49 protein-coding genes and 6 pseudogenes (1 of these 55 running past the window's edge) are annotated in these 57,671 nt (G+C 53.5%); 8 read left to right on the forward strand and 47 right to left on the reverse strand.

What is annotated here, in order from left to right:
• The 30 genes from traX to traM all read right to left on the reverse strand — a co-directional run.
• On the reverse strand, positions 1-370 hold the 5' portion of the coding sequence (gene traX, locus AC1VYI_RS00850; protein WP_047359711.1) for a type-F conjugative transfer system pilin acetylase TraX. The gene continues 368 nt to the left of window position 1, outside the view; only the first 370 of its 738 coding nucleotides appear in the window; it begins with the start codon at positions 368-370; the stop codon falls past the left edge of the window.
• 1 nt (position 371) lies between these two features.
• A complete protein-coding gene (gene traI, locus AC1VYI_RS00855; protein WP_163277219.1) occupies positions 372-5,612 on the reverse strand; it encodes a conjugative transfer relaxase/helicase TraI in 5,241 nt (1,746 codons plus the stop codon).
• Positions 5,612-7,822, reverse strand: a complete 2,211-nt coding sequence (traD, locus tag AC1VYI_RS00860; protein ID WP_482875982.1) for a type IV conjugative transfer system coupling protein TraD — start codon at positions 7,820-7,822, stop codon at positions 5,612-5,614. Before traD ends, traI begins: the two co-directional genes overlap by 1 nt.
• A gap of 367 nt (positions 7,823-8,189) precedes the next feature.
• Entirely contained in the window at positions 8,190-8,915 is a 726-nt protein-coding gene (gene traT / locus AC1VYI_RS00865; RefSeq protein WP_060446836.1) for a conjugal transfer complement resistance protein TraT, read from the reverse strand.
• Positions 8,916-8,990: 75 nt separating this feature from the next.
• Entirely contained in the window at positions 8,991-9,488 is a 498-nt protein-coding gene (locus AC1VYI_RS00870) for a hypothetical protein (protein ID WP_063132060.1), read from the reverse strand.
• 18 nt (positions 9,489-9,506) lie between these two features.
• Positions 9,507-12,329, reverse strand: a complete 2,823-nt coding sequence (gene traG, locus AC1VYI_RS00875; RefSeq protein WP_060446835.1) for a conjugal transfer mating-pair stabilization protein TraG — start codon at positions 12,327-12,329, stop codon at positions 9,507-9,509.
• Entirely contained in the window at positions 12,329-13,702 is a 1,374-nt protein-coding gene (traH, locus tag AC1VYI_RS00880) for a conjugal transfer pilus assembly protein TraH (protein WP_045379406.1), read from the reverse strand. Before traH ends, traG begins: the two co-directional genes overlap by 1 nt.
• Positions 13,702-14,247 (reverse strand): type-F conjugative transfer system pilin assembly thiol-disulfide isomerase TrbB, encoded by a 546-nt coding sequence (gene trbB / locus AC1VYI_RS00885; protein WP_060446834.1) that lies wholly within the window; start codon positions 14,245-14,247, stop codon positions 13,702-13,704. Before trbB ends, traH begins: the two co-directional genes overlap by 1 nt.
• Complete coding sequence (gene traQ, locus AC1VYI_RS00890; RefSeq protein WP_008324126.1) at positions 14,237-14,485, reverse strand: type-F conjugative transfer system pilin chaperone TraQ; 249 nt, start codon at positions 14,483-14,485, stop codon at positions 14,237-14,239. Before traQ ends, trbB begins: the two co-directional genes overlap by 11 nt.
• A 16-nt stretch (positions 14,486-14,501) precedes the next feature.
• Entirely contained in the window at positions 14,502-15,245 is a 744-nt protein-coding gene (gene traF, locus AC1VYI_RS00895) for a type-F conjugative transfer system pilin assembly protein TraF (RefSeq protein ID WP_060446849.1), read from the reverse strand.
• 36 nt (positions 15,246-15,281) lie between these two features.
• A complete protein-coding gene (trbE, locus tag AC1VYI_RS00900) occupies positions 15,282-15,470 on the reverse strand; it encodes a conjugal transfer protein TrbE (RefSeq protein ID WP_025759809.1) in 189 nt (62 codons plus the stop codon).
• Between the two features lie 31 nt (positions 15,471-15,501).
• Positions 15,502-17,382 carry a type-F conjugative transfer system mating-pair stabilization protein TraN gene (traN, locus tag AC1VYI_RS00905; RefSeq protein ID WP_278019016.1) on the reverse strand — a complete coding sequence of 627 codons (1,881 nt, stop codon included), beginning with the start codon at positions 17,380-17,382 and terminating at the stop codon, positions 15,502-15,504.
• Positions 17,379-18,008, reverse strand: a complete 630-nt coding sequence (trbC, locus tag AC1VYI_RS00910) for a type-F conjugative transfer system pilin assembly protein TrbC (RefSeq protein ID WP_163277221.1) — start codon at positions 18,006-18,008, stop codon at positions 17,379-17,381. Before trbC ends, traN begins: the two co-directional genes overlap by 4 nt.
• A 16-nt stretch (positions 18,009-18,024) precedes the next feature.
• Entirely contained in the window at positions 18,025-19,011 is a 987-nt protein-coding gene (traU, locus tag AC1VYI_RS00915) for a conjugal transfer pilus assembly protein TraU (protein ID WP_032160671.1), read from the reverse strand.
• A gap of 2 nt (positions 19,012-19,013) precedes the next feature.
• Positions 19,014-19,661 (reverse strand): type-F conjugative transfer system protein TraW, encoded by a 648-nt coding sequence (traW, locus tag AC1VYI_RS00920; RefSeq protein ID WP_163277222.1) that lies wholly within the window; start codon positions 19,659-19,661, stop codon positions 19,014-19,016.
• A complete protein-coding gene (gene trbI, locus AC1VYI_RS00925; protein ID WP_163277223.1) occupies positions 19,661-20,008 on the reverse strand; it encodes a type-F conjugative transfer system protein TrbI in 348 nt (115 codons plus the stop codon). Before trbI ends, traW begins: the two co-directional genes overlap by 1 nt.
• Positions 20,005-22,635 (reverse strand): type IV secretion system protein TraC, encoded by a 2,631-nt coding sequence (gene traC, locus AC1VYI_RS00930; RefSeq protein WP_058654351.1) that lies wholly within the window; start codon positions 22,633-22,635, stop codon positions 20,005-20,007. Before traC ends, trbI begins: the two co-directional genes overlap by 4 nt.
• Positions 22,628-23,191: a conjugal transfer pilus-stabilizing protein TraP gene (traP, locus tag AC1VYI_RS00935; RefSeq protein WP_060446829.1), complete on the reverse strand. Its 564-nt coding sequence runs from the start codon at positions 23,189-23,191 to the stop codon at positions 22,628-22,630. Before traP ends, traC begins: the two co-directional genes overlap by 8 nt.
• Positions 23,181-23,585 carry a hypothetical protein gene (locus tag AC1VYI_RS00940; protein WP_060446847.1) on the reverse strand — a complete coding sequence of 135 codons (405 nt, stop codon included), beginning with the start codon at positions 23,583-23,585 and terminating at the stop codon, positions 23,181-23,183. Before AC1VYI_RS00940 ends, traP begins: the two co-directional genes overlap by 11 nt.
• On the reverse strand, positions 23,569-23,754 hold the full coding sequence (locus AC1VYI_RS00945) for a hypothetical protein (RefSeq protein ID WP_072271147.1): 186 nt from the start codon (positions 23,752-23,754) through the stop codon (positions 23,569-23,571). Before AC1VYI_RS00945 ends, AC1VYI_RS00940 begins: the two co-directional genes overlap by 17 nt.
• Before the next feature lie 3 nt (positions 23,755-23,757).
• Positions 23,758-23,982, reverse strand: a complete 225-nt coding sequence (locus AC1VYI_RS00950; RefSeq protein WP_060446845.1) for a TraR/DksA C4-type zinc finger protein — start codon at positions 23,980-23,982, stop codon at positions 23,758-23,760.
• A gap of 119 nt (positions 23,983-24,101) precedes the next feature.
• The gene (gene traV / locus AC1VYI_RS00955) at positions 24,102-24,641 is read right to left on the reverse strand and encodes a type IV conjugative transfer system lipoprotein TraV (protein ID WP_060446828.1); all 540 of its coding nucleotides are present in this window, start codon (positions 24,639-24,641) and stop codon (positions 24,102-24,104) included.
• Positions 24,642-24,662: 21 nt separating this feature from the next.
• Positions 24,663-26,057, reverse strand: a complete 1,395-nt coding sequence (traB, locus tag AC1VYI_RS00960; protein ID WP_058654354.1) for an F-type conjugal transfer pilus assembly protein TraB — start codon at positions 26,055-26,057, stop codon at positions 24,663-24,665.
• Positions 26,044-26,787 carry a type-F conjugative transfer system secretin TraK gene (traK, locus tag AC1VYI_RS00965; RefSeq protein ID WP_163277224.1) on the reverse strand — a complete coding sequence of 248 codons (744 nt, stop codon included), beginning with the start codon at positions 26,785-26,787 and terminating at the stop codon, positions 26,044-26,046. Before traK ends, traB begins: the two co-directional genes overlap by 14 nt.
• On the reverse strand, positions 26,774-27,340 hold the full coding sequence (traE, locus tag AC1VYI_RS00970) for a type IV conjugative transfer system protein TraE (protein WP_077138965.1): 567 nt from the start codon (positions 27,338-27,340) through the stop codon (positions 26,774-26,776). The genes traK and traE overlap by 14 nt, the downstream gene beginning before the upstream one ends.
• 14 nt (positions 27,341-27,354) lie before the next feature.
• Positions 27,355-27,660, reverse strand: coding sequence for a type IV conjugative transfer system protein TraL (gene traL, locus AC1VYI_RS00975; protein ID WP_071667439.1), 306 nt, complete (start codon positions 27,658-27,660; stop codon positions 27,355-27,357).
• Positions 27,661-27,810: 150 nt separating this feature from the next.
• On the reverse strand, positions 27,811-28,161 hold the full coding sequence (gene traA, locus AC1VYI_RS00980) for a type IV conjugative transfer system pilin TraA (protein WP_071667438.1): 351 nt from the start codon (positions 28,159-28,161) through the stop codon (positions 27,811-27,813).
• Positions 28,162-28,226: 65 nt separating this feature from the next.
• Positions 28,227-28,601, reverse strand: a complete 375-nt coding sequence (locus AC1VYI_RS00985) for a TraY domain-containing protein (RefSeq protein ID WP_040218544.1) — start codon at positions 28,599-28,601, stop codon at positions 28,227-28,229.
• A 108-nt stretch (positions 28,602-28,709) separates the two neighbouring features.
• Complete coding sequence (locus AC1VYI_RS00990; protein WP_071667437.1) at positions 28,710-29,414, reverse strand: hypothetical protein; 705 nt, start codon at positions 29,412-29,414, stop codon at positions 28,710-28,712.
• Between the two features lie 184 nt (positions 29,415-29,598).
• The gene (gene traM / locus AC1VYI_RS00995; RefSeq protein ID WP_040218546.1) at positions 29,599-29,994 is read right to left on the reverse strand and encodes a conjugal transfer relaxosome DNA-binding protein TraM; all 396 of its coding nucleotides are present in this window, start codon (positions 29,992-29,994) and stop codon (positions 29,599-29,601) included.
• 431 nt (positions 29,995-30,425) lie between these two features.
• Between traM and AC1VYI_RS01000 the strand changes: the two genes are divergently transcribed.
• On the forward strand, positions 30,426-30,911 hold the full coding sequence (locus tag AC1VYI_RS01000) for a transglycosylase SLT domain-containing protein (RefSeq protein WP_001568108.1): 486 nt from the start codon (positions 30,426-30,428) through the stop codon (positions 30,909-30,911).
• Between the two features lie 32 nt (positions 30,912-30,943).
• On the opposite strand, the gene AC1VYI_RS01005 is transcribed toward AC1VYI_RS01000, so the two are convergent.
• From AC1VYI_RS01005 to AC1VYI_RS01015, 3 genes and pseudogenes are all read right to left on the reverse strand, one after another.
• Positions 30,944-31,273 (reverse strand): DUF5983 family protein, encoded by a 330-nt coding sequence (locus AC1VYI_RS01005; protein WP_011977736.1) that lies wholly within the window; start codon positions 31,271-31,273, stop codon positions 30,944-30,946.
• 32 nt (positions 31,274-31,305) lie between these two features.
• On the reverse strand, positions 31,306-32,127 hold the full coding sequence (locus AC1VYI_RS01010; RefSeq protein ID WP_001568111.1) for a DUF932 domain-containing protein: 822 nt from the start codon (positions 32,125-32,127) through the stop codon (positions 31,306-31,308).
• A gap of 815 nt (positions 32,128-32,942) precedes the next feature.
• A pseudogene (locus tag AC1VYI_RS01015) lies at positions 32,943-33,245 on the reverse strand (hypothetical protein); the annotation flags it as partial.
• 94 nt (positions 33,246-33,339) lie between these two features.
• Here AC1VYI_RS01015 and AC1VYI_RS01020 point away from each other — a divergent pair.
• Positions 33,340-34,308 (forward strand): IS5-like element IS903B family transposase, encoded by a 969-nt coding sequence (locus tag AC1VYI_RS01020; protein WP_004099053.1) that lies wholly within the window; start codon positions 33,340-33,342, stop codon positions 34,306-34,308.
• Positions 34,309-34,563: 255 nt separating this feature from the next.
• On the opposite strand, the gene AC1VYI_RS01025 is transcribed toward AC1VYI_RS01020, so the two are convergent.
• Entirely contained in the window at positions 34,564-37,926 is a 3,363-nt protein-coding gene (locus AC1VYI_RS01025) for a DEAD/DEAH box helicase family protein (RefSeq protein WP_004197500.1), read from the reverse strand.
• Complete coding sequence (locus tag AC1VYI_RS01030) at positions 37,926-40,523, reverse strand: site-specific DNA-methyltransferase (RefSeq protein WP_482876085.1); 2,598 nt, start codon at positions 40,521-40,523, stop codon at positions 37,926-37,928. The genes AC1VYI_RS01025 and AC1VYI_RS01030 overlap by 1 nt, the downstream gene beginning before the upstream one ends.
• A 115-nt stretch (positions 40,524-40,638) precedes the next feature.
• Here AC1VYI_RS01030 and AC1VYI_RS01035 point away from each other — a divergent pair.
• Positions 40,639-41,759, forward strand: a protein-coding gene (locus AC1VYI_RS01035) for an IS3-like element ISSen4 family transposase (protein ID WP_087451024.1) whose coding sequence is annotated in 2 segments (ribosomal slippage) — positions 40,639-40,897 and positions 40,897-41,759 — 1,122 coding nt in all. Because the reading frame shifts where the segments join, the coding sequence is not laid out codon by codon here.
• 28 nt (positions 41,760-41,787) lie between these two features.
• Here AC1VYI_RS01035 and AC1VYI_RS01040 read toward each other — a convergent pair.
• The 3 genes and pseudogenes from AC1VYI_RS01040 to AC1VYI_RS01050 form a co-directional block, all read right to left on the reverse strand.
• A pseudogene (locus tag AC1VYI_RS01040) lies at positions 41,788-42,291 on the reverse strand (site-specific DNA-methyltransferase); the annotation flags it as partial.
• A gap of 54 nt (positions 42,292-42,345) precedes the next feature.
• Complete coding sequence (locus AC1VYI_RS01045; protein WP_001568064.1) at positions 42,346-45,309, reverse strand: SNF2-related protein; 2,964 nt, start codon at positions 45,307-45,309, stop codon at positions 42,346-42,348.
• A complete protein-coding gene (locus AC1VYI_RS01050) occupies positions 45,296-45,541 on the reverse strand; it encodes a helix-turn-helix domain-containing protein (protein WP_001568063.1) in 246 nt (81 codons plus the stop codon). The genes AC1VYI_RS01045 and AC1VYI_RS01050 overlap by 14 nt, the downstream gene beginning before the upstream one ends.
• 267 nt (positions 45,542-45,808) lie before the next feature.
• Here AC1VYI_RS01050 and AC1VYI_RS01055 point away from each other — a divergent pair.
• Positions 45,809-46,057, forward strand: a pseudogene (locus AC1VYI_RS01055) (transposase); the annotation flags it as partial.
• A 9-nt stretch (positions 46,058-46,066) separates the two neighbouring features.
• Here AC1VYI_RS01055 and AC1VYI_RS01060 read toward each other — a convergent pair.
• Positions 46,067-47,218: an IS30-like element IS30 family transposase gene (locus AC1VYI_RS01060; protein ID WP_001254932.1), complete on the reverse strand. Its 1,152-nt coding sequence runs from the start codon at positions 47,216-47,218 to the stop codon at positions 46,067-46,069.
• 64 nt (positions 47,219-47,282) lie between these two features.
• Between AC1VYI_RS01060 and AC1VYI_RS01065 the strand changes: the two are divergent.
• The 4 genes and pseudogenes from AC1VYI_RS01065 to AC1VYI_RS01080 form a co-directional block, all read left to right on the forward strand.
• Positions 47,283-47,711: pseudogene (locus AC1VYI_RS01065) on the forward strand (IS3 family transposase); the annotation flags it as partial.
• A 672-nt stretch (positions 47,712-48,383) separates the two neighbouring features.
• Positions 48,384-49,892, forward strand: a complete 1,509-nt coding sequence (gene ltrA / locus AC1VYI_RS01070; protein ID WP_001189111.1) for a group II intron reverse transcriptase/maturase — start codon at positions 48,384-48,386, stop codon at positions 49,890-49,892.
• Between the two features lie 80 nt (positions 49,893-49,972).
• Positions 49,973-50,449, forward strand: a pseudogene (locus AC1VYI_RS01075) (IS3 family transposase); the annotation flags it as partial.
• 15 nt (positions 50,450-50,464) lie between these two features.
• Positions 50,465-50,638: pseudogene (locus AC1VYI_RS01080) on the forward strand (IS481 family transposase); the annotation flags it as partial.
• Positions 50,639-50,694: 56 nt separating this feature from the next.
• Here the strand turns inward: AC1VYI_RS01080 and AC1VYI_RS01085 are convergent.
• The 8 genes from AC1VYI_RS01085 to ssb all read right to left on the reverse strand — a co-directional run bounded on the left by AC1VYI_RS01085 (position 50,695) and on the right by ssb (position 57,188).
• Positions 50,695-52,064, reverse strand: a protein-coding gene (locus AC1VYI_RS01085) for an IS3-like element ISKpn8 family transposase (RefSeq protein ID WP_085949440.1) whose coding sequence is annotated in 2 segments (ribosomal slippage) — positions 50,695-51,584 and positions 51,584-52,064 — 1,371 coding nt in all. Because the reading frame shifts where the segments join, the coding sequence is not laid out codon by codon here.
• Between the two features lie 203 nt (positions 52,065-52,267).
• Positions 52,268-52,642: a hypothetical protein gene (locus AC1VYI_RS01090; protein WP_001568060.1), complete on the reverse strand. Its 375-nt coding sequence runs from the start codon at positions 52,640-52,642 to the stop codon at positions 52,268-52,270.
• 55 nt (positions 52,643-52,697) lie between these two features.
• A complete protein-coding gene (locus AC1VYI_RS01095) occupies positions 52,698-53,024 on the reverse strand; it encodes a hypothetical protein (protein ID WP_001568059.1) in 327 nt (108 codons plus the stop codon).
• Complete coding sequence (locus tag AC1VYI_RS01100) at positions 53,021-53,749, reverse strand: plasmid SOS inhibition protein A (protein WP_001568058.1); 729 nt, start codon at positions 53,747-53,749, stop codon at positions 53,021-53,023. The genes AC1VYI_RS01095 and AC1VYI_RS01100 overlap by 4 nt, the downstream gene beginning before the upstream one ends.
• Positions 53,746-54,177: a conjugation system SOS inhibitor PsiB gene (psiB, locus tag AC1VYI_RS01105; protein WP_001568057.1), complete on the reverse strand. Its 432-nt coding sequence runs from the start codon at positions 54,175-54,177 to the stop codon at positions 53,746-53,748. Before psiB ends, AC1VYI_RS01100 begins: the two co-directional genes overlap by 4 nt.
• A gap of 44 nt (positions 54,178-54,221) precedes the next feature.
• The gene (locus tag AC1VYI_RS01110) at positions 54,222-56,279 is read right to left on the reverse strand and encodes a ParB/RepB/Spo0J family partition protein (protein WP_047066591.1); all 2,058 of its coding nucleotides are present in this window, start codon (positions 56,277-56,279) and stop codon (positions 54,222-54,224) included.
• A 69-nt stretch (positions 56,280-56,348) separates the two neighbouring features.
• Positions 56,349-56,597, reverse strand: coding sequence for a DUF905 domain-containing protein (locus AC1VYI_RS01115; RefSeq protein WP_001568055.1), 249 nt, complete (start codon positions 56,595-56,597; stop codon positions 56,349-56,351).
• Between the two features lie 48 nt (positions 56,598-56,645).
• Positions 56,646-57,188, reverse strand: coding sequence for a single-stranded DNA-binding protein (ssb, locus tag AC1VYI_RS01120; protein ID WP_021314431.1), 543 nt, complete (start codon positions 57,186-57,188; stop codon positions 56,646-56,648).
• Positions 57,189-57,671: the final 483 nt, after the last annotated feature.

Consider the following 57,671-nt stretch of genomic DNA (forward strand, 5'->3'; position numbering starts at 1 on the left):
GCGCCTGTCCGCTGACCACAAAGGCAAACAGGATATTGCCCAGGTCCGGGCGAAGCCCGGCCAGTATCCAGCCACCCTGCGCCACACCCGCCCATATCCAGAGCCGGTTCAGGGCGCGCTGCTGAATCTGCGGATGGCGGGCGAGGTTCATGGCCCAGACCAGGCCAAAGAGCGGAAACGCTCCCCGACCGGCAAGACGCAGCAAGTCATTATCCAGTCCGCACAGCATGCTGATGTGGTCGGCCACCATCAGCAGCAGCGCCACGGTCTTGATAAGGTCGGTCTGCCCCGGCGTCCACACGAGCAGACGCTGCAACCAGCAGTCGGCCACCACCACAAGGGGGAACAGCGGATGGTTTTCAGCGCGCATATCAGTCGCCTCCCAGGGTCTTTTCGCGCTCAAGGTCTCGCACCGTTTCGCGCTCCATCTGCTGCAGGCGGTCCCGCTGCACGTTCTCGCGCACCACCTGAGACACCGCCTCATCCCGGCGGCGTTCTTCCGGCGCATCCGGCAGCGTGAGGGGAGATGCCGGCGTTTCTTTTATCCGCTCCATATCCCGCACCACATCCCGGACGGCGACGTCAGCCCCTCCGGCCGGACCGTCGCCGCTGCGGGCCATCTCGCGGACCGCCTCTTCAGCCCGTTTATCCAGCTCCCGCTGCACCTCAGCCTCCCGGGCCTGCTGTGCCAGCACCTCCGGCGGCACCGTTTCTGCGGGCTGCGTACCGGTGCCGTCGGGCAGGCCGTCGGCCCAGACCCGACCGCCGGTAATGGCGCCGGGGTTCCACGGCCTCGCCTCACCTGCGAGCCGTACCACCACGCCGCTCTGCGGATTCTCCCGCGCCAGCCGCACGCCCTCTTCCATATCCCGCGCCAGCAGCGACTCGCCGTTACGGCTGGCCTGCAGGCCCGCAAACACCGCGTCCCCGCTGCCCATCACCCGGCCTTCACCAGCGAGCCCCTTAAGCTGCCCGTCTCCGGACGTCAGGGCACTCAGCCAGACGCCCGCCTGCCTGCCGTTGCGGTCAAAAGCGGGCAGCGCCACGTGCGGCTGCGGGTATTTCCGCCCCGGCGAAATAAATTTCGCCATCGAGCCCTCGGGCTGCAGCCCGGCCTGGCGCAGCGCAGCGCGACCGGCAGGCACCTCACCCAGCGCTTTTGCCGTCGCCGTCAGGCGGGCGGCATTCGCGACGGCGCGGTCGCCGCGCGGCTCCAGAATGTCATGCGCCGTACTTTTCGCCTGCGATTTTTCCATCGCGGCCACCCACTTATCCCGGTTGTCGGTATAGACCTGCGCGTGCTGCTTCATGCGGCTCAGCGCCACGTAGGCTGACTCGAAGCTCACCATCCGCTTACGTCCGCCGTCCGTACCCTGCAGGGAGATGGAGAAGGGTTCGCTCGCCCCCTGTGAGCCTTCAACGGTAACGGCATAGGCCAGGTCGATGTGCTGCTCTGCCTGCTCGGCTGACGGCGTGAGCGTACGGGTCTGTTTCCCGTCCGACAGCGTGACGCTGTCACCTTTTATCTCACTGACCGACCAGACGCTGTTGGCCACGAAGCCCCGCTCGTTGTCGCTTTTCGAAAAGCGCATCCGGTCGCCTTCCGACACGGTAATGGTGTCCTGACGGTAGAGCGTGACGCCCTCTGTCGCCGCCTGCGCGGGCGACAGGCTGCGGGTATTGCCCTGCGCATCCTTCAGCGTCACCAGGTGCGCCTCCCCGTCCAGCGCCTCAATGCTGTAATAGGTGCTGTCCAGCAGGACCAGGCTGTCGCGGGATGCCTCCCACGTTGTCATGCGCCGCAGCTCGCCGTCGCGGATATTGGCTGGCGTAAGGACCGGCAGCGTGACATCTTTTTCGCCCACCTCGCCGGCATCCTGACGGGCGTCATGAATCATGGCGTTCACCTGGCGGCGGTCGGCGTTCAGGGCGGTGATAACGATGGTCTGCGCCTGCGCCTCTGGCGTGCGCCCAGTGTAGTCCTTCACGATGGCCTCCAGCAGCGTCGCGGGCTGCCCGCCGGGCATCAGGTCGCCGGCCGCCACGGCTTTCGCGATGGCCTCCTCCCGTTCGCGGCTGAACTCCATGACGGAGCTGTCCGGCTGCCAGGCATCCGCCCTGCGCGGCACCTGTGCCGGCGCCACGCGCTCAATGGTCGTCAGGGCGCTGCCGATATCGCGGTTAATCAGGCTGTAGACGGCAGGTTTAAGCTCCGGCGTCTGGCGGACAATCTCCTGCATCACCGCCACGTCAATGGCGCTGCGCTTCTGCAGCAGGCGGAAGGGCTGGCCCGGGGCAATGGACTGCAGCTGGTCGGTATCGCCGCTGGAGACCGCGCGTCCCCCGCCCCCGGCAATCAGGCTGTACGCCTTCGCCATGTCGGCGTTACCGACCATCGAGCTTTCATCCACGAGAAACAGGACGTTGCTGAAGTCCGGTCGTTCGCCGCCGCGCAGCTGCTGCTGCGTGTCGTGAATAAAGGCCGCCAGCGTCTGCGTTTCGGGCACGCCCGCATCGCGCATCTCGCTCACCGCCCGGTGGGTGGGGGCTACGCCGATAACGCGCGGCTGCTCCCGTTCCGGCAGCGTACCGATGGCCGACATGACTGCCCGGAACTGGGTGGTTTTACCCACCCCGGCGTAGCCCTGCACCAGGGTAAAGCGGTCGGGAGATTCCAGTATCATGCGCGTGGCGTTTTGCTGCCCGTCGGTCAGGCCCGCCAGCTGCGCGTCCGGAACCTTATTCATCAGCGGGGTGACGGCCTCCTTTCCCTCAAGGACGTGGCGGATAATGCTTTTTTCAGCGTTGTACGACTGGCGTGAGACCAGCAGCTGCAGGCCGTTTCCCGGCGATACCGGCACCGACAGCAGGTCGCCGCTGCGCACCTGACGGTCCGCTTCCTTTTCGATGGCCTGCAGGCTGAGGCTGTCCTGCTCAAATTCTTTCGCGGCGGCCATCAGCTGCGGCTTCGTGAACGCCAGGCCGTTCCCCTCCAGCACCGGAATGGCCAGATGGATAGCCTGCTGCTCCGGCGTGTGCAGCCCGGCCTTCTGGTGCGCCAGGGCATCATCGAGCCTGTCATGCCCCGCCGCATCCTTAATCTGTTCGGACACGACGCTCCAGGCAGACTGACGCGACAGCTTCTCCGTCGTTTTCTGCGCCGTCTGCGCGGAATAGAGCCGCACCGCCCGGCCGCTGAGCGCCAGTTTGTTCAGCGTGGTGTTATCCAGCTCGCGCTGCGACAGCGAGGCAAAAACCGTGGCGCTGTCGCTCACCGAGCGGCCCGGCGACTCCACCCAGCCCTGCCCCACCTTCGCGGCGGTAAACGGGCTGTCGCCGACGGGCAGGACCACGTCCGCCTTACGCCCGGGCAGGCTGACGACGAGCCCCGCCTCCCCGAGGGCCTTAACGGTCACCGTATCGCCTCCCTTGAGCCGCGTCCCCTGCGCCTGACCCAGCACTGCCAGACGGTCGCCTTCGGCCACCTGCAGCGTGCCGGTGCGGTACAGCGACCAGCTGCTGTTGAGTTCAGACAGGCGGGTCACCCGCGTCTCACCCTGGGCGTTGCGCAGCGTCAGGCTGTTGTTGCGGCCCGTCACGCGGTCAATGACAAAGCGTTCCCGGCTGCGCTCTTCGGCATTCCAGCGCTCCATGACCATCCCCTCCCGGTAGTGGTCGCGCACCTGCTGATGGCGGCTGTCGAGCCAGACCGGCTCCAGCGTGGTGATACTGACCTCCCGCTCGCCCAGCACCTTTTCCGCCTTAAGCGCCTCGCGGACTACGCCTGCGAGCACCGCCTGCTCGCGCGGACCGGTGACCTGCGCCACGCTGTGTTCACCTGCGCGGACGCTTCGGGCAAAGTCAGCGGCCAGGCGGTCATACCGCTGCCGCCGGTCAGGCTCGCTGATAACCGAGACCTGCGTCTTCTCACCGCCCTGCCACGCGAGCGTGCTCACTCCCGCTTCCTTCATGACGGTGAGGGCGCTGCCGGTCCCGGTGCGCTGGCCGCTGTCGGCAATCAGCAGCTGGACGTTATGGCGCAGCGCACCGTCGAGCAGCGTGAGCGTTTCTTTCAGGGTCAGCTTCTCCCCCTGGTCCACAATCAGCGTGCTGCCGGGCGTAAAGGCCATGCCCTCCGTCAGCCCCCGCCTGTCGGTGATATGCTCGCCGCTGAGGCGCTCATCCTGCATAAGGGCGCTGCGCGAACGCCTGTCGGCGGCGATAATCTGCACGTCACGCCCCTGTTCGCGCGCCATCATCGTCAGCTCCGCCACGCGCTCACGCTGGCCGGCCGCCCCGCCCTGACCCGAAATGATCGCCACCGGCGGACGGTCCTGGGCCAGGACACTCACGGCATCGCTGTATGACCGGCTGCGGGGCACGCTTTTATCCGGAAAAATGTCGGCCTGCCCCGTCCGCTGTAAATCGCGGGTCATCGCCGACACCGACAGCTCATCCAGCACGTGGATGTTCGAGGTAAACAGCCCCTTCTCTTTATCCAGCGGGATGAGCTGCTCATTTTTTATCGCCGCATCGATGCCGTCACGCGCCATCTCCACCATGCCCGACCGCGCGGGCAGCTGCCCGAGGGTGGTGGCCAGCAGTTCGGAATACGTGAACCGCGCCCGCCGGTCGCTCAGCATCGCGATGGCCTGCCCGACGCTGCTGTTAATATCAATGGCTTCAGGCGTCGTTGCGGGAATATTCCCCTGCACAACCCGCAGGTCTGCCGCCTCACGGTAGGCTTTAATGTCAAACCCCGTCTCTTTCAGGGTATGCATCCACTCGGCCATGCGCTGTTCGGGGTCAACCTTCTGCTTCGACTGGCGGGTATCGAGCGCCGCCACGTCGCGGGACTTCAGGGACGCGTCATCCCCGACCGCCTCGCTGATGGTCCTGCTGCGGCTGGAATACGGCTCCGTCGGTACGCCCTTCAGCTCCCACATGCCGTGTTTGCCGACCGTCTCAGTCTCATAGCCCATCGCCGCGACGTCATCCTTCAGCGCGGCACGATACAGGCGGCCAAAGGCAATCTGGTTGGCGTAGATATTCTCAATAAACCCGGTTTTACCCACTTTGTCGCTGCTGAGCGTTCGCCACTCATCGCCATGCTGAGTGGCATTGGCCACCACCGCGTGGGTGTGCAGCTGCGGCTCCTGGTCGCGGCTGGTATCGTGGTTAAACAGCGCCATCACCAGGTTGCCGGTCAGCTGCGTCTCGCTCCTGCCCTCCGTCATAACCCGCGTGGAGGCCATTGCCTCTATCTGCTTAATGGCGGTCTCCACCGCGCGGTTGTGTGCCTCAATAAGACGCTTGTCGCCTCCCAGCATGGCCATCACGGAGACACTTTTGGGCGCAGAGAAGGTGAAGTCGTAGCCCGGACGGTGTTTGTTCGCCCCGTCCTGAGTCCGGCTGAGGTCGCTGCCGTCCGGCAGGCGTCCCTCCAGAACCTTCGTAAAGACCTTCTGGTCCACCCCGCCGCTGAGCCCCAGCGCTTCAGCCCCTTTTCCGGCCCAGCGCTCGCCCATACTACCGATAACGTAGTAGTTGTCCTTGTCGGTGTAATAATTGCCCGCGCTGCCGGCGGATTTTACCGATCCGATGCTCATCATCAGATGTATCCTCCCGGCTCAAGATCCTTTTCAGGCGCCCGGTGAACGTTGATGTTCACTTCTTCACGACGCTGCCTCTCCTGAGGAGACAGTTCGTCCTGCTCCGCCTGCCACGCCTCCCATGCCGCCATATCCACTACTTCACCGCTTTCACTGATGCCGGGCGGCAGCTGCTCTGCCTCTTCCGCCTTTGTCTTCAGCTCAGGCTCCACACCGCCGGCGCCTGCCGCACCTGCTACGGATGCCGCGTCTGCAGCGCGGGGCGCGGGCGTCAGTTGCTGTGGCTGCTGTGGCTGCTGTGGCTGCTGTGGCTGCTGTGGCTGCTGTGGCTGCTGTGGCTGCTGTGGCTGACCAACATTCTCCGCACCGCCCTCTGGCGCGACAACATCGGCATCCGGTTCAAAGAGCATGGCGATGCTGCGGGATTCATGTTCACGTGCAGCCAGCGCGGCATTCAGGCGTTCCTCCGCTTTCCCGTCGATGGTGCGCGGAATGAATTCCGGTGCCACCTTTGGACGCTGCTGATACTTCAGCGCCATTTTCACGGCAGGATAAGGTCCGGGAAGCGTGACGTAGCAGGAGAGATCCGGCAACGTCTGGACGTCGGAGTAACTCACCAGGGTGACGCGCTCCATGTCCTTGCCGACCGAGGTACCGTCGCGTACCGGGTCCACACCGTAGGAATACTGCTCGGACGCCTTGAGGATTTCTTTTTCACCGATTTCGCCAGCGGCGAACTCGGCGATATTGCGCGACGGCGAGCGGAAGAAGGCACGGGTGTTCAGCACGTCGAACAGCGTTTCCGCCGGCTTCTGCCCGTAAATATCTTCCAGCTGGGCGTAGGACTGAATGCCAATGACGTAGCAGCCGCCAAACTTACGCGCCTCCGGCAGGATCTCAACCAGGTCCGGCAGCTTGTGCAGGGTAGGCAGCTCGTCGGCGAAGATCCACACGCGGCGGTTACGGTTTTCCCCCATCGCCAGCAGCCCGCGAATGGCGATGGACAACCACATGGAGATAACCGGCTTGAGGGAAGCGTGGGTGTCAGCATTGGAGGAGATAAACAGCCAGCCGTTTTTACCATCCTCACGAACGCCGCGCATCCAGTCGCGTATGGTGAATGACTCGCCGTTATTTTCGATGCCCTGCAGGTAGCGGATAGCCTTGACGTAGTTGGTCAGCACGGCGCGGATGGAGATGGCCGTTTTCTCGATTTTCTCTTCCACCAGGTTCGCCGCCGGGGAGTTTTTCAGGTACGAGCGCAGCTTCTCAATCTTGATGGAAAGCAGCGTGTCGACCAGCTTGCTGTAGCTGCGGTCCTTGTCGTTGCGCATCAGATATGCGGCTTCGGCAAAGATGGTACGTCCCGACCCCTGCCAGAAGGGGTCTTCCTTCGTGCCCATAGGAATAAGCGTGTTGGAAACGTTGTCGAAGTCAGGCTGCGTCAGGCACTCCCGCCACAGGTCCCATGCAGCGCAGCGCGCATCCAGCGGGTTAAGGATTTTATCTGTGGCCGGATCATAGTAGCTTTTGACGAACTCACAGGAGCGGTCATACACGATGACCATATCGCCACGCTGGCGGGCGTAGTTCATCAGACGGCGGATAACTTCTGATTTACCGGCCCCGACGGTACCGTGCAGACAGAAGTTCTGGATCTCCGAGTCCTTAATAAGCGGCAGCTCACCGATTTTGATGTCGGATGCGAGACCGTCGCGCCTGAGCATTTTCGCCACCGCTCTCGGGTCATCAGTCAGCTGGCGCCCTCCCGTTATCTCGTCCTCACTCTGATGCTTACCCTGATGGCCCAGAATCCAGGTGGTGACAAAGAAGGTAATAACGCACACCACGGCCGCGATGATGGCGGCAAGAATAAAGGCCGTCCAGACCTGGTCGGCGCACCACTGGATATATTTGTCCTGCAGTATTTGCTGCGCGTTGTACTTCAGCTCATGGCCGTAATAACGGATGGTATAGACAGGCTGGGATTTGAAAATATCGCGCATGGGGGCCAGCGTCTGACACCAGTAATAAACCATGCCGTTCACGAACGTCTGCCAGGTCAGTTTAACCGACAGCGTAATCGCGACAATTATGCCGAAGAGAATGACGAGACAGTACACGATGATATTGGCGATCTGACTGAACATACGGATGCGCATGCTCGCGATCTGACCGCCCTGGGTCATATCCTTTGCATTAAAACTCATGATGTATGGGTCCGGTATAAATGGGGTTTAGACGGTTATGATAAGGCTACATTCAGGAACGGCTACTTACTGGCCTGGCAAATAAGATGTCACTTACGAAAAAATATCCACAGCAGTATTAACAGAACTGAAAATGGAACAGCAAATAAAGCATTCGGATAATCACTTTCGATACTCACTACTAATGCAAATACTGACATATTAATTTCTTTATTCACCAGCCCTGCCGGCAACCCTTCCCGGCAGCACAAAGGATTTGCGCCACCGCTCAGCGTTTTTCTTATATCAACAGAGAATGAGGAGAACAGATGCTATTCGGACTGAGTGATCCAGAGAAAAGGGCGGAAGAAACCGCCCCTGGTATTAATTAAAGAATGTTCGCGATAGATTTAGCCAGCTGATCTTCAAGCACAGGCTGGGCTTCGGGGAATTTCAGATTAACCTTGTTCGCATTTGATACCACACGGGTCTGATATTTATGCTGGTTCCCCTGCTCGGTGCTGGTCTGAATTTTGGCGCCGGAGGTTCCCTGGCGAAGGGCGGCGATGTTGTCCGTGGTCACGGTCGCTTTGGTACGCTCGGCAATCTGCACATCCGTGATCATGGTGTAGTTGATGTCTTCGACCATCGCATCAGCGGCCATGCCAACAAGGCCGGCAGCAAGTCCTACGCCCAGAGTGGCTCCGGCAGAGCTGGAATTATAGGCGGTAATACCGGCACCCAGCGCGGCCCCTGCCGCTGCACCTTCGTAGCCACGGCTGAGCCAGCTTTGTGACTCACGAAGGTCCATTTTGTCGGCCTTAAGTACGTTCGCCTGAATCCAGTAGTAGGCTTTATCCGGCGAGGTCACGACCTGGTAGCCTTTGGCTTTAACAGCTTCGGTAATTTTAGACTGGAGACCGCTCATGTCTTTATCAGACGTGTTTTTGATCTGCAGGAAAACGGTACGCTCGCTTGATGGTTCAAGCCAGACCGTTTCGCTCATCTGCGTTTTGACCTCGAGGTTACGTTTCTTAATTGCTGTGCTCATCGCACCACACCCTGAAAGGGCCAGCGTGGAACTGACCAGAGCCACCATCATCATCTTTTTCATTAACGTTATTTCCTTTGTTTATTATATCCATTCATAGCTTGGCGATTGCCCATAATCTAAAATAATTAAGGGTATCTAACTGTCCGAGCGTCTGTATGATTCAGATGAACACCCATAAAAATTACCAGAAGTATCAACTAGCCCGCACATTGGCAATCCTGTAGCTGGATTCAATCCAGCTCCCGCAGAATCGTGTAGTCCTGATTCATAAGGAAATGGATCACTTTGAAACGCACGGTCAAAATAAAACTGATCTTTTAGAGATTCATCTCCAACAGTTACACCACTTATTACACAGACCCTGTAGATCGAGAGCCCGAAAAATATAAATAGGGCCAACACAGGGAAGCTGATCGCGGGGACAGAAAGAACCATGTACATTACTGGCGATACATCTTTCTGACTATACAAACACTTCTGCTTGCGAACTCGATAATTAATATATGCAAATATACCCTGCCACATAATCAACAACGCAAGTATCAGGAGCATGACGGATGTTGCCCACCCTGCAAGCGAGCAGGCGATATACTGTATAAGCAGAACCCACATAATTCGCATCAGCTCTTTCATATCCGATAATCTCCCTGATCATTTCTTGTGATTATTCTCCAGTTTCTTTGCTTTTTCCAGAAGTTCTTCAGGACTGTCAGCTCCCGGAATAGCGTTTTGTGATGCTTTCTCGTGATTGTACTTAGCACCCTGATTATTCGCTTCGGACTGGTGATGGCGCTCCAGTGCTGAATACTGATTATCGACGGACGCTGAAGCTCCCTTTATTTCACTTTGTGTTCCTGAGATATTATTTCGCGTCTCAGTCATCATACCGTCTACCGAGCCTTTCACATTCCCTTTAATACCTGCGTCTGACGTTGCACTTTCAATGGAAGCCTTATGCGCCGCATGGTCAGATAACACCTCCTGACGCCCGCCTCCCGCAGACACATTGTCCATACTTTGACCAAGCCCATCTTTCGCATCCGAATACGCATTATCCACCGAAGGCTGAACCTGACTTTGTACAAATGACCAGGCCAGTTCTCTTCGTTTCGCTGCAACCTCTGGTGAACCGGTATCCGTTAGCAAAGAATCGGCATCATGCGGTGCCTGTTTACGAACGTATTGGGCAAACTGCTGGTTGAGATCTTCGTTAACCTGCCCGCTCATGGTTTCGGTTCGGGATGCCATTTCAGCATATTCCTTGCTGCGTGCCTGACTGGTCGAGTACTGTTCAAGGCTTTGTTTTGCAGAACTCAGTGATGCAGACAACTGGTCCGCACGTGATGCGGCGTTGTTATCCGTATGACTGCCTGATTCATTTATCTTGCGGCTGGTAAAGTAATCGCTGGCCTCCTTGAAGTCTTTGGTGGATTTTGCATCAATATCATGACGCGCATCCTGGCTCGCTCGCGTGCTGCTGCTTGCCTGATGAGAGTCTAAATCATCAAAGTCGACGCCGGCTTTAGCACCTGCCCTGAAACTAACACCACCGCCTGTACCGAAAGCTTTAATCCCTATACCACCATGTGCACTTGCATCGCCATAAAGACCAGCGGAAGCACGAGAACTTCGTGAAGCCAGTTCCTGAGTCGCCTGATCATTACTGATATTATGCGCCTTCGCGTAGCTCTCCACCGCAGTGCGCATCTTGCTGGCCATCATGGAGTCCTGCGCACTCATCGTGCTGTCGGCACCTTGCGTCATCGAATCGCTGCTCCCCCGGTTGGTGCCAAACTGGCTGAGGGTCTGCCACGTGCTTGACATACTGCTACTAAAGCTCTGCATCGCGCTCTGGGACTGCGTCTGGGCCTCGCGCGCCATCTCCTGCTGCGCTGAGGCCAGTTGACGGGCAAAATTAATACTCACGGGCAGCTTACTCGCGGCCTGAGTGGAGTCTGTCACCGTACTGCCGTCACGCATCTGTGTGGACGTCGCACCATTGCCCAGTTGCTGACTCATCTGTCCGAACATGGTCGAACTGTTGGTGTTCCAGCTGTTGCCGCTCACGTTCTCGGTCTGCATGTTGGCGTAGGAGTAGTTACCATCAACAGCACCAGAGGCAGCAGTGGCTGCAGGGCTGATAGCGGAAGAGGCCAGATGGCTGTAGAGATTTGAGAACCCCGCCCCCAGTCCCTTCAGCATTCCCCATGCAAGCGGGGGGATTAGCATGGACAGATAGCCAGCCGTGGTAGCGAGGTCTGAGTATTTTATCTGCACCTGCGACAACTCCGAGAGAACCACTGGTGAACCGTTAGCCTTCGCATAGAAGGTCATGCAGCTGTTGAGGATGGCGTAAAGCAGCGGCCAGCTCTGCACCCACATGATAGCCAGCACGTACCCCTTCAGCACATTAAGGGTAACGGCGTTAAACATCCCGCCCAGCACCATCAGGGGAAATATTCCGATGGTCAGACCGACAATCAACGTCTGAGACATAGGTAGTGAGCGTAATGCCACCTGACCGACCGTCGCATGCGCCAGCCGCTGCTTCTCCATCGATGACGTAGTGGCGATATTCAGCAGGCTTGAGGTGTCACCGTTGCGGGCTGCATAGCTCATGATGCCATTTCGCAAAGCGTTCATCGTCACATTCTGACGGACAATCGACGCGGCGCTCTGACCGGCACCATAGAAATAGTTATAGCTGTCCCCGATCATCTGGCTGAACAAGATGTCAGGATTCGGACGTCCGCCAAAAAGCTGACGCACGTAGTAACTCCATGTTTTTCCTCCGGTCTGAGTATCCAGGGCAAGCTTTGGCTTAATTACCGCAGCGGCTTCTTCACAGGTTAAAAACTGATTATTGTTGTTGAATACCCCCCTCAGCGGACTCGGCTTTGAGAAAATCAGCGTATACGGGTCTGCGCTGTTCATTAGATCTTCCATGGTATATTTTCCGTTCAGGAAAATATCGCCCATCACGCAGTTCTGCACATAGTCCGTGAATATCGTCGTTATCTCTGGGTTCTGTGATAAAAAGTCCGTACTGCGTGAAACCAGATTCGCCCCAAATATCATGCCGGTTTTGCTGTAGGTGATGCTGTCGGGCTGTGAAAAGACCATTTCATACCCCTGAACAAGGGCATATCCAATTTTGGTGGTCAGCGATGCAGGCAGTGCCAGCCCGACGGGCACGTTATCGACTTTATAGACCTTTGTCTGATTACTGATATCGATTATTTGTACGGAGGTGCGAACACTGACCAGCAGCGACATCAGCACAATGACGCCTGCCCAGCCCAGCATATCCATGATGTTGTGCCGTCGTATCCACGAAATGGCTACAACCAGCACAGAGAAAGCCGTCGCAATACGCCGAATAACAACCCAGTTCTCCGTCGACATGAACGTGACGATGGCATTCAGCGTCTGCGTCAGCCAGTCGCCGCCCGCGATGACATAGATTTCCTGCATCAGCGCGCCCCCCCGAAGTGATAGTTGTTCTGGTAGCGCTGCAGCATGCGTGCCGAGACCTGCTGGCGCATATAGCTCATCTGGCGGTCAACAACCAAAAGCGCATCCTGCTGTACCTGCACCTGTGCCTGGAAGGAGGCTATCTGCCGCGTGGCTTCGTTGAGGTTATTATTGATGCTGTCGATAACCGCCTGGTCATAGTTTCCCGTTGCCACCATTGCACGGGCCTGCTGGACCAGCTCCTGGATGTACTGGAGAAGAATGTCGTAGCCGATGTAATCGGTTAGCTGATAAACGAGGCTGTTAGAAACCCCCAGCATCTGGGGATCAACCAGGTACTTGAAGACCGGGATGGTAGTACTTGTGATAAATCCCTTCTCTTTCTCGGTTAACTTTAGATCGGCAACGGCTTTATTCTGAATGCTGGAAAGGATGTCTTTTATCTGATTTTTCAGTGCATTTTTCTGGCTGATCGTGACATTAGCATCGGCAACCACCTTCAGACATTTATCGCTGTCATTACAGTGATACACCCGTGCAGTCCCCCCCTCCATCATGGCCCGAATAAGGTCGCGATCGGTCGTTCTTGCCGGAAGCGGGGTTATATTACCCTTCTCATCAAAGACCATTGTTCCGGTCAGGGTCATGATGAACTCCTTAAGCTCTTTATTCCCGTCAAACATGCGGTTCTTTCCGAGCGCATTCCAGATGACATTGATATTCTTCGTTATGCGCTCTTTATCCTTATCACTGGCCTTATCACGGACCTTATCCATGCTTCCCCCCACCGTGCAGCCCTGACGGGATGCCGCCCAGTCGGCAAACATGTTGCTCTCACCGGCAATGTCCTGGCAGACCTTCTGCTGGGAGACCTGAGTGCGCGGAAACAGACCGCCGACAATCCCCTGCGCCGCCTGGCAGGAGCTGAGGTTCATGCTGTTAATGTCGCTGGCCATCTTCTGCAGGAAGTCTTTAGCAGTCTTGATTTCCGGTACCGTAGTCTGCAGCGCCAGATCGAAGAAGTATCCGGCCGCATTGGACATAATCTGCTTGGCGAAACGCTGCAGCTGATCGCTGTTAATAAAGCTGAAGGAGCCCAGATAGGCATCGATACCGCCGCAGCCGGCGTTGATGTCGGGCAGCGTCATGGAGATAAGCTGGACGGTTTTCACCTGCGTACGGGCATATAGTGAGCCACCCGTGGCGTAGCCAGCGGCCTGCCCCTGCCAGACCTGTGGCTGGCTGGTATTGGAGTCAAAGCCCAGCTTATTAAAGAAGGTGTTCATGTCGCTGTTCACGTCCGCACTAACGGTTGTTGAACAGACGAGAAGCATGCAGCCCAGAAGACTGCGGTGTCTGAACAGGTTTATCATCATTTCACTCCGCGCATCTGAAGGACCGTATCCATTCGGGCCATAAAGCCCTGTTCGTCGGTCGCGCCCTGCAGCAGGGGCAGGGCTTCAAGGGTGTTTACGTTGACGAGAAAGGTGGTTGGCGTGGCCACGGGCAGGTTAGGGAAAAAGGTTTTCATTACCTCCGGCGGCGCGGGCAGCGCATCGGGAAAGGACGCATCCCCCTGACCGTCGATGGTGTAGGCCATCACCCCAAACCCCACCCGTGCCGACAGCGACTTCAGGACCGGATCAAACTGGTGGCAGTACGGGCAGTGTCCCTGCATAAACAGCACGACCTTCCAGTCGGCCAGATTGACCTGGCGCCCGTTGCTTAGGCGGTACCAGACCGGCTGCTTCGCCGGAAGTGGCTTAGCTTCAGGGTCTTCCGGGGATGTAGGCAGAGATCCCGACGCTCGCGCCCCCTGTGGATGCCATAACGATTTGATCTCGTCCATCGTGGAAGCCTGTGTGGCCAGACTGAGGGTCATGAGCGCCACGGTAAACACGGTATGTCTAAGGTTCATGTCGGCATCCTCCGGCATCACGGGCCTTTTCGGCCTCACGGGCGGCATCTATCCAGCGGTTGATGATGCGGTATCCCCCCCAGAGCGCCATCGAGACGCCGATTATCTGCGCCAGAAGAATGGCCATCTCCGGCTCGCGCCGGACCAGGCGGGAAACAATGTGAAACCATATCCCGAGGCTCAGCACCCATAATCCGGGCACGTCGAACTCAGGCAGGCGAAAACGGAATTTGCGCATGCGAACTCTCCCTGTATTAAAAGTTGGGGGCAAAATCTGTGGAAACGTTGAGGAACTGCTTCGCCAGGTCATCCTGGCTGATAAAGCCATACGAGACGGGTTTGACCGTCCCGCTTTTAGGATCGGCCAGCATCAGCGCCGGGAAGTAACGAATACCCAGCCGGCTGGCCTGTCCACCGTCCATTCGGGTATCCGGCAGGAGTGGATTCACGATACCGTCCACGGAGACCGGAATGACGCTGAGGTGATACGTCTCGCGGAAGTTTTTAATGACCTGAACCAGCTGGCCGTCGATCGGGTCCTGTCCGCGGTAGAAGAACATCACGCCATAGTGCTGAGCCAGCGTTTCAATGGCGCGGCGCTGGTCGGCAAAGTCCGCCGCCAGCTGGTTGCGCACGGTACCGTTGTAGTGGCTGTGCTGCAGGTTGTAGTCCAGTTCGGGGTGCTCGAGCATGGCTTTTTTGGCGCTCATCGAGAACAGCCCGGCCTGCTGCGTCCAGTAGTTCTGCAGGCGGAAGTAGCGGGTAAAGTTCTCCACGCCCGGATACAGAATGGCCTCGTACATGGCGCGCTTCGTGGCCTGCTGAAGCGTGGCAAGCTTCTCCATGATGTCCGGCGAGGCCTGCTGAGGCTGTGCTGAAGAGGATTTGTCGTCCTCCGGCATTCTGTGCGATTCGTTGTACCACTGCCAGCCGGCATCTTTTCCTGTGGCGGAAAAAACGCTGCCAAGAAGCAGCAGCGCTAACGCTGTCTTTCTCATTTTCACTGGAACCTTCCTTATCCCGAAGCAGGTCGGTTATCGTTTGAAAAGCGGGTTTAACAGCCACGCCAGCAGAACTCCCGCCACGAAAAGCGCAACCATCAGCGCCATAAAAAACACATCGATGCGCGATGTTTCATCAACGATATTCCCGCACCAGTAAAGCACCGGTGAGGCGACAATCAGGCTGATGATAAGGCGTCCAGTAAATCCTTTAATTTTCATGATGGAGAGTCCTGAGTGAGTAATGAGTGGCTTACTGTTTGTTCTTCAGCTGCGCGGCGATTTCCTCGCGGACGCGCTTCGTCAGGGTGTCGTTATCCGGGATTTTCTTGTTCTTTTGCAGATCGTCGAAAAAGTTCGAGAAGTCGAGCGCTTCAAAATTAATTTGCTGCAGCTCGGTCTGGGTGATGCCGCGACAGTCCGGGCTGCTGGCCTTGCCAAAGCCGATGTGAAGCTGACCGTTACGTCCCTGCTGCTGCACTATCTGAGCCAGCTTAGAGTCAAACTGACAGTAGCTGCGCTTTTTCTCGAGACAGACGCCGAGCACTTTTTTTGAACAGAACTCACCGATACTGACCGTGAGCTTATTCTCTTTGGCCTTGCCCAGCGCTTTCTCCTCGCTGCTGCACCTGGCAAGCCCGACGTCCTGGCCCCAGCCGCCGTCTTTACAGCAGTTGCTGAATCCTGCCGCAAACTTCTTGCAGAACTTCGCGCTGCCGGTAAAGGCGCGCACGTTAACGCTGTTAATGGCGGCCACGTCCTTGCCCGCAGCGGCCAGCGCGGCGAGTGCCGAAACGACAGGTGCAAAATCGTTGTTTTTACCGTTCTGCGCCCGCTCACAGTCACCATCAAGACAGAAGGTGTCGCCGCCGCATATCATCACCTGACCGGAAGTACGCGTTTCACAGGAGTACGTCGCGTATTCATGCAGGCAGCCGCTGCCGTCTTCTGCCGTGAAGGCGCAGGTGCGTGAGGCAAGCGTACAGGCCGGATTGTCCATGTAGGTTTTGCAGGTGCCATTGTCAGCAGCCTGGGTCATATACGTGTCTTTGTACTTCCAGCAAGCCTGCGTGACCGGGTATGACACCCCGTCAACCACCACCGTTTTTGTGCTCCCCGGCTCAATACATTCGGTCTTTTTGAGCGTACCTTCGCTCTTGCTGAACGGGCAGGATTCGTTCCAGACCACGTCCGGCACCCATTTTTTGTCCGTCACCTGCATGGTCAGGGTGGCGGTCATCCAGGCCTGCGTACCGCCCTGCATCCAGGACAGCGTCTTCTGAGCATATTCCCGACAGCGGGATTGTTTACCGCTCAGGCAGTTTTTGTTGAGCATTGCCCCCTGTGGAGAGTACTGTCCTGCGGTCAGCGCAGCCCCCGCGGCACCGGGCAGCGCCCATCCGTTATCCCTTTTAGCCACAGAATCCGCATTTACGCCCCACCACGAGAAGCCGTAGTACATATTTTTGTCATTAAAATGGACGGCAACCGACGCGCTCAGCACGGTACCGGTTGCAGGCGCACGGAAGCTGAAGTTCACCGTCTTGTTGCCGTCGTATGTATAGGTAAAGTCGCTGTTGGGCACCGTGTAGGTGCGCGTCACCGTGGTGTTTTCGTAGTGGCCGGTAATGCTGGCCGTGCGCGTACAGGCCTGCTCAACCAGCAGGTCGCGCTCACAGGTATAGTTGGTGAACTCGCTGCGGCTGATGTTCTGCGCTTCGCACTGCGTCTGCCCCGTTTTGCCGATGATGGTATCGGCGCGGGACTGGCCATCCTGGCTGGCCTTAATAAACGGCGCGTCGGGTGAAATGGGCTCCTTCGGGTTGTTAACAAACGAGTCGGTGACGGCCTTTGTGGCCTCATTAGTAGTCCAGCCCGTGGTACCGTCCGCTTTCAGCGCACCATCACCGGTCGCCGTCACGCCGCCATAGTACTTCTTCTCACCGGGCGAGGCGGTATAGTTGGGGATAGACGCTGAGGGGTTAAAGTTTTTCAGGCTGCTCTCCCCCTGCCCCTGTACCTGACGGGCAAAATCAGCCCCCGCTCTGTACTGCGCGTCAGCATCGGCAAATGCATTTACGCCCGCCATCGTGGTGGCAATGGCCAGCACCGGCATCAGTATTGCTCTTTTCATCGGGCCTCTCCTTTACTAAGCAGCTGTTGCGCCTCATCCCTGCACTCGCCCTTCTCCACCACCTTTTCCAGCGCCTGCTTCAGATGAAGATTGCCGCGAATCACGTCGTGGCCCGCCTCGCAGTACACCACCAGGGACGGCACGCTGGTGATCCCGTACTCACGAAAGCGGGTCGGGTCGATGGCGACGCCGCTGGCTGAGCCGTCCTGAACAAGCGCCATCACGGCGGTTGCCGTCGTTTTCATGTCGTTGTTGACCATACCCCGCAGGGTGGCGGGAATATCGTAGCGGCGGGCCTCGGTCAGCATGCGCTTAAGCCCCGCCTGCGGGATGGCAAAGGAGACGAAATACAGGGCACCGTGCGTGGGTTTATCCTGCTGGTCCTCGCGCTGGCGCTGTTTCAGCTCCCCGATAAAGCGGGCGTCGTCTGCTGAAAGAGGGTTCTGGCGCACCTGCTGCTCCAGCATCTGGCGCAGCGGCGCGTTGTCCTGCCCCCTCAGCTGCTGGCTGAAAGACTCCTGCTGACGAATAAACTCGCGGTTCGCCTCATCAGCCCCTGACGCCAGCGCAGTGCAACAGTATGCTGACAGCAGCAGCGCCGCCGTCAGACCGGACAGAGTTTTCATGGAAGTTTCCTTTTTCTCAGAGGAAGACGCAGTTGCGCTTGCGCCAGAGAAGATAGCCGTAGTTTTTCTTCGTGTTCGGCGGGTTACGCCCCGTTTCCCAGCGCATGACCGTTCGGCCGAAGGGATGGCACTGCGCCACGTCCGGATACATATTCACCATCTGATAGCGCCAGCGCGTTTTGGGAATAATGGGTGACGGATACTCGAAGCAGACCTTTTTATCCTCCCCGACGCTCTCCATTATCTGACCCTGACGGTGCAGCTTGAACGCCATGCGCTCGCTGACCAGAACGGAAGACTGCAGGGGGCTGGACTCATTGCTCACCCAGCCGTTAAAGGGATACATTGACCCCTGCGATCCGGCACACCAGAACAGCGCGTCAACCGACGTTTTTGCTGCACTGGCCACCGCGTCGGCCGCACATGCGCCCTGCGCGATGGGGTTGGCAAAAATGACCGCCTCCGGATTCAGAATGGAGGTCAGGGCGCTGTCCCCCCATGTCGGGTCGATTTCAGACAGGTATCCGATATCCAGATCGCCGCCCTGCAGACACCCGAGGGAGGTGATGATATTGAGCCAGTACGTCAGCGGATATTTGTACCAGTGCACGTGGTAGAACGCGCCATTGACCTGTTTGTCATCTTTTTTGGCGGCGCCCATCCCCATTTTCCCGAGATTAACGGTGAATCCGCCGAGGTTCACCATGCAGCCCGGAGAACGTGCCACATCGGTCATGGCCATCGGCTCCCAGTACCCTATTGCCAGGCCAACGCGCTGAAATACCGGCGGTGGCATGGGACAAAACTGTATCGGGCTACCGGGATTGGACGTGTCCGGTAAATCCCCGCCCGTGACTTTTGTGCTGCCGAGCGACAGGGGGAACATGCAGCGCCAGCAGATATCAGTGATCGGATTGACGAAGCGCCCTTCGCAGGCGGCGTCCGCCGCTGCCATGTGGCTGTTACCCCACAGAAGCAGCCCGAACAGAGAGACGGTCAGCATTTTCACCGGACACCTCCTGCATCATGCTGCGCCATATCGGGCGGAATGATTTCCACCTGCAGGCGCTTTCCGCTGGGTGCCGCCGTTACCCGCGCCGGCACCTGGCTTATGCCGAACCGGGCGGTCAGCACCCCGTTCTGGTCGAAGAAAATGCGGCTGTCGAGCTTCTCCGACGTCTGCGGAATGTTGCCCTGAACCAGAATGATGCGGGTGATCAGGGTGTCAGGCTTCTGTCGCTGTACCCACGCGAGCTGCTCCGCATCGTCGCCGTTGATAAACAGCAGGGTTTCGTTAAACGGCACCACATCAAGCGGATTAAAGACCTGCCCCGCCTGAGCAAACACGTTGCCCCTGTCGTCGGCAAGCGCCTTGTCCACCCGCACGCTCGGGTCAAACCAGCGCCGCTCGTAGCTCACCGCGCGGGTTATTCCCTCAACGGCAGGCGGGCGCTGGCTGTTGCGCACCACGCGCGCCTTAAACTCCGCCATCTTTTTGTCCATCTCGCCGGACTGCGCCAGCGTCTGCAGCCGGCTTTCGATAACGGTCAGCATATCCGGCTCCGCCACCGGCCAGAGATCGCCCCACGTCCCGAGGTCAGCGGCCGTCACGCTGCCGGTCAGCAGCGTCAGGCCCAGGGCAAGGGCGCGCATCACCCCCCCTCCTTCATCCGGCGGGCCACGTCAGTCTGGATTTCACGCGTGATATCCGGCGCCCCCTGCACCACGGCAGGTGCGACAAGGATGAGGGCACGATGGCGGACCTGCCAGTCCCTGAGGCTGGCCTCCAGTGACGCGTTAAAGCGGTCTGAAAGTGCTTTTGTCTGCGCCTCGTCCAGTGAACGGCGACCGGCGCTGTCAAAGAAGGCATCCACCGTGGATTTCATGTTGAAGGCCACAACCACAGGACGGTTAAGCTGGCAGACCAGCCAGCTGACGCCTGCGCTCGCAGCCAGCATGCCGGCAATCAGCGCGGCGTTAATGAGTACGTGTTTTTTCATGAGATGGTCTTCCCTTCATGCTCGTGAAGCCAGCGCTCCAGCGCGGCCATTTCCGGCCCGGATTTTTTCCACGCCAGCTCCCAGACGGCTTCGTGAATACTCAGCCCCTCCCGGCGTCGCTGCTGCAGAAACTCAAAGTCCGGACCGTCCGAGGAGTACATTGCCCGGCTGAGCGGATCGACGAACAGGCGGTGCCAGGACGTCAGGTGCTCAACCGACAGCATAAAGCTGCTGAACCAGTTGTCCTTCGCGCTGCCAAAACCCTTAATCATGTCGCGCTGCAGCTGCGAATACTGGTCCGGGTACAGCTGGTTGTACTTGGCGAACTCTTTAGCCGACTGCTTGAGGATAATTTTGTAGGACGAGTTACCCCATGCCGCGCGGGCGGCGCTGGAGGCCGTTTCCGAGTCAAAATCGACGATGTTCTGCGTAATGGTGATGTACGAACCTGTATGGCGGCGGGCGGTACGGTAGCCCTTCTCGATAAACGCCCCGACCTTGTTGTTCTTGAAGTCCAGCAGGCGCCAGCCTTCGTCTATCACGTTGAGCTTCTTCAGGCTGCGCGGCGTGCGGTACATGCGGTTCTCAATGTAGAGAATGAGCGAGAACATCACCGCCACCAGGAGGGACGGCCTGTCCTCCAGTCCGCCGAGCTCAAGCACCACCATCCGGGCTTCGTCCTTCAGGGACGGTTCGTCGGAGTTGAAGTAGCTGCCGTACACCCCGTCGCGGGTGTACTGGGTCAGCAGTACCACCATCTCATCGAGGCGGCTGCGGATGGTTGGCGATCCGCTGTACTCCTCGCTGTCGCGGGCCATCATCAGGTAGTCCACCACGTCGTCAATGCGCGCCTGGTTTTTCTTCGTAAGCCAGGTGGCCTTCACCGCCTTGAGCAGCAGACCTTCGTGCACCTCGTCCAGGTTGCCGTTGGGGCTGGCCATCACGGACAGCTGGTCCCGCAGGCGTTCGGCCATCTCATCGATGGTATCGTCGGTGACGTTAGCGAACGGATTAAACTTCAGCGTCTCGCCGTCGAGGTAGACCCCGCCCATGTTCTCGCACAGGGACTTGTAGCCGTCGCCCATGTCGAACACCACGGCGAAGCCGCCGGAGTCGATAACGCTGCGTATCAGGGGCTGGATAAGCCCGGTTTTCCCCGCGCCGGAGGTGCCACACACCGCCATATTGAAGTTGGTGTTACCCATGCCGCGGCTGAACAGGTCGATAAACGCCAGCTGGTTGCGGTAGGTCGGTGCCAGCAGGCCGGAAGTGGCCAGCGGGCTGTCCGCCACCACCGGCATCAGATTGGCGACATTAAAGCTTTCGGCGCGCTGCAGCACGCCGGACTCGCGCAGCTGCTTAAAGAGGCCGCCGCCCGCCATAAACGGCAGGTTCACGAGAAAATTGCGCATATGGTTAAAGCGCGGGGAAATCAGCTCGAAGCCATTTTTACGGAAGCTGTTCAGTACGTCCTGCTCGACCTTCAGCGCAGTTTCCTGGTCATCGCGGCAGAAGAGGGTCACGTTCAGAAAATAGCTCACCAGCGAGGACTGCCCGGACGACAGGCGCTGGCGCAGATCGCCCCACTCTTTTGCCTCCTGCGCCACGCCCGGGAAGAACTTGGCGTAGCTGGTCTTGGACTTCTTCTCAAGATCCATGAACTTCAGGTTGGCCTCGTTCTGCGCCTTTACCTGGTCTTCCACGCTAAGGACCAGCGTCAGGATAAACGGGCACGAAACGGACAGTTCCGGGTTGAGAAGGTTGCTGTAGTTGTCGGCCATATTCCAGAGGAAGGCCAGCTCCGGATTTTTGGTCAGCTGGAAGTTCATGATGCGCGCGGTGCTGTTGCGACCGTTACCGCGCAGCCCCAGCGTCATGTAGTCGGCCTTCACCTTCAGGTCAAAGGTATCGTCCACGCACTGGTAGTTCAGATCCTTGAGCGGGTCCAGTTCCCGTTCGGTGGGATACAGCGCATCCGGGTTGTGGTTAATCATTTCGCCCGCAATGCGGATGAAGGCATCCGCGTCCACGCTGCGGGTGGCTATCTGCGCCCCCTGCAGCGAGGCGCGGATGATTTTCACCTGATTCTCCATCTCCATCACGCTGGCCTTACTTCCGCGCTTGCGGGGGACGCAGCAGGAGATGTACACCCGGTAGTTACGCAGGGTCAGCGGCAGGTTGAGGTGATCGGGCAGCGGGAACCCTTCTTCTGCGGCCCTGAGATAGTAGGCGCGGGTGATGGCGTTGAACGTATCGGCCTTTTCCCCCGTCCATGAGAGCTCGCGCAGGCCATACTCGATATCCTGCCCCACCAGATGGCTGGACACCAGGTGAACGGCCACCGGCACCTCGCGGGGCAGCTTGGTGCGCATCAGGTTTTCCAGCGACGACACGATAGTTTCGTTGGCGCCGTTGATGGGCTGCGCCTCGAGCATAAAGCCCATCGTCTTCTCGTTCATGAAGAGGCCGGTTTCCGCATCGTAGTCGCGGTACGGCAGCACACGGCTGAACTGCGGGAAGCGCATCTGCCCGAGGACATCGTTCGCCTCAGAGGACGCATCGGGCATCTTCAGCGCCGTCAGCAGCGAGTTGACCGTGCGGGTGACGGTATCCAGTGGATTACTCACGGTCATCCTCCTTTTTATTGTCGGCCGTTTTTACCGTTTCCGTCGCAGGGGCCGGGCGGCTGGCAGGGATACCGTAGCGAAAACGAGCTGAGCGCATCTGACCGTACAGGCAGAAATACGGACGGCATCCCATAAGCAGCGCCGCCCCTGAAAACACAATGGCCATCACAATCCACAGCAACTTAAGCGGACTCAGCGCCCCGTCAACATGAGCGGCATATCCTTTAGCATCGATGATGTCGCTGCCTCTGTCCTGGCAAACGGCAGAAGGACCACCTGCAAAAATCTGCACAGGCTTGTCCGGCGGGGTAGCCGGTATAACGGGTTGTAAAGGTTCATCGCGGCAGGCTGCAATACGGAACTCACCACTGCTGACGTTATGCGTGACGGACATAATCTCCTGCGCCATAGCTTCTCCGGGTGTGGTGTTCTCCATCCACAAAAGCATGGCAACCAGCAGCATCAGCGTGGCGGCAGGCCAGATAATCAGATAATGAAAAGCCCAGGCAAGCCATCGAAGGCAATACAGCAGGACGGACAGAAGCTTAAGCATCATTCCCGTTACCCCCGGGATTCAGCGGAAACCAGACGCTGCAGTTGTCTCTGATAGCCGCCGCCAGCCTCTCCCCGTCCTCTCCGCTGTACAGCGCCTTAATCCGGCTGACGTCAGATTTCGCCAGGAAAATCCGGGCCATATGCTGTTTTGTTACGCTCATACCTGAGCCGGCTTTACCCAGGAACAGACAGTGCCCACGCTGCCGTTGCATTATGTGTTGAGAAATCCCAGCCTTCCCGTCAAGGACGGGAGCGCTCTGCTGAGACGCTGAAAGCCAGAAGTCGCGCTCTGCAGCATTAACACAGATGACACGCATCCCCATCGCCTCGCAGCAGGCCGCTATATCGTTAAGGTGACGGGTTTTTCCCGGACCACCGTTATCCCTGGTTGTCATGATGTTCGTCTCCTGGTTTTTTGCCATCGTTCTGAATGTCTTTGCGCAATTCACGCCAGTCGCGGAGTTGTCGTTCTGATAAAAAGGTCCGCATAACATCAACGCTGATGGCTGTCTTACCGCTACCGGTTTTCCCCACGACCATCACATTGGTTTTTCTTCCTTCCATCGGTCACCTCAGATACTGTTTTTGTCGTATTTCCAGAACCCGCTGGCATTCCGTACAGGTACGTACGCCCGGGATGGCCTGCTGCCGCCTGAGGGGGATGCGATTGCCACAGCATTCGCACCGGTTGCAGCTTTTGCCCTCCAGGCAGGACCGCTGCCTCGCGGCCTGTATATGAAGCTGGTTCAGCAATTCGTCCTGCTCCTGCAGGAGATCGAGTTCGTCTGCCATCAACGCTCCCTGCTCACACTGTCCGGACACGCTACCGCCCATCCCTTTTCACGTTTCAGGGCACGCGTGATAACGTCGGATTGTTAAAATGGGTGCCACACGCGGTGGCGGTTCAGGATTCAGTTAACGCGCGGGGTTCCCCACGCTGAGGGGTTCACAACAAAAAACACCCGCGTCGGCTGGTGATAAACGTCCTGCGTATCGATATAGGGCGCGATCCACAGCCCGGCCGTCTTTTCACCGACGCGAAGCGGCCTCGGGTCCACGATGGACTCGCGCCCTGGCGGCGGCGCAATAACCGGCGTGACCGTGGAGAGCGGCGCCCGTGAGGCTGAGTGCGGCTGCGGGCGGGGGAGAGTTGGCGCGCCCGTCAGCGGTGTATTTCTGGATGCGATGGCATGCACCGGTTCAGCCGCCAGCGTGAGGGGCTGCACGGACCGGGTCCGGAAATTACCCTCAGCCAGGCGTGGCAGCGATGTCGCACCCGGCTTTACCGTGCTGGCCTCCTCCAGTCGTTTGGCTTTCTCATTGGCCTGCTCGATGGTCATGCAGGTGTCGGATGTCGTCGCGTTACACTCAAAATCGCTCGTTGTACCGGCACATCCCGACAGCGTCAGGAAACTGGCCAGCGTGAGCGCAACAGGCACTGTCTTGTTCATTTGCGGTTCCTTTACGTGGGGTTATTGTGAGTCGGCCTTCGGCATAAACTGGCTCTGGTTAAGCCTGCCCAGCTGGTTGAGCATCTGGTCGGTACTGAACCCGTTCATGCCGCCCTGCGGGACTGACGGCGGCGGAACCGGACTGCGGTCGCTGCCCTCCGCTTTGCTTCTGTCATTCTCGTGCGCCAGCTCTTCAATGGTTTTCAGCTGAAAACCGTCCTGAAAGACAACGGTCACTTCGTTACCCGCCCCAATAGGGATGACGGGGTGATACTGCTCTGCGCGTTTGATGTAGTAGTCGCTGAGGGTCTGGGCGGCTTTGGAGGCGCCTCCGCCAATCCCCATCTTCATCACGTCACCCGCGCCGAGGGATGCAGTGGCGCCAAGTCCGACCGAAGGCTGGGACGCGGTCTGCACGCCCTGACCGATGCCGTCAACAAATCCCGCGCCCCATGCCCAGCCGAGGATTTTGCCGTTTCGCATCACCACCTCGCCCTTGATGCCGTTTTTTCCCCGGAAGCTCACGTGCCCGGCAATGGGCTGGTCGATGGTGACGCCGTGCTTCAGGCAGCTGATGTTGCGGGTGCGTACGATGGCGCGTTCGCTGGACACGTCGCCCCAGGCTTCAAGCCCGATGAAGCAGCCGGTCAGGTCGTAGCTTTTGCTGTTGGGCATTTCCACCCTGCCCGTAATGCGCAGCTGCATCGGCACCGTGGACTCGTTACCGGTTACGGAGGCGTTGGCGTCAGCCCCCTCAATCAGCATCGATTTGGCGAAGCTGCCCGACGGGATGTACGGCAGGGACGGACCTTTACTCTCGTCGCTGTGGGCAAAAGACTGCCGGCGCAGCTGGTTGGGTACGGGGATGGGCTGGTACTGCACCTGCGCCGGCGGCGTGACGCCGTTACCAGGATAGAACGCGGTCGGCGGCGGGACGGCCCCCGTCTGCGGCGGGAAACCGGTCGGCTGCGGCTCACCTTCAGGCCCCGGCGCAGGCACTGGCGGCTGCGGGGCCGGCTCACCCGATGCGGTGACGGGTTTCGCCCCCAGCGCGCTGACCTGAGCGGAAAGCGCCGCATTATCCTGGCTGAGTTTGTCAATCTGGTGCTGGTAGCCTGCCTGTCCCTTGCTGAGCAGCTCAAGCTCGCGGCGCATTTCGGCATACTGCTTCTGCATTTCGGAGGCGGTAGCCTGCATCTCGGTCGTGGCATGCTGCTGTACCTTCTGGTCAAAGGTGCTGTCCACCACGCCGGTCATATCGGGCGCAGGCTCACCGGCGGCTGCCGCATCGCTGCTGCCTTCGTAGCGAGCATCCGCCAGATACCAGCCGCCGCCGCCCACCACGCCCACGGTCGCCAGCACGATACCCAGCCAGATAAACTGCTTGCGCTTCACCACTGAATTAATGCTGGCCATCAGCCGCACCTCCGCTGCTGATAATGAAGACCTGCAGGGCGCCGCCCGCCATCAGCTGACGCGAGGCTTCACCAAACAGCACGCCGCGAATGCCGCTCTGCCAGAAGTCGCTTTCCGCGATGTTGCGGGCCATCCCGGTATTGTTGGTGACGCGATAGCGCACCACCTTAAGGTGATTACCCACCCAGACGCGCTCGGGGACTGCAGAAAGTCCGGCGGGAGCGTTGAGGGCTTCATGCGTAACGGGGATAGCCTGCCAGCCGGACGGAAGCTGCCCGCCCAGCAGATGCTGGCTCAGGGAAACCAGCGTGGCCTCGTAGGGGGAAGACTCTTCCCAGGTGCGCGCCGCTTCGCCCGTGCCGGACAGCTCGCTGACCAGCTGGATGCTTCGCCCCGCGCCCGCTCGCGGCACGGCCTGTACCGAGAAGTTGAGGCCGCGTTCGGTTTCCAGAATGAACGTGAAGGGCTTTTTGTTGAGGGTGCTGACAATCACACCGCCGCTTGCCGTCTGCTCCTGTCGCGTCAGCTCACCGTCGAGGCTGGTCAGGGCCGTCACGCGGTCACCTGCGACCGTAAAAAGGTTCGGGTCGGTGTTGCTGACCGCGATACTGGCCTGTCCGCCGTTCGTCAACGGGACAATCGTGGCAGAAAGCGCAGCGGGTGCGGCGACCGTCTGACCGGACGCGAGCATCAGCAACGCCAGCAGCGCACGGCGACTATTTTTGTTCATCGGTGATTTCTCCGAAGTGACTGAGCCAGCTGATGCCGTCCTCACGCTCGAACTTGAGAACGTACTGTTTCAGCTCGGGATACGGTTTCGAGTCGCCTATCCAGGTCTTCAGCTGGCCCCGCACGTCCACGCGGCTGCTTGCCGGATAAACCTTCACGCTGGTCATATAGAAAGACGAGTTAACGTTGTTGTCCTTAATGCGCTTCGCATCCTCAGCAAGCCGGATTTTCAGCTCGTTCTGCGATGCGGGTTTGACATAGGCCAGCAGCTGCTCATGAGAGGCATCAACGGTCTCCGGGGTGACATTCAGGCGAAGGGCGATAAGCGACAGGGCCATCTGCTGCAGGTAGGAGGCATCCGCCTGGTTCTGCGACACGGCAAACGGCGCGTTGAAAAGCATTGGCGTGACGATAGACTTCTGCTCATTCTGAAGGCGGTAGTTGTTGACGGCCTGAATAACATTGGTGGTGATGCTTCCCAGAATAACCACCCCCATGGCAATAAAGCCGATGGCAATAACCCGCTGTGTACTTAATCGTGCTCCGTGTTCCATCTGATTATTCCTGTCTATTTAATCCACTGGCGGTAGCATGAGTCGGGAACATCGTGAAATATTCCCCTGAGAAGAACGGTCGGCATATACCAGTAGACCAGGTCCCGCAGCCATGAACTGCCCCGCCCTTTCTTGAGCTTTTTAATTCCGAGATAGGCCAGTACGGCAGCGATAATTCCGGGAATATAATGCTGGGTCCAGAATCCCCACACCAGGCAGACAATGGCCGGAATAAGTTCATCCACAGGAAGGCCAAACCAGCGGCTCTGATTCGTCAGGGTTTCGGGAAAGCGATATTTTTTGAGAGATTCATCTGCCATATATGTTCCGTCTCCGGTACAGCTGGCAGTATGGAAATACCTGCCAGCCGGATTACAGGCAAAGCCCTCCCGTGAATGCTCGTGAAGGGCATTCAGAATTAAACCGGAATTTAATAGTCGGAAGTGGCTCTGAACGGCTGTCGCTGGATATCAGTATCCTGCGACAGACATACCTACCGTGACGAATACGGACAGGATCGCAAAGCCCGCCAGGAACTTGAGGTTCTTGGTCGTCATATACATCACGGCGCCCACCAGAACTTCGGCAAGAATAACCCACTTAACCACGCTGGAATCTTTACCAAATGTTCCTTTAACGGTTGCATCGCCGCTGGACATCAGATCTTTACCCGCAGTCGAGGCCAGAACCGTTTCAGGGAAAAACGCAGCAAGGGCTGCGACAGGCAGGGCAAACTTCAGCGCTTTGAGTAACGCGACTTTGCTGAATTTTTTCTTTGCAGGGGTCGCGGGTACAGCGTGAATAACAGATACATCAGTCATATTTATTAATCCTTTAAATGTTAATGAAACAGCCATAAAAAAGGCCAATAATTCGTTAATGCCATTCAGTCGAAATTATTAGGTATCACCTCCACCATTTCAGCATTGTAAAAGTCGGGGAACTTGATCAGATGGTCATGAAGCCTTTCCCGTACTTCATAAGTCTTACACCATCCACTTCGGTTTTTTGCATTGATCAGTTTTAAGTTAGTTTCCTCATCAAACCTGACGGTCACAAAAAAACTCTTAGAAAAGTCTGGATTATCCATAACCCTGAACATAGGGAATCTATTGAGGTGATCTCTGACCCTAAAAAAAACCTCGAATCCGCGGCTTCTGCCACTTCTCGACGTAGCAGAACGCAATAAACTCTCTGTCACAGAATCGAGTTTGAGCCTGACGGTATTTCCCAATGCTGGAGAGCTGCTATATCTCCTCATCACAACCTCCTTATTAAAAAGACATGCTGCAATAATATCCCAAAGAAGCACTCAGAGCGATATACTAAAAGTTCCCCATTTCTTAACAAAGCGCTAACAAACCAGATTTCATAATTTCGCCTTACGAAGTAGATTGCACTTAGAATTAATTAATTCGAATGCATATCTGTGAACACTAGGTAAGAACGAGTGAGTCTTGAGATATAGAATCATGTCATCTTTATTGTCTATTTCCATAATAGAATAAGCTTTGGAAATTCTTTTCTTTGAAGCACCCGATGTTACACTTAGCAATCGAGATATAAATTCATGCGTAAAACCGCTGAAGAAAAGACAAAAGCTTTGGTAAACACCTGGCTCAAGGACTAAAGCAGGATTTTTAATTTCGCAAACATCATTCATAACGTGATTAAGATATCTGCTATTGGCCTGACTAAAAACCACATCTTTTATAAAATGCCACAATATATACGATTCAGAATTAATACAAACCACCTGAAACAGAACACACCAGTAAAAATAATCCTCTATAACAAAGCTCTTTATTATTGCCATATCAGGATTAGCTAATGCATCGACCTCTTTTTCGAGAAGTGCACATTTCAACTCAAGAGGTAGTTTTTCAAACCAGTAGGCAGAGTCATATTCACAGCCTTTTATAACATTCGAAAAATTGTGATTTGAATATACAAAGACACCAGAAGAATTTCTGATACAGATAGGAATTTCAGAATTATCAAAAATTTTGAATCTTGTTGCTTCTTGTTGTGATTGACTGGAATCAGAAGAACGCATAAGATCGCGCGCACTCATATAACCTCCTTGCTAGGCTGTGTGGGTAGCTGGTACTTAGGGGGGCAATCCCTGGGTACCAGCGATTCGACAAAACTCGCCGACAATCAAATTTTAGTTAGGACACTGATAAAATATACCTTTACCTTCAGTACTTGTCATTAAAAAAACACAGTTAAATGTGATTTTTAAGACATCTATATAGTTAATCATTATCGGTTTCTTCACCTGACTCTGGAAAGAAGGTTTCCACGATCTCTTTAACATCATCTCGAATATTCTGAACCATTCCCCTGAACTCAAACTTATCGTTTCCTGCAATATGTGGACTCATGGACTCCATTGCGAGAAGCTTACTGGAAATAAACTGTGTTTTAAGTACGGCTTCAAGAATAGTTTTATTGAAAAGCATCTGGTTGAACGGCGACTCCTTGCGCTCCATTTGCGCCTCATAGACACGCAGACCTAGTTCGACGAGCATTGATATAACGCTTGAACTACTGACATCTTCTTTCCTGGCCCCCTCTGCACGACGCTGTTCGACGATAGCATTTATTTTATTTACCACGTCGTCGCTTACATATGCTTGTATCTTTGCCAAAGCTCATCTCCTTTTTTTGTGCTGTGGAAGGATATTATTTTGACTGTCGAATAGCGCCTTCCCACCGTCAATACATCCGGCGGATTGCAGGCGATTCATCCAGTGGTTTTATGACGAATCGTAGGCGATTCACATGGCGGATTGCCGACGATTCACCATCACACAATGTTATGAAATATATATCGTGAATCGTACATGAATCATTAATGAATATCCAATGATTCATACAGTAGTCGCAAATGAATCTTATAAACTTCCACTCTGGAACTGAGTGGAATTTAAAAAAGATAAGTGCATGACTTGTAAAGTTAATCAGCAAAATTTTAATTTTGCGTGGGGTGTGGTGATTTTGTGGTGAGGAGTGCATATATGTTGAGTCTCGGTCTTGGATGGGTTAAGTTTATTCCGGGATTTGGCACGGAGGGGAATTCATGAAGGGAGTAGCGTTTGGTATCATCCTGTCTTTAATACCATTGTCATCAATGGCAGCAGACTGCTTTGATATGGCTGGCAGGGATTACAAAATTGATCCGGATCTCCTGCGTGCTATATCATGGCAAGAATCACGATTTAAAATTGATGCGATTGGGCGTAATCCTGTTACGGGTTATGGATCAGGCTTGATGCAAATTGACTCGCAGCATTTCAACGAACTGTCGCGATATGGAATAAAACCGGATCATCTTCTTAGCGATGCTTGTCTTAACATCTACACCGGAGCCTATTATCTGGCTCAGGCGTTTAAAAAGTGGGGCGTTTCGTGGGATGCAGTCGGGGCATACAATGCAGGCTTCAAAAAGACCCCGCGCCAGGCAGCAAGACGTTACGAGTATGCGAAGAAGATCCATTACTACTACACGGCTATCAAAGCAAGCAAACGAACTTCTTCTAAAGATCAGAAAATCGCCATGAACTAAAAAACCTTCTGATATAAGAAGGCTTGAATTTCTTAAAAATCTACGGCATCTATACCTGGATAATAATCGGCATCACTATCAAAATGAAAAAGCAGATACCCGCCCTCCCGGTGCATTAGTATGAGATTTTTGCGTAAAAATTTTGACACCCCACCTCTTTTTAGCGCCAGAAGATGGCGTTTGAAATCATACATCCTTATAACACAACCATAAGGTGTATCATGTATCCACTCTAAGTAACTATCGCAAGTTAGATAATTGGTTGTTGATGAAAGCACCTGAAGAACTCTGATATCACCTTCTTCCATATGTGAAATACTGATACAGACAGCTTTAAATTCAAACATAAGTATTCCCACCATCAAAACGCCGGACAGCTGCCCGGCGCTTATAATTAGCCTTTAAGAGTGCGGAATTTCTCCGCAATTAACCACAATGCCTTATTGAGTTTAACATCACCATCGATTGCTTTTACTGGCCGGGTTGTTGTTCTTTTCCCTTTTTCAGTTCGGCCAGGCAAACCGCCTTTAATCAGATTTTCCTGGACCCTTTGATATGTAGTCCAGATGTCATCTTTTTTATCTTCATAACGGCGCGGATGAATTATCTGTTCAATACTGACCGGAGATTTATTTTCATCTTCATATCGGTAGGTTAATGCAGCTTGTCCAAACAGACGCTGTTCTTCCCTGGTTAATGTAATAGACTTCATGACATCAACGCCTTCAGTTATTTTATCGAAAATTCCCAGAACTTCGTAAGCACCTTCGATAACCCTTCCAACAATATCACCTTTATGAGGTACACGAATCTCACCAAACGACGTACCGCACACAAGGCCATTTGTGCATACAAAACGGAACATACCCGGGATCATTTGATAACTGGACGATCCATCATGCGAGTTAAGAAGAATGATTTCGGGTACTTCTGTTCCTTTATTGGCCCCTTCACGGCGAAGTCTTACCATATGCTTAGTATGCCCCCGTTTATCCTCATCCCTTACTCGTGACTGACAGGCAAAAAATGGCTGGAAACCTTCTTCACGTAATTTATCCAGCAGTGTAATAGTTGGAATATAGGTATAGCGATCACTACGTGAATTATGCTTTTCTTCTGAAAACACAGAAGGTACAACCTTGACTAATTCATCGTTAGTCAGTGGGCGTTCCTGACGAATGGATTGAGTAAGTCCAAATCGGGATGCTAAACGCATATTATTCTCCTTCACCTGTTTAATTTTTTAACCATCACCCGTTGAGTTGCCGGGGCCGCGGTTTTGACTTTGTCCGGGGACCTGCTGAACCTGCCCCTGGATATAACCTTCACCCGTTTGAGAGCCGTTCGCCGCGAGGGCGTAAACGAGCACGGCCCGGTGCAGATGTCCGGGGGTGAGCGGGAAATTTTTTTCGGCCTAATGAAGCGGCAGCGGAATGGCCGGGAAAAATTTATTGCGAAAGGCCCTGCCGTCCCCTGGACAGCAAGACGGGTTGTGCTTGTCTCAGCCCCGGCGAATGGACTCAAACGGGTGATACGGGTACCAGGGGAAAGGAGCAGGCACCCGCCGCAACGACGGAACGCGCGGGCGCGAAACGGCGTTGCCCCGCAGAGTGCCGGCAGTCCTTCGCCGGCACGGTGAAAGCGGCGCGACCGGGACGGTCGCAGCAAGCGCTGCCGTTGACCTTGACTTCAGACATCAGACACTAGCCGTCAGGCCCGAAACCGCTTGCGGGTTCGGCGGAGCTTACCGCGTCTTTTCGCGGTTAGCGGAGTGTGGCTCGACGACCGGACAGCGCAGCTGGCCGGGAGCCGAAGGTGTCCAGTATGGGTGTGCTTTTAAAGCCTTTAAGGGTTAAAAAGAGACATCACAGCAGAAAGAAGAAGAGAAAGCAGACAGACAGCAGGCAGCAAACAGGGAAGACGCGGAAAGGAAATGCGGGCGGCGCGTCAGCGCGGCCCGGTTTTCCCGGCGCCGCAGGCGCGCGGTCTTTCAGCGCAGTAGGGCAGGTGATCCCCTGCCCTTTCGGTTATTTACGCGGCCTCCTGTATCCCTCGCATAAAGTCCCGCATGGCCCTGAGCCGGCGCAGATCGGCCAGTCGTTTTTCAAAACCATTGAGGTAGTAAACCGGGGTATACCTCACCCGCCGGAACTGCATCGTGAGCGTATTGCCCGTCACCACTTCCGCCGCTATCCCGAGCAGTGACATCTGGATGAAGGCCATATCTGCCGCCACCGGATCGATGTCAATGCAGCTGCCGAACATGTACATGGAGGGGTTGATATCCGCTTCAAGCAGGCACTCTGCATAGGCGATCAGCATTCCGGCAGCCCCTGCCCACCCGTAACATTTACTACTGGTGACAATGGCTTTAGGCGATGATTCCTCTGCATTGTGGCTTTGTTGAATAAATCGAACTTTTGCTGAGTTGAAGGATCAGATCACGCATCTTCCCGACAACGCAGACCGTTCCGTGGCAAAGCAAAAGTTCAAAATCACCAACTGGCCCACCTACAATAAAGCCCTCATCAACCGTGGCTCCATAACTTTCTGGCTGGATGATGAAGCTATTCAGGCCTGGTATGAGTCAGCAACACCTTCTTCACGAGGCAGACCTCAGCGCTATTCTGACCTTGCCATCACGACTGTGCTGGTCATTAAACGCGTATTCAGGCTGACCCTGCGCGCTGCGCAGGGCTTTATTGATTCCATTTTTTCTCTGATGAACGTTCCGCTACGCTGCCCGGATTACAGCTGTGTCAGCAGGCGGGCAAAGTCGGTTAATGTCAGTTTCAAAACGCCCACCCGGGGTGAAATCGCACACCTGGTAATTGATTCCACCGGGCTGAAGGTCTTCGGTGAAGGCGAGTGGAAAGTCAAAAAGCATGGCCAGGAACGCCGCCGTATCTGGCGTAAGCTGCATCTCGCCGTTGACAGTAAAACACATGAAATCATCTGCGCTGACCTGTCGCTGAACAATGTGACGGACTCAGAAGCCTTCCCGGGCCTTATCCGGCAAACTCACAGAAAAATCAGGGCAGCATCGGCAGACGGCGCTTACGACACCCGGCTCTGTCACGATGAACTGCGGCGTAAGAAAATCAGCGCGCTTATCCCTCCCCGAAAAGGTGCGGGTTACTGGCCCGGTGAATATGCAGACCGTAACCGTGCAGTGGCTAATCAGCGAATGACCGGGAGTAATGCGCGGTGGAAATGGACAACAGATTACAACCGTCGCTCGATAGCGGAAACGGCGATGTACCGGGTAAAACAGCTGTTCGGGGGTTCACTGACGCTGCGTGACTACGATGGTCAGGTTGCGGAGGCTATGGCCCTGGTACGAGCGCTGAACAAAATGACGAAAGCAGGTATGCCTGAAAGCGTGCGTATTGCCTGAAAACACAACCCGCTACGGGGGAGACTTACCCGAAATCTGATTTATTCAACAAAGCCCTGCATTGTACGCGATTCCTAAATTGTCCATAGGTTACCATTCTAAGTGGTGACATTTTGGTGATATTGTCACCACCCAATACTACTATTCACTGTTGTTAAACCCAACATTCTAGCAAGCGATTACTAGGAGATAATCTCTATGCTCAAATATGCTGCGAAGCAATTTGAGCTAGAGATTTCTGAGAGTTGGTTGTGATTAATTAATCCGATCAAACATTTTTTTAAGGTAGCTGTTCGCACCATCTTCCATGAACAGTACGTGCTTATCTTCCAGCTCCTGTTTCTTCACTTTATCGCCGACGTTAAGCAAATCAGCATATTTTGTTGGTGACAGCACAAAAGCATTCAGTGTCAGGGCGGGCTCGCCAGTTGAAGCCTGCCTGGTTAAGTCTGCCTCAATCTTTTTGATTTCGGTATAAAGCCCTAATTTGGGATGATTCAAATCCATGTGCTTTAAACCTTTTGGATCAACAAAAGAAAGCCATTGCTCACCGCTTGCATCATCCACCAACCAAAGTAGAAAATCAGGATAAAAGTTACCCGCGGTGGCGAAACCAATACCTTTATTTTTTGAGTCGGCATTCCGCAGTAAATATAGGCTCCGCGCGCCAATAGCGTCTCGTCCTATTGGCGAGCCGTAAAATGCCTGCAAATCTTCAATAAACTGAATTTCGCTTGGCGCATCAAACGCCAGTGGGCGCATTTTTAATGGCACTGCGTCTTTATCTTCCAAAGACAACAGTGGATAGAATAAATGCCGGTCAAAGCTGATGGCGACCATATGCGGTGCATTCCATTTGCTGGCTTCCCCCAAGTCACCCTTAGCAACCAGAGCTTTCAGCACTTCCAGTTTCTTCAAATATTCATGACCATCATCACTGTCATCAATTTCGAAGTGGTAGAGCTTGAGCATGGAGCCATGCTCATCATGCATGGGAATCACTTCGTAGAACTGGCCTTCGTAACCGGTTTTCAGTGCCTTATAAAAACGATCGGTGTAATCGCACAGCAAACGAATCAGAATATCTTCTAGGCGTTTGATGTCTGCAAAGCTTCTCGCTTCAAATTCCGGCTTTGGCATATACAAGGTGTACCAGCTTTGGTCTGCCAGACAGAAATCGATTAACCGTTGCTTGTCTAAACGCAAGTTGCTCCAACTACGTTGTTGTTTGAATGCCTGTAGCGCGAGGTAAATTCGGTCAAAATCAAATAATGCAAAATGCGCCTGATTGAGTTTGCCTTCATAGCGCACATTCAATTGCAGTGCTGCACTGCCTTCCGTTGTGCTGATTGCCTCTAATCTTGGGTACAAATCCAATGCGATATGTGGTGTTTTTATCTTACCGTCAAACTCGGCTGGGATTTCGTACAACCAAGGATAGTGGGTACGCTTAAACCCCAACTTTTGGTTGTCTTTGTAGCCATCCTTTAACGCCAGTGTCTTTAATTTTTTGGTCGGCAGGTTTGGCTGAGTCGGGAAGTCTAGCTCGATGATCTCATCACTTGGGGTGATACCTTCTTCCTTCAGATAATCCTTAAATGCCGCCATATAGCTGGCGCGCACACCAAAAATATTCAAGGTTTCCAGCTTATCCAAGTGCAGACCTTTTGGGCGCTGATTTGGCTCGGTACGCTTTAACGAGAAGTCTTTTCCCTTAAGGCGCACGCCACGGCCAAACAGCTGAATGATCTGTGAGCCTTCCCCTTGCCCCATGTTAAGCAGGCCCATGGTGGATACACGCCAGCTGCTCCAGCCTTCAGTAAATTTGCGAGAGCCAATCAGCACATTCAATTTGCTGTCTTTGTTGTTCAGTGTGCCAAATAGTGCACCGCCAAAATCGTCAGCTTCACTGTCGAAGCTTTCCAGCTCCTCTGCAGTTTTATAAAAGCCACTGTCATCACCAATCGAAATCAGCCCAAACGGCTCGGCGTCGCCAACACGCAGTGCCAGCTCGCCTTTACTGTTCTTGATGTTCACCAGCTTTAAACGCTGCCTGGCATTGGCATTGAACAGCTTGTGTAAAATGTCGGTGTATAGGCCATCGATGTTATCGCTAAAGCCCATTAAAGGATTAAAACGCCCTTGGAAGATATTGTTGCCTTTAACGTCCAGCAGTTGCGCCTTGTCATCGACCAACTCTTTAAGCCAAGTTTTTATGGTTTGCTCATCATTCAGGAAGAAACTTAAAAACTGCACGACTTCGAGAATGTCGGAATCTTCACCAGACACCGTATTACCCACAAACACCCAGAGAGGTTTTTCAATATTAAAGTCATTCAGCTTGCCATGATGATTCTGCCAAAGCCAGGTTTGCTGGTAAAAACTCAATAAACAGGCGGTGAAATACTTTTGCGCATTATCGGCTTGTTCGTAAGCCTCGCCATTCATATTTAATATGAGCGATTCTTTGCCATAGCCATCGTCGTAAAAATATTTGTAGGAATAGTCAAACAGAATGCACTTCGCGTAGGTCTCGCGGGTCGCTGTCACGCGCGCTTGGCGCTGCTCCACTTGTGTTAAGACTAACTGCGCTAGTTGTGCGTCATCCAACTTCTTTAATGCCGTTGTCTCAAACAGCGTTTTGGCTTTCTTTTTCAAGAGCTCTTCTTCGGCTTTGGCGACGGTATTACCTTTGGCCACCGCCTGACCAAAAGTCGCCGAGTATTCAAAGGCGAAACCACCGCGCACCAAGGCATCACGGCGTTGCATCCAGGCACCTGCGGCTGTACCGGTGCCGCGGTGGCCTTCATCCACCAGTACCAGGTTATTGCCTTCAAAGGCTTCAACGGCAACCGTTTTATCGCCCATGCTGTCACCAAGCTTGTTGATGTCGATTATCTCGATGGTGCCTTTAAACGTGTTGGTTCGGTTCTTATCGAAGAAGCGACTGAAACTGAAACCTGAAAGTTCTAACTCCTCCAGATGCTGCTTGGATAAACCTTCATTAGGTGTTAGCAGAATAATTTTGTCTGGGTACAGGTTGCTATTGCCGGCCTGGAAATAATGCAAATACTGTTTGATATTCACATGCAATAGCAGGGTTTTACCGCTGCCTGTAGCATTCCAAAACGCAATCTTATTCAAATCGCTAGCGATATAGGGCTGAAATATTTCTGCACCTTGCTCTTTGCTATACGTTGCCAGCTCTTCGTTCAGGCCATCTAGTAAAGCTTGAGGCTTGGTGAAGTACCAATCCAGATAAATTTCAGTAAACAATAACGATAAATACTGGAAGTACTTCATGTTCAGCACATGCCCTTCCAGCTGGTTACGATGTTTGGTGATGGCTTGCCAGTGCTCAACGATATGCAAGTCATAACGGCGTAAATCGGCCTCGGAAATCCAATCTACTTCAAACAGGTTGCGTGTCAGCTCATGGAAGAACAGGGTTTGTCCGTCTTCATCGATGCCTTCGTGCTGATCATCACCCAAGCGCAGCTTGAGTGCGGCCAGCTCATTGCCTTTAAAAAACCGCATCACCCAACGATTGAGCACCAACTCTTGATGAAAGCTCCGTTTCTTTTGCTTTGTCTTTCCTGCTGTTTTTGGAGAGGCCATTAGATATCCTCCTCAGCAAACATACGTTCCAAAAACTCCGGCTCTATTTGGCGTAGCTTTAAGACGCGAGTTTCACCGCCTTCTTCAGCTGTTCGAGTCAGCACGGTTGGGATATTGTGGTCGCCATTGATGTAGACAACATCAAACTCGTTATCGGCCGGGTTAATCTCCAGCTTGTCGCACAGTTTGCTCAGGCCTTCGTAATCGATTTTTTCACAGTCACGCCACAGCACCAAACAGGTTTCACCACTGGGCAAGGTACCAGTCACTGTCACAAACCCGCGATCAGGCTGCGCATCGATATGCTTTACCGTTAAGCCGATCAGGTAGTTAAAGGTTTCCACTAGATCGACTTTTTGTTCTTCAAAGGCGCCAGCGGAATCCACGGCAATTTTCATGGTGTAGTCGAAGGGCTTTTTAAAGTCGTCAGTTGAGAGCAGTGAGCCACGACTTTCGACATCCAGCATATAGTTAAGTAGGTAGTCGTCTTTGAGTTCGGGATTATTATCGAATAGGTCGACTTTTGGTTTTTTCAGTTCCAAATTGTTCAGGGCGTCTTCGTAGCTTTCGAGTTTAATAACTTCAAAAATACTGGAGAGACCTTCGCTGGCATTAACCGGTTTCCCATTTTTCCAAGAGGAGCAAAAATTGACTTTTTGTACCCTCGGTTTTATCAGTGTATCGAAATACTCTCCCTGATCAACAATAATGAATTTTGCCTCAGGGTTTATTTCTCGTCTTATCTCAGAAACTGCTTGTGCTGTCGTTCCTGAACCAGCGAAAAAATCAAGAACTACCTTTTCATTCTGATCCTTTCCGGTACATGCAAGAATTGCATTCTTGACTAGGCCTTTTGCTTTTGGGAAATCAAAGTTTTTTTCACCAAATAAATCTTTAAGATGAGCAGCACCAAAATTTGCTGAAGCGTATTCTTTCTTATCCCACCAAGTTGTAGGAAGAGCGTTAGCATCCATTCTTGTCTTGAAATCAATGCTAATTTCTCCATCAATGTTCCTTCGGACACGATACTCGTCATATTCCGTCGCAACCCTCACATTCCCTCTTTGCCAGTTTTTTTCAATTTTAACGCCATCTTCAAACTTGTCGGGATATACTAAAACTTCTCCGGCGGCAATATCCTCTAGAACGTCATAGCATTGGCTTAAATCATTCCACGACATTTTAGGTACGCGTATCTGATCTTTCTCGGTTACCACAATAGGGTAGTAAAGTTTCGGCCTATCAGAACGTTTATCATTGCTTCCCGCACGAATAAAGTTCATCCAAGCATATCGGCCTAGATCATCTTCTAAAGGATAACGATCGAGTTTTGCATCGTCATATCCGATTGAGGCCGGTTGAGAATCGCTTGAGTTTCCATAAAAAAGCGCATATTCATGAACTGGCGAAAATTTCCCCTTTGTTTTTCTACTTTGCGGATTGACTTTTACCACTCCAACACCTGCCTCCTTTGGAAACAGGCTGCTCATTAACAAGCGCAAAGGCGAGACTTCCTCATCATCAATGGCGACGGATATCAGTGTGTTAGGCTTCATCAGTCTATTTGCAACTTCCAGCCGACTTTCCATAAAGCTGAGCCAACTGGAATCTTTAAAGTCATTTTTGTAAAGAATCGCAGATGCGTCCGTGTTGTAGGGCGGATCAATATAAATTGCATCGATACTATTCTTGTACTTTCCTTCGAGAAACCTCAGCGCTTGAAAATTATCACCACTAATTAATGTGCCGTTTATCTTTTGGCTTAAGTTGTCAATTTGGTTTAGTAGTAAATTCTTGAAATCATCGTCAAACAGAGAAGTATCTATCGTTAGACCTTTGGATTTTGCAAGAACATCTGCCTTAATATTACCTCCGGAAATTACCCCAAGTCTTTTCCACTGCGCTATTTGCCTTTCATTCTGGCATACAGTTTCAAGCTGATCGCTTTCTAAGTAATCCACTGAGATCAAGTAATCCTTTTGTGCTATAAACTTCTTCTTCGTCCACAGCTTCTTCTGAAAATCCTCCAGCTGCGCCAGAAATTTAATCAAGTCCAACGCAATACTGCGTAAGCACTGGATCATGCGCAGGTTCTTTTCAATATCGCTAAAGGTTTCGGCATTCTGCACATCATCTAAGTGCATGACTTCGTTTTTAATATAAAAATCCAGTTCGCCACGCAGGAACTTACCGAGGTTTTTATGGATAAAATAGTCGGCGGTATTTTTAGTTGTGTAGTTGGTTAAGTGCTTTTCAAGCAGTGTGCGCTTGGGGTTCTTTTCCGTCGGCTCACGCTTGCTTAAGTTCAGCCAACGGCTGGCGACAGAGCTAGCGGCTAACACCGCTTTAACCGCCGATGAGACCAAACTATCTTGCTTGCTGCCTTTTGGCATGGCCTTGTATTCAAAACGGATAATCAGCTCTTTGGTTTCGTTGCCATTGGTGTCTTTGTTTGTGATTTCTTCAATCGGCAAAATCTCATCATCGTACTCATCGCCTTCGTCATCAATGCGGGTAATGATCTTCTGCTCAGCCAATACAAAGCGACGCTCTTTGTCATTATCTTTTCGGTTGTCTTTAGCGGTGTCGGCGGCCACTAGGCGGAAATGCACCACACGGCCATCTTCTAATTTGAACGAGTTGACCTGCCCCCCGTTGATTAGTACACCCCGATGTTAGTAATGTCTTCATAAGCCACATGAGGACATCCCCATGAAGAAGCGTTTTTCCGACGAACAGATCATCAGTATTCTCCGCGAAGCCGAAGCTGGGGTACCCGCCCGTGAACTCTGCCGCAAGCATGCCATTTCCGATGCCACGTTTTACACCTGGCGTAAGAAGTATGGCGGTATGGAGGTGCCTGAAGTTAAGCGCCTGAAGTCGCTTGAGGAAGAGAACGCCAGACTCAAGAAGCTGCTTGCCGAAGCCATGCTGGATAAAGAGGCGCTTCAGGTGGCTCTTGGGCGAAAGTACTGACGACAGACCAGAAGCGGGAAGCCGTGATGTTGATGTGTGATGCGACCGGTCTGTCGCAACGTCGTGCCTGCAGGCTTACAGGTTTATCCCTGTCGACTTGCCGCTATGAGGCTCACCGTCCGGCTGCTGATGCGCATTTATCAGGGCGCATCACTGAGCTGGCACTGGAGCGCAGGCGTTTTGGCTACCGTCGTATTTGGCAGTTGCTGCGCCGTGAAGGGCTTCATGTTAATCATAAGCGCGTGTACCGGCTTTATCACCTCAGTGGCCTGGGCGTAAAACGCAGAAGACGTCGTAAAGGGCTGGCAACAGAACGTCTGCCGCTGCTCCGTCCGGCGGCGCCCAATCTGACCTGGTCGATGGATTTCGTCATGGACGCACTTTCCACCGGTCGCAGGATCAAGTGTCTTACCTGCGTCGATGATTTCACAAAGGAATGCCTGACGGTCACTGTTGCCTTTGGGATTTCAGGCGTTCAGGTCACGCGTATTCTGGACAGCATTGCACTGTTTCGAGGCTATCCGGCGACGATAAGAACTGACCAGGGGCCGGAGTTCACTTGCCGTGCACTGGATCAATGGGCCTTTGAGCATGGTGTTGAGTTGCGCTTAATCCAGCCGGGCAAGCCAACGCAGAACGGATTTATTGAGAGCTTTAACGGACGATTTCGCGATGAATGTTTGAATGAGCACTGGTTCAGCGATATCGTTCATGCCAGGAAAATTATTAATGACTGGCGGCAGGATTATAACGAATGCCGCCCGCACTCCACGCTGAATTATCAGACACCGTCTGAATTTGCAGCGGGCTGGAGAAAGGGTCATTCTGAGAATGAAGATTCCGACGTTACTAACTGAGTGTTGTATCTAATCGTGGGGGCAGGTCAGAGTAATTAGAGAAATTTTCGCCACTTTTGATGTAGTACTGATCTTTATTGGCCCAGTGCAGCATGACTTCTTCGCCGGCATAGGGAATGGCGTAGGTGTCACCTTTGTAGCGACGCTGGCTGATAAAATCACCGTTGTCGTAATACCTGGAGAAGAAGGTCAGCAAGTGGCTGAACACGGCGTTTTCATGTTCGGCATTGCCGCCACTGGCTTGTGTAATTTTGGCCTTGATCTCTTGCACTTTTGGCACTGAATCGGCAGGTACACCTAGCGCTTGCGCCCCTTGCTCAGCTTTTTTCAGTTCTTCTTTTAATTGATTGATGTTAGCCGCATTGCCAGATGCAAGCGCCTGTTCAACTTTTCCCTTGAGGCGTTTTTCCAGATATTCATTGATCTCATCGGCGCGCGCATTAAGGATGCGATAAACACCAAAATCCAGTTCGGGGCGATCGATCTGGAATACTTCCCTGAGTTTGGTGACTAGCTCGTTAAACTTGCTCATATTTGTTCCTATATTGAAATACTTAAAATTCTGTCGTTATTCGTCGGCATGGGTTTAAGCAACTTGCCAGCGAATGGTAAATAAGTGTTCTGTTTCAGTGGTTTGCGTGAGCCGTTCTTGTAGCGCTTCAATGAGCTCATCGCGCTTGGCCATGATTTCATCTTCCACATCAAAAACTTGCTGACGTTGACGCCGTTGTTGGCGCTCTAGGTTGCGCAACTGATTTTGCAGATCGGACTGTTCTTCCAGAGTTGGTGCCTTGCGGGCGTCGCGCTTCACTTGGGCGATTTTGGCTTTGGTGTCTCTTAACGCCTCTTCACTGGCCAGCAGTTTGTCATCAGCCCATCGCTCCAGCTTTTCCCGTTCAGCATTAAACAGGCGCTGGTTTTCCTCTATAAATTGCGCCAGGCTTGCTTCAATGCGCCGTTGTTGATTGTTGGCTAATAACGGCGGTGGTTCGGCGAGTGTTGTGTTACTCGATTTTTTGGCTTGAACAGAAAATAGTTTCTCACAGGCTTCTTGATCCAACGATTTGCCATCATCGGTGATTGCTGTAAACAACAAACTTTCTACCGTGTCCAAAGCACTCACAGTGAGTTTGTCGAGGCGTAGCCAGCCAGATTTTCCAACTAGATCGGCAATGACACTTAATTTGGTTTCATGGCCTGCATAGTCAAAGACCAACTCCGCCACTGGAGTGGTGTTGGCTTTGGCGGTATCCAGCGACCATTCCCCTAACGGGTGGTTCAGGCGGTAAGCATGCGCCATAAAATCCTGTTGCCGCTGCTGGTTTTGCTTCGCTCGAACCAGTTGATAACGGCCGGTAGGTGCATTGAAAATGGGCGATTGTATTAGTGCGAAACTGTAATTGTGTTCATCAAACTGGGCTTTCGCTCCCAATTTGTTGGCAATTTCTCTATCGTCTTTTTTACCACCAAGGGCAAAACGGGTGACGCCCCAAAACCAAAGGCTAACTTTGTCGAGACGTGCCTGGGTGGCATCCAACTGAAGTTTAAGTTTGTAGTGAACGTCCTCATCGAAGTGCTCCATCAGCTGGCTTTGAGTTTGTTTGAGCTTGTCGTTAATGTCTGTTTCTAGCTCTTTTTGAAGTTCTTCAAACGCCGACTCAATCTCCTCCGGTTTACGGCAGGTGTCGTAGATGCGGGCGATACGTTTTTCAAAATCAATACCGGATTCGATTCGCCCTAACACTTCATCTGATGCACCAAAAACACCAGAAAATAATTGAAACTTTTCAGTGAGCAGTTCAAGCACTCGCTGATCGGCTTGGTTGCGAGTATTTAGGAAGTTAATGACAACGACATCATGCTTTTGCCCATAGCGATGGCAGCGACCAATTCGTTGCTCGACGCGTTGGGGGTTCCAAGGTAAGTCGTAGTTGATCAGCAATGCACAAAATTGCAGGTTTACACCTTCGGCGGCCGCTTCAGTGGCAATCATAATTTCAGCGCGCTCGCGGAACTCGTCAATTAGAGCAGTGCGCTTGTCGACTTGCGCGGAGCCCGTAATACGGTCACTACCCTGATATTGCTGCAACCAGAGTTGGTAAATTTCGTTGGTTTCAGCGCCGGTATTTGTGCCGCTGAAGGTGACGATTTTGCCTTGATAGCCATGACTTGAGAGATAGTCTGACAAAAACTGCTGAGTACGCTTGGATTCGGTAAATATAATGGCTTTTCGCGGACCATTGTGTTCTGCCATTTTGGCAAAGCCTAAATCTAGCGCAGTGAGCAGCGCTTCCGCTTTGGTATCAGTCGTTAAGGATTGGGCTTGCTGAATGAATGATTCGATTTCTGCGATTTCTGCCTGCAATTCTTCAGCTTCATCTCGTCCATTGTGGTTCACAGCATCGGTTTGAGTATCTTGACCATTTGATTCATATTCTAACAGTTCATCCTCAACATCCAGATATTCGTCTTCAATCTCTTCTTGCTCAATAAGTCGGGCCACCAACTTTTCATCACTAAGATCGTTGTCTGAAAGGTCATCTCCATTCAATTTTTTATGTAGGCGTTCGAGTATGGTTTGCAATGTCCCAGTGATAGCATAAGGGCTAGAAGCCAGCAGCTTTCGCAATATCAAGCCGGTTAGGTGCCTCTGGCGCTTAGGTAGCGCAAATGATATTTCACGCTGCAAAAAGGCAGAGATGCGTTCATAAAGGTCTTGCTCTGCGTCTGTAGGTTTAAATGGCTGAGTGACGGCTTGACGTTTGGTGTAAGGCACGTACTCTAGCACTTGGCTACGTAAAGTGCGCTTGACAAAACCTGCTAATCGCTGCTTCAGTTCATCTGTGTCGCTTTCACTATGAATAAACTGTTTCCGAAATGCCTTTTCATCGCCAAACAAATGTTCGTCGAGCAGCGTCGAAAGACCATACAATTCCATCAATGAATTTTGCAGTGGCGTCGCAGTTAGCAACACTTTGCGTCGACCATTAAATGCCAACTTTAGCGCTTGCCCCATGCGATTGCTCGCTCGATGGGCGTTCCTTAGTTTGTGGGCTTCGTCAATCGCGACGAGATCCCAAGGAACCGTCACTAAGTCGTCGGCTAATTTGGCGGCAAAATGGTAAGACATAATTATTAACTTTTTGCCTGCAGTATTCGCAAGATACGTTCTTGGCGAAAGCCCACTTGACTTTATCGCAGCTGCGTCCAGCACAGTACTGGGTAGTGCAAATTTTTCAGCCAGCTCCTGTGCCCACTGTTTACGCAATGCGGCCGGGCAAACGATCACCAAGCGACGTCGGCGTTCCGCCCAGTGCTGACAAAAGACGAGAGCGGCCTCAATGGTTTTACCAAGACCGACTTCATCTGCCAGCAACACACCTTGCTGTAAGGGGTTTCGCAATGCAAAAAGTGCCGCTTCAATCTGATGAGGATTCAAATCTACTGTTGCGTCGAACAGGGATTGTGAGAGTCGATCTACACTGTCCGCCGAGTGAAGGCACGTGAGCTCGTGAGCGTAGTATTTTGCGTGGTACTCAGTGATCTGCATCCCTTAATTCCTCTCCTTTGGTCTTAATTCCCTGAGTCTGAAGCTCTAGCAGATCGCCAATGCCACAGCCGAACAATAGACAGAGTTTTTCTATCGTGTCCAAATCCACTTTTTGAGCAGTCTCTTTATAGAGCAAAGTTACCGTAGCACGGCTGAGTCCTGTTTCTCTGGCAACGTCAGCAATACGCATTTTGTGTTCACCCATCATTCGGGCGAGATGGCAGCGGATCATGGCTGTGCCTCTTGTTGTGAATGTCGATATTGGTCAGAAGCATACCATTATCTATGAATTTGCATAGCATTTTGCAAGTTGCGATTACATTGTGCACAGCTAGGCTGGTATTAGAGATGGTTAAACCCATTTATGTGAACTTAACGTAAATGGCCTACCACCACCGCACTAGTTCCCGGACAGGGACATCGTAAAAATTTTGTGTGAATCGCCACGGGTTTAACAGACACCTCGGAGTCATTTAAGATGGCTTAAAGAGAGGTGCCCATGAGCGGTAAGCGTTATCCCGAAGAGTTTAAAATTGAAGCAGTCAAACAGGTTGTTGATCGTGGTTATTCTGTTTCCAGCGTTGCAACACGTCTCGATATCACCACCCACAGCCTTTACGCCTGGATAAAGAAATACGGTCCGGATTCTTCTACTAATAAAGAACAGTCAGATGCTCAGGCCGAGATCCGCCGTCTCCAGAAAGAGCTGAAGCGGGTTACTGACGAACGGGATATATTAAAAAAAGCCGCTGTAGATTCAATCTGTCAATGCAACACCCCTTTCAATTATCTCTTTCGGTGTTTTGAACTTCAGTGTCTTTCTCGGTCTGTTGTTTAGCTGAGCAGCAACCAGATCTAGTTCATGTTGAGTATATTGGGCAAGACATGTCTTTTTAGGAAAGTACTGCCGAATTAGCCCATTTGTGTTCTCATTTGTTCCCCGCTGCCAAGGACTCTGAGGATCGCAGAAGTAAACTTTAACGCCGGTGCTGACAGTAAATTCTAGATGTCTGGCCAGTTCCATTCCTCTGTCCCATGTCAGTGATTTTCTGAGTTCTGACGGTAAACTCAGGAATTTGTCGGTAAGAGCCTGATTTACTGAGACAGAATCTTTGCCCCTGAGTCTAAGGATGATCGTATAACGTGATTTTCGGTCTACAAGTGTGGCTATATGGGAGTTTTTTGTACCTGAGACTAAATCGCCCTCCCAATGCCCCAGAGAGCGTCTGTTATCGATATTTCGGGAACGTTCGTGAATTGGTGTTCCGTTCACTATGTTAATCGTACCTCTTTCGCCTTTGCGGGTATGACGCCTGCCATGGCGAAGGCTATGCGACCGTCGCAGATGCTGTATATTCAGGTGGTGTAGCGCTTCACGGCTACGAAAGTACAGCGTTTTATAAATTGTCTCAGGTGATATTCGCAGCGTTTTTTGACGTGGTTTTGTTCGCCTTAACCATCCTGATATTTGCTCTGGAGACCATTTCATCTCCAGCTTTTCCAGAACAAGCTTTCGCAATGGTAAATTTTGATCCAGTAAGCACGGTTTTGGCCTTTTCGCCATTCTGTTGGCTCGGTTATTAGCATCAACAGCTTTGTAATAGCGTCTGCCCCGATTACGCTGAACTTCACGTGAGATCGTCGAAGGACTGCGATTCAGCGCAGTAGCTATCGCACGAATGCTCATTTTGGCTGACAAACCAGCTCGTATCTCCTCGCGCTCAGACAGTGTCAGGTGAGCTACAGCCCGCTTACGCTCATGGGGTTTTATGCCGCCAGTATCCCTTAACATAGTGAAGATCGTTCCGGGTTTTGAACCCAGGATATTCGCTATTTCACTGAAGCCTGTTCCGTTCTTCCATAGTTCAAAAACAGAGGCTTTTTCCTCTGCTGTAAATGTTCGTCTCATTCAAAAAACCTCCGCAACCCCATGTTTTCACATAACTGTTGCGTTGACCAATTGAATCTACAGCGGCGTACTTCGCAAAGCTGTCCGACTGAGGTACGCCTTCATCCGTGACAACATCTGTTGCTGGCCTGTTCGCCTGCTCTGTCGGGTGCTGGATGTTCATCCCAGTGGTTTTTACGCCTGGTTTAAGCAACCGTATTCTCAGCGCCACCAGGTAGATCTGAGACTGACGGGACAGATCAAACAGTTCTGGCTGGAGTCCGGTTGCGTTTATGGTTATCGCAAGATCCATCTGGACTTGCGGGATAGCGGGCAACAGTGCGGAGTGAACAGAGTCTGGCGACTGATGAATCGTGCCGGGATAAAGGCTCAGGTCGGGTACCGGAGCCCGCGGGCACGCAAAGGCGAGGCCAGTATCGTATCGCCCAACAGGCTCCAGCGACAGTTCAATCCGGATGCTCCGGATAAGCGTTGGGTAACGGATATAACCTACAGTGTGCCCGGAGTTCAGGGCGGGCATGGATGCTTAAATGAACCGCGAGTCTGTCTGGAATATTGAACCGGTAACTCACGATGAGAAACCCAACAATCCCACCGGGTGTGACGGTGGAGAACCTGAGCGGCAGTGACCTGCGGCATGCCCGCAGGGTGATGTAACCCGCTGACAACGGGGATTGAGGCGAGATCACTAAGCCGAGATGATCCTCAAGGTTAAGTACTGAAAGGCTGAAGAACATGAACCCGTTAATCCGCCTCTGTGGGTTGAAAACGTCACCACGGCCTACGTGATCTGACAGGCCGTGCAGGAGGAACTGGCAGTGATACGTAAGCACTGCCGGTCGAAGGTGTTTTGACATGTATGCGAAACACCGGGGCAGCAGCGTCTATCACGCTTGCGTTGCTGACTTCTGCCAACTTGCGGCAAGCAAGGATAAAGAGTGCGACGGGCAGCCTCCTCAGTATGCCTGAGTCCAGGCAGGTAAACCGGGGAAGGTCAGCGACGGATGTTAAGGGGGCATGGCTCCGATGACGCGCTGGCTGGCGGAGCTTCCGTAGTAGTCCGCGATGGGGAAAGCCCATTACATGGCGAAGGGAAGCAGTTTGAATGTGTTTGCGACGTGAATTAACTGACCTAACGAGGTGAAGACCTTTGATAATCAGCGAAATGCAACGCAAGCTTGCCACATGGGCGGCCACCGATCCGTCCCTACGGATTCAACGGCTGCTGCGTCTGATAACACAACCAGAATGGCTGGCTGAAGCGGCGCGGATCACGCTTTCATCAAAGGGGGCGCATACCCCCGGCGTTGATGGCGTGAACAAAACAATGCTACAGGCCAGACTGGCTGTTGAGCTGCAAATCCTCAGGGATGAATTACTCTCAGGCCACTACCAGCCCTTGCCCGCCAGACGGGTTTACATCCCTAAAAGCAACGGCAAACTGCGACCACTGGGTATCCCCGCGTTGCGGGATCGTATTGTTCAGCGGGCCATGCTGATGGCGATGGAGCCGATATGGGAGAGTGATTTTCATACGCTCTCATATGGCTTCCGGCCTGAGCGCAGTGTCCACCACGCGATCCGCACGGTGAAATTACAGCTCACAGACTGCGGTGAAACCCGGGGACGCTGGGTGATTGAAGGCGACCTGTCCAGTTACTTCGACACCGTACATCATCGACTGCTGATGAAGGCTGTACGCCGCAGGATCAGTGACGCACGTTTCATGACTCTGCTGTGGAAAACCATCAAGGCGGGACATATCGATGTCGGTCTCTTTCGGGCGGCCAGTGAAGGTGTGCCACAGGGCGGTGTTATATCGCCGCTATTATCGAACATCATGCTGAATGAGTTCGATCAATACCTGCATGAGCGCTACCTGAGCGGGAAAGCCAGAAAAGATCGGTGGTACTGGAATAACAGTATCCAACGGGGCCGAAGTACGGCGGTCAGAGAAAACTGGCAGTGGAAACCCGCGGTGGCGTACTGCCGCTATGCCGATGATTTTGTCCTCATCGTCAAAGGCACCAAAGCACAGGCGGAAGCCATCAGGGAGGAGTGTCGGGGTGTGCTCGAAGGCAGTCTGAAACTCAGGCTGAACATGGATAAGACTAAAATCACCCATGTTAATGACGGCTTTATCTTTCTGGGGCACAGGATCATTCGCAAACGCAGTCGTTATGGCGAGATGCGAGTGGTCTCAACGATCCCGCAGGAGAAAGCCAGAAACTTCGCCGCATCGCTGACAGCACTGTTATCAGGCAACTACAGTGAAAGCAAAGTCGATATGGCTGAACAACTCAACCGAAAACTGAAAGGCTGGGCCATGTTCTATCAGTTCGTTGATTTTAAGGCCAAAGTCTTCAGTTATATCGACCGTGTCGTGTTCTGGAAGCTGGCTCACTGGCTGGCCCGCAAATACCGTACAGGTATCGCTTCCCTGATGAGGTGGTGGTGTAAATCACCGAAACCGGGTCAGAGCAAAACGTGGGTTTTATTTGGTAAAACCAATCACGGCAAGCTCAGCGGCGAAATACTGTACCGGTTGGTGGGGCAAGGCAAGAAGCTGTTCCGCTGGCGGCTACCCGAAGGTAATCCCTATCTGAGGACGGAGACCAGAAACACGTATACATCGCGCTTTACAGAAGTGGCAATGGCGTTCGCCAGCATTTAAATGGAGAGCCGGATGCGCTGAAAGGTGCACGTCCGGTTCGGGGAGGAGAGGCAGGGAAATAGTCCGACTACGCCCTGCCTCTTACTCTACTCAGGACCCACGAAGGCTGGCTGTATCTTGCCGTGGTTGTTGATCTGTTCTCACGCAAAATTATCGGCTGGTCAATGCAATCCCGGATGACAAAGGACATTGTCCTGAACGCACTGCTGATGGCTGTATGGCGGCGTAATCCCCAAAAACAGGTGCTGGTTCACTCGGACCAGGGCAGTCAGTACACAAGCCATGAGTGGCAGTCGTTTCTGAAATCACACGGCCTGGAGGGGAGTATGAGCCGTCGCGGTAACTGTCACGATAATGCGGTTGCAGAAAGCTTTTTCCAGTTGCTGAAACGCGAACGGATAAAGAAAAAGATCTACGGAACGCGGGAAGAAGCCCGCAGCGATATTTTTGATTACATCGAAATGTTTTATAACAGTAAGCGTCGGCATGGTTCAAGCAATCAGATGTCACCGACAGAATATGAAAACCAGTATTATCAACGGCTCGGAAGTGTCTAGATTATCCGTGGCGATTCATTGTTTAATCAAAGAATGGCTGAATATCTGGTGCTGTATAACAGCAAAAGGCCACATAAATCACTCGAACTGATGACGCCAGTGGACTATATTTTACGTGAGAGTAAAAATTGCAATATGTGGTGGACCCATACATCTCCTTGCCTTGCGGCATCTAAGAGGCTATCCTGATGTTGTCTAGGCATACAGGTGGCCTCGTGGTGTACTGACCCCAAAAAGTTGGACAGTTAAACACGAGGCACATAGGTCTGGGTTCGATATTCAATTGGACTCAGACCTTTTAATTTCAGGCTAATTCTTCTGCTGTTGTAGTAGTCAATATATTCCGTAACAGCATCCTTCAGTTCGCTTATATTACTGAACTCGTCAAGATAAAAACACTCCGACTTTAAGGTTCCAAAGAAACATTCCACGACTGCATTATCCAGACAATTGCCTTTTCTGGACATGCTCTGTGTAATGCCTTGTTCTTTAAGGATGTTTTGATACCTTCTCATACGATACTGCCATCCCTGGTCAGAGTGCAGAATAGGATGCTCGTGAGGCTTAAGCTTTTTGAATGCCTGATCGAGCATATTCTCGACCATGTTCATCACAGGTCTTTCCGACAGGCTGTAAGAAATAACTTCGTTGTTGAAGAGATCTATTACTGGAGACAAATACAGCTTTCGCCCATTGACTGCAAATTCAGTAACGTCGGTAACCCACTTCTCGTTTGGCCGTGTAGCCTTGAAATCCCTTTGGAGAACATTGGGGGCGGTTTGCCCTACCTCTCCTCTGTAGGAGCTGTATCGCTTGACCTTAATCGCTGCCTTAAGCGAGAGGGTTCCCATCAGGCGCTGAACGGCTTTATGGTTAATCCGTTCCCCGTCTCGATGGAGAGACAACGTTACCCTACGGTATCCGTAACGACCTTTATTCTCGTGATAAATCTCACCAATACGCTTTTTAACATCCGCATACTTATCAGGCTTGCTGAGAGCCTTTAGATGGTAATAAAACGTACTGCGCGGTATCTCCGCTGCCTTGAGAAGCTCATCAAGAGGGTAAAACTGCCTTAGCTCGTTGAGTACTTTCACTTTTTCGCGGGATGAGCTAAGGCTTTCAGCTTTTTTAGATACGTAAGCCGCATTTCAAGGAATCGAACTTGTCTTTCAAGATCCTCAATACGTCGGTCTTTCGACAGCTCCAATGCTAACGCCGCTTTTTCTGGATCAACTGACATTGTAATGTTTCTTTTGGTGCCGATCTTGAGTGCGCGTAAACCAGCTTCTCCGTGCTCCTCATAGACTTTCAGCCACTTGGCTACAGAACCACTACCAGCAAGCATAAAGTGAGCAGCAGCCTGATTGAGGGACATCTGCTGCTCGGTCACGGCTTTCACGACCTTAATGCGCAACTCTGGATCAGCACTAACGCCTTTAGGTTTGGGAATTAAACCTTTTTCTCCATGTTTTTCATAGAGGGCAACCCACGTCCTGACCTGTGTTCGAGGCACACCAAAACGTGCAGAGATGATCCTGTAACCATCATCAGTTGTGAAGTAGTGATTCACGACTTCAAGGCGCTTTTCGAAGGGGTATTTTGGCTTTGACATATCAGGGACTATTCCATTTCATCGTCCAACAAAATGGGTGCAGTACATGGGTTAATGAAAATTAACTACGGGGCTTTCTGCTTTTTGCCACACAACACGGTAACAAACCACCTTCACGTCATGAGGCAAAAAGCCTCAAGCGCCACGTCGATTATACCGGGACGGTGCTATTTCTTACCAGGTATATCCACGCTTTATGCTGCTTAGCGCTTTAAATATCTAATGTATACCCATCCCGCAATCAAGACGCCCGTGCCCAGCGCAAGATTAGGCAAAATCACATCGTTTGCACTTGCATATATGGTATTAGGATCATGTTGCCCCCAGAATGCCAGCTTGTACCCGATGCCCCAGACAAAGAATATAATCCCGGCAATCAGAACGCCGAATTCTATAACGCCGAGCAGGATTCCATCTAACCAGTCAGGCGGATCACGCCATGTGATGACCGCAGCTATTAGTGTGCAGATGATTTGGCCTGCATAATAACCAGGGGAACCATACCATTCCGGAGCAACATGCTTCACGATCAACCAGAACAGCACGTTCATTAAGATAACGAGCAACCAGTACCTCATAGTTCTGCTTTCCTTGTATTTGGCCATCTGAGTTGTCAGACAGCATTGTACTTATTCATCGGGCGGACTTGCCATTGAAATACTCCGGACGCGCAGCCAGTTCACGCTCGATTAACTCGTCGGCAAACAAAGGGGCAACACGATGAATACGAGCCTGCATGTTGCGCCTTCTCACCGCAGCTTTCCGTTCATCGCTCCAGCGTTGGATCTGTTTCTGGCCGAGAAAATCCACGCATACAGCGTAACCTGAGCCAGCCACCCAGCGTGACATCACCTCTTCAGGTGCCGCCTGCCCTGCCTCCACGACAACGGAAATCAGTTCCCGTGGACCCGGGCAGGGCCTGTGCGGCAGTTTCCAGCGCAGAGAATAGCGCCACTTCATACACCACTCCGATCAGCCAGCTTATTTGGCACCTGCCAGCGTTCAGCAACACGAATATGTTCAGGTGTTTCCCGGACAATTAACGGAATTTCGTACATCACTGCATACAGCGGCTCACCGCTGATGCGAAGCCAGTCCAGTTCCTTCAGCGATGTGAATCGCGACTGCCAGCGCCAGAACGGTGCTGCAAGCTCTGCCGCGTCAAACTCGTCGCTCCACCGGGTGTACCAGGTGCAGACGGTTTCCGGTGACTGAAAATTCAGTTCTGTGACAGCCTGTCCCAGCAGGTTCTGACGCAGTAACCAGGACTGCTCGACCTGACGGGCTTCACGGCGCATTTTTCGGGTGAAGGCAAAGTCCTGACGTTTTAGCCTGCGTACTGTTCGGGTATGAAGGACTTCCGGAAAAAGTTCAGCCTGCACATCCATTGTCAGCGGCAGCGGACAGTATTCCCCGTGGCTGGAGATAAGCATATCCAGCGCCTCTTCCACCTGTTTCAGGCTGGAAAGGCGGTCTTTTGGATCACGGTGAAGGCCAGGAATACGGCGGGCAACGTCACTGTTAATCCGGCTACAGCCTGTCAGCAGGCGCAGGAATGTCCGGACGTGTGGCATCGATGGCAGACGTGCGCCGCGCTGGCGAGCCTCTTCCACCGTCATGATGGCCTGCAGCGCTGCCTGACGGGCTGGTTTCAGGGATACAAGAGCACTGGATGACGGGATCATTGTGCGCCCTCCTGTGACAGCGTGCTGATGATGCTGGCAAACGAGTAGCCACCGGCGTCAAGACACTCGATGAGATCCAGAGTATGGGTGATGAGTTCAGGGTTGAATGCATCCATCACGCGAACGACAGAGAACGGCTGACCGTCACGGGTAACAAAGACCACTATCCAGCGAGGATTCAGCTCCCCCGGACTGCATACCGCCACATCAAAGTGACCATGAGAGGGGGTAAAACGGATCTGGACAGGAAAGAAGCCGCCAAATTCGCACCGGTATTCGGCATTCACGGACCAGCCGGACGGTGAGGTCAGATCGCGCATGACAGCGTGACTCAGCTCCCGGCGAAAGTCTTCACCGGCGGCGCGGTAGTCTTCCAGCTCATCAGAAGACATGGTTTTCAGGACATCCAGAGTCAGTAACGTTTTCATTTTCAGTCTCCTTATCGCCGCCCCGCAGGGCGGCGTCTCCGTTATCAGGCGGCGCAGGCCGGGTTGTTATGGTCGCTGACGTCGCCGGCATCAGCGTCGGTATCGTTCTGACTTGTTGCCAGACTGAGTTCAGACTTTGCGGCAAGCTGTTTCTGATTGTCAGCACTGGTCATCCATTCCGGAACCCAACGGATTTTTGAGAGGAAGTGCTCTGCATGTTCAGCGGCATCCTTTTTCTTCATCTTCGCGGCGTCCTGTGCTGCGCCAGCCAGTCCGGCCTGAGAGAGTGCCTGTACAATGTGTGGCAGCTTCATGTGCGAGAAAAGGTTATCAGCCGTCGGTTTCCACCAGTCACGAAGGTCAAACTGAATGGCGTTTTCCACCCCATCCAGCGAACTCTGGTGTTTACGACCAAATTCATCCTTGCCCTGTACACCATCTATGGAGCAGGCGGTGCAGAAAGCCATCAGTGCCATCAGGGTTGCGCCATCGAGCGTAAAGAAGGTGGTCATATCCTTTCGCCAGTTTTCCGGCAGCAGGGCTTCAAGACGTTCTTTTTCTGACTGGATGGCCTGAAACGCAACGCTGTTTTCACCGTCAGGTGCTTCACGGGTCAGCGCGTAATGCGACACACTCACGCTAATGCAGAACGGCTCTTTGACGGACGTTGTGGTATGGAAAACCGAGTTACACATTTTCCAGACCATCAGCGCGACGGCTTTCTGCGGCTGCTGCAACAGGGCCGCCTGAACCGCCAGTGTGCGTTCAGAAGAAAGGCGGGTCAGCAACGGGACACTGACGGCGTCCAGCGGTTCGACTTTTTCAGGGACCTGATCGGTAGATGCATCCTTCTCCTCCATTTTTTCATCGGCGCACAGCACCACACCGCGCTGTACTTTCACCTCCTGGCCAGTCCAGGAAACCACCACTCCGGCAGATTGCTTCATTTCATCCGTCCATGCCCGGTGTTTTGCCCGGTGCGCGATGGTCTGCTGTTCTTCCCAGACGGCTTCCAGAGCCCCGGCCAAGACGTCATCATTCACGCCGGGGTTCTCGTCTTCATACTTAGCTTCCAGAGCTTCCAGTTCCGCAAGACGTTCTGATTCGGCTTCGGTATATTCCACAGGCGGGACAGCATGCAGGCGCCAGATTTTAGTGTCCTTCCCGTAGTGTGAAATAGGGTCAAGACGACCATCACACCATGACCAGCCTTCCGCTTCGCGGAGGTGCTCCGCGATGTTCTGCAGTTTTTCCAGCAGGGCGGTATCGAGCGATGCACTTTTGACATAGCCGCCGTTTTCGCTGCTGAAGAGATCAACCCGGATTTCATCCGGACTGAATGCGGCCTCTCCCACAAAGCGGAATTTGTCGCCGTTTGTGGAAACCTCTTCTGAGATAATGAGGTTACGGATCGAGGAAACTGATACTTCATTATTCCAGGACCGTTTGCGGGCGGATTCCAGCACTTCCACCTGGCGTTTCTGATCGCTTTCGAGCGCCAGTGCCTGGCAGTGTTCGGTGGTGATTTCATCCTTCGCCAGCGCCGCCAGAATTTCGGGAGCCAGTTCGGTCAGTTTCAACATGCGCTGAACATGACGCGTACCGAACCCCAGTAAATCGCCAATCTGCGCGGGGGTTTTCCCCTGCTCTGCCAGTGTGCGGAACCCGGCGATCTGTTCAGACGGATGCATTGCCATCTGCTGTTCGTTTTCTGCCATTGATGCCGCAACAGCCAGTTCATCAGGTACCTTTTTCACCATCACCTGATATCCGGCATCGATACGGTTTTCACTCTGCAGGAGCTGCAGCGCTTTCAGGCGACGACCACCGGCAGCCACACCACAGCGACCATCCGGGAGGTTATGCACGACCAGATTCTGCAACAGGCCAATGGCTTCAATGGAATCTGCCATTGAACAGACTTTCTCCGCCGGATAGGGAATGGTCCTGACGTTTAGGGGAGACTTCACCAGTGCCGTCACAGGGACATACTCGACCTGTGCGGCATCGAGAGCCACTTTAAGCGCCTCAGCTTCGGCAGACTTAAGCGTTTTTTTGCTGGTTTTCGGTGCAGTTTTTACCTTAGACTCTGTTGCAGACATAATTGATACCTCTTAGCTATTGATGAATGTCTGCCGGACAGCCCACCTGTCCGGCCTTCTTCTTACTGCTTACTTCGTTTTGCGTACTCCGTAGTCCCGGATGTAGCGGTTCATCATGTCCTCGCCGCCCGGTTCAAAATTCCAGACGCGCCAGATCATGCTGCCGTCATCCTGATGACGGACGACAAGGCGAAAATGAGTCCCCTGGTCATCTTCAATCGCCACATTCTGATACTGCGCTGCGACAACCTGAGCCTGCTCGCGGGTAAACGTGCCATCCGGCAGGGATACAAGCGGGGACAAAACGTTATGGTCCATGTGTTTCTCCTTTTCTGCCCCGCCTGAACGGGGCGTCTTCATCGTGGTTTAAAAGGGCGCTTCATCATCCATTGGTGGGAAATCATCCGGGAGTGGCTGAGGCGGTTGCTGAGACGGGGCGGCATCCTGACGGCCTTTCTTACCGCCCTTCGCTTTCGGGGATTTAGCTGCGGCCTGAGCAGGTTGTGCCGGGGTGGCAGGATTCTGCGGCTGCGCGGCGCTCTCAGGCACTCCGGATTCACGGCGGCCGCCGAGCATCTGCAGGGTGCCGTTCTGCCCGACCAGCACCTCGGTGACGTAGCGCGTGACTCCGGCATCGTCCTGCCAGTTGCGGGTGCGCAGCTGGCCCTCGATGAAGACCTGTGCGCCTTTACGCAGGTATTCACCCGCCACTTCCGCGAGCTTGCCGAACATGACAACACGGTGCCACTCGGTGTTTTCGCGCATCTCTCCCGTCTGCTTGTCACGCCATGTTTCAGACGTGGCCAGCGTCAGATTGACCACTGCGCCCCCGTTGGGCATGTAACGCACTTCCGGGTCCTGTCCCAGATGTCCAACCAGAATGACTTTGTTAACGCCACGTGCTGCCATGATGAATCTCCTTAATCCGTTGTTTTGCCTTTTAAAACCATCACCCGTTGAGTTGCCGGGGCCGCGGTTTTGACGTTTTGCGGGGACCTGCTGAACCTGCCCCCTGGATATAACCTTCACCCGTTTGAGAGCCGTTCGCCGCAAGGGCGTAAACGAGCACGGCCCGGTGCAGATGTCCGGGGGTGAGCGGGAAATTTTTTTCGGTCTAATGAAGCGGCAGCGGAATGGCCGGGAAAAATTTATTGCGAAAGGCTCTGCCGTCCCCTGGACAGCAAGACGGGTTGTGCTTGTCTCAGCCCCGGCGAATGGACTCAAACGGTGATACGGGTACCAGGGGAAAGGAGCAGGCACCCGCCGCAACGACGGAACGCGCGGGCGCGAAACGGCGTTGCCCCGCAGAGTGCCGGCAGTCCTTCGCCGGCACGGTGAAAGCGGCGCGACCGGGACGGTCGCAGCAAGCGCTGCCGTTGACCTTGACTTCAG

It is taken from the genome of Enterobacter sp. QK-SA4, from assembly GCF_056856775.1.

Coding starts and splice junctions, on each gene's coding strand:
- traP (WP_060446829.1), bottom strand. CDS start 23,191: ATGATGCTTAAGCTTCTGTCCGTCCTGCTGTATTGCCTTCGATGGCTT.
- trbI (WP_163277223.1), bottom strand. CDS start 20,008: ATGAAAAAACACGTACTCATTAACGCCGCGCTGATTGCCGGCATGCTG.
- AC1VYI_RS01045 (WP_001568064.1), bottom strand. CDS start 45,309: ATGCAGATCACTGAGTACCACGCAAAATACTACGCTCACGAGCTCACG.
- traW (WP_163277222.1), bottom strand. CDS start 19,661: ATGCGCGCCCTTGCCCTGGGCCTGACGCTGCTGACCGGCAGCGTGACG.
- trbC (WP_163277221.1), bottom strand. CDS start 18,008: ATGAAAACTCTGTCCGGTCTGACGGCGGCGCTGCTGCTGTCAGCATAC.
- AC1VYI_RS01090 (WP_001568060.1), bottom strand. CDS start 52,642: ATGAGGTACTGGTTGCTCGTTATCTTAATGAACGTGCTGTTCTGGTTG.
- AC1VYI_RS00945 (WP_072271147.1), bottom strand. CDS start 23,754: ATGGAAGGAAGAAAAACCAATGTGATGGTCGTGGGGAAAACCGGTAGC.
- traU (WP_032160671.1), bottom strand. CDS start 19,011: ATGCTGACCGTCTCTCTGTTCGGGCTGCTTCTGTGGGGTAACAGCCAC.
- ssb (WP_021314431.1), bottom strand. CDS start 57,188: ATGGCAGCACGTGGCGTTAACAAAGTCATTCTGGTTGGACATCTGGGA.
- traT (WP_060446836.1), bottom strand. CDS start 8,915: ATGAAAAAGATGATGATGGTGGCTCTGGTCAGTTCCACGCTGGCCCTT.
- AC1VYI_RS00990 (WP_071667437.1), bottom strand. CDS start 29,414: ATGAGTGCGCGCGATCTTATGCGTTCTTCTGATTCCAGTCAATCACAA.
- psiB (WP_001568057.1), bottom strand. CDS start 54,177: ATGAAAACGTTACTGACTCTGGATGTCCTGAAAACCATGTCTTCTGAT.
- traB (WP_058654354.1), bottom strand. CDS start 26,057: ATGGCCAGCATTAATTCAGTGGTGAAGCGCAAGCAGTTTATCTGGCTG.
- AC1VYI_RS01005 (WP_011977736.1), bottom strand. CDS start 31,273: ATGGTGGGAATACTTATGTTTGAATTTAAAGCTGTCTGTATCAGTATT.
- AC1VYI_RS01100 (WP_001568058.1), bottom strand. CDS start 53,749: ATGATCCCGTCATCCAGTGCTCTTGTATCCCTGAAACCAGCCCGTCAG.
- AC1VYI_RS01095 (WP_001568059.1), bottom strand. CDS start 53,024: ATGAAGTGGCGCTATTCTCTGCGCTGGAAACTGCCGCACAGGCCCTGC.
- traH (WP_045379406.1), bottom strand. CDS start 13,702: ATGATAAACCTGTTCAGACACCGCAGTCTTCTGGGCTGCATGCTTCTC.
- traA (WP_071667438.1), bottom strand. CDS start 28,161: ATGACTGATGTATCTGTTATTCACGCTGTACCCGCGACCCCTGCAAAG.
- AC1VYI_RS00870 (WP_063132060.1), bottom strand. CDS start 9,488: ATGAAAGAGCTGATGCGAATTATGTGGGTTCTGCTTATACAGTATATC.
- traN (WP_278019016.1), bottom strand. CDS start 17,382: ATGAAAAGAGCAATACTGATGCCGGTGCTGGCCATTGCCACCACGATG.
- traK (WP_163277224.1), bottom strand. CDS start 26,787: ATGAACAAAAATAGTCGCCGTGCGCTGCTGGCGTTGCTGATGCTCGCG.
- AC1VYI_RS01110 (WP_047066591.1), bottom strand. CDS start 56,279: ATGTCTGCAACAGAGTCTAAGGTAAAAACTGCACCGAAAACCAGCAAA.
- traI (WP_163277219.1), bottom strand. CDS start 5,612: ATGATGAGCATCGGATCGGTAAAATCCGCCGGCAGCGCGGGCAATTAT.
- AC1VYI_RS01060 (WP_001254932.1), bottom strand. CDS start 47,218: ATGAGACGAACATTTACAGCAGAGGAAAAAGCCTCTGTTTTTGAACTA.
- AC1VYI_RS01000 (WP_001568108.1), top strand. CDS start 30,426: ATGAAGGGAGTAGCGTTTGGTATCATCCTGTCTTTAATACCATTGTCA.
- AC1VYI_RS00940 (WP_060446847.1), bottom strand. CDS start 23,585: ATGACAACCAGGGATAACGGTGGTCCGGGAAAAACCCGTCACCTTAAC.
- AC1VYI_RS01025 (WP_004197500.1), bottom strand. CDS start 37,926: ATGGCCTCTCCAAAAACAGCAGGAAAGACAAAGCAAAAGAAACGGAGC.
- traD (WP_482875982.1), bottom strand. CDS start 7,822: ATGAGTTTTAATGCAAAGGATATGACCCAGGGCGGTCAGATCGCGAGC.
- traQ (WP_008324126.1), bottom strand. CDS start 14,485: ATGCGCAAATTCCGTTTTCGCCTGCCTGAGTTCGACGTGCCCGGATTA.
- traV (WP_060446828.1), bottom strand. CDS start 24,641: ATGAACAAGACAGTGCCTGTTGCGCTCACGCTGGCCAGTTTCCTGACG.
- AC1VYI_RS01115 (WP_001568055.1), bottom strand. CDS start 56,597: ATGGACCATAACGTTTTGTCCCCGCTTGTATCCCTGCCGGATGGCACG.
- ltrA (WP_001189111.1), top strand. CDS start 48,384: ATGCAACGCAAGCTTGCCACATGGGCGGCCACCGATCCGTCCCTACGG.
- AC1VYI_RS01050 (WP_001568063.1), bottom strand. CDS start 45,541: ATGATCCGCTGCCATCTCGCCCGAATGATGGGTGAACACAAAATGCGT.
- AC1VYI_RS00950 (WP_060446845.1), bottom strand. CDS start 23,982: ATGGCAGACGAACTCGATCTCCTGCAGGAGCAGGACGAATTGCTGAAC.
- traF (WP_060446849.1), bottom strand. CDS start 15,245: ATGAGAAAGACAGCGTTAGCGCTGCTGCTTCTTGGCAGCGTTTTTTCC.
- traG (WP_060446835.1), bottom strand. CDS start 12,329: ATGCAGGAAATCTATGTCATCGCGGGCGGCGACTGGCTGACGCAGACG.
- trbB (WP_060446834.1), bottom strand. CDS start 14,247: ATGAACCTTAGACATACCGTGTTTACCGTGGCGCTCATGACCCTCAGT.
- AC1VYI_RS01010 (WP_001568111.1), bottom strand. CDS start 32,127: ATGCGTTTAGCATCCCGATTTGGACTTACTCAATCCATTCGTCAGGAA.
- AC1VYI_RS00985 (WP_040218544.1), bottom strand. CDS start 28,601: ATGAGGAGATATAGCAGCTCTCCAGCATTGGGAAATACCGTCAGGCTC.
- traE (WP_077138965.1), bottom strand. CDS start 27,340: ATGGAACACGGAGCACGATTAAGTACACAGCGGGTTATTGCCATCGGC.
- traL (WP_071667439.1), bottom strand. CDS start 27,660: ATGGCAGATGAATCTCTCAAAAAATATCGCTTTCCCGAAACCCTGACG.
- trbE (WP_025759809.1), bottom strand. CDS start 15,470: ATGAAAATTAAAGGATTTACTGGACGCCTTATCATCAGCCTGATTGTC.